Here is a 56,802-nt window from a genome sequence, read left to right as displayed (position 1 = left end):
CGCCCCTCTCGATCGGGAACCTGCCGAGCGGGGGGCACCAGGTGGGGGTCCGGCTCGAGGGGTACCGGGAGCAGACCCGGCAGGTGATGGTGATCCCGTATGCGACCGAAAGCGTGCACTGGGAACTGGAGCCCGTGGTTCCCCGGCTCAGCAACGAACAGCTGGCGGAAATCGAAGCGCTCGGCCGGAAGCTGGACGGCGCCCTGAAGGACAACATCCTGCTCCCCCCGCCCGAGGACTACAACGTTCTCTATTTCGTCGACCGGATCCTCGAGATCGACCCCGCCAACAAGGACGCGGCCGACACCCGCGCCCGGCTGGCCGACACCTTCCGCCGGCGCGCCGAACTGGCCTACGCGCGGGAGGACTGGCTGGAATCGGAAAAGCAGTACAAGAACCTCCTCCTCCTTTTCCCGGAGGACGGCGCCATCGGGGAGCGCCTCGAGGAGATCGCGGCCAGGCTCGACGCGAGAGTGCAGGACCGCGAGGAGCAGATCGCCCGGTGGCGCGCCCGGGCCGAGGCGGCCATGAAGGTCGGCAGCCTCCTCCCCCCCGACCGGGACAACGCGCTCGACGCCATCCGGAGCATCCAGCGTCTCGACCCGAACAACGGCTACATCCGGGAGGCGATCGCGCACCTCAAGGAGCTGATGCAGAACCGCGGGGACGCCAAGATCGCCGCTTCCGACTGGGCCGGGGCGCGCGCCGATTTCCGGGCGATGCTCCAGTATTTCCCCGAGGACACCTACAGCCGCGCCCGCCTGGAGACGGTCGAGTCCCGGCTCGCGGAGGCGGCGCAGACCGAGCGGCAGAAGAGCGAGGAAAAGGAATCGCGCGCCAGGGTCACCGCGCTGCGCCAGTCGGCGCTCCAGTCCTTTCGCGCGGGCGCCTACGAAAAATCGATCGCGGAGTGGGGCGAATATCTCAAGTCGGAGCCGGCGAGCGACGAGGCCTACTTCTACATCGGCGCCAGCCACCAGAACCGGAAGCAGCTCGATACCGCCATCCTGAATTTCGAGAAGAGCCTCCAACTGAACCCGCGCAACGTCCTGGCGCACCTGAACCTGGGCCTGCTCTACGACTACCACCGCAACGACCTCGGGCGGGCCGAGGCGCACCTGGTCCGGGCCCGTGAACTCGGGGGGGCGGATTCGTACACCCCCGAGCGCCTCCTGTCCATGATCCAGGACCTGAGGGACCGGGACCGCGCCGCCGCCGTCATGAAGCATTCCTACCCGGTGGAGCACCGCCACGCGTTTTCGAGCTGCCGGGGGAACCTCCATTTCTCGGAGCAGGGGATGGAATACCGGACGTCGGAGACCGACCACAGCTTCTACGAGTCCTACCGCGAAATGCGCCACTTCGCGATCGAGGGGGACCAGATGTCGGTCCGGACCCGCGACAACCGGAAATACAACTTCCGTTTCCTCAACGCCGGCGATTCCGAGCGCATCCGCGCCTGGATCTCCTCCACCCGCCAGATCATCGTCGGCGGCAAGGTGGAGTGAGTCACAGCCCTTTCGTGTGGGCGGGGTCCGGCCCGGGTTCCGCGCGCGTGCCGGAACGCGGGGCGGGCGGGCGGGGACGGCCCGGGCGCCGGAACACGCCGACGATGCCGAAGAGGAGAAACCCCAGGACCGCGCCGACGGCCAGGGGGACCGGGCGCAGGGCATCGCGCACGCGGCGCAGCGCGTCCGAGGCTTCGAGCACCGGCTCGCGGTCGAAGAGCTCGATCTCCCCGCCGCCACGGTGGACCAGGCGGACCGAAAAGCGGAGCCGGGCGTCGCGGGTTCCCTGGTTGTGCAGCGTCCATGTCCAGAGGGAGCGCTCCCGCTCCCGGACCTCCCGGACCGCTTCCCCCGGCCCCGCCTCCGCCCGGAGGGCCGCGGCCCCCGGGTCGAGGCCGATGCGGACCCGGAGCGGGTCGACCAGGGAGCGGAGCACGCGCTTTTCCTCCGGCGTGGCGCGCACGTAATCGATCGACTCGGCCGTGAACGCGGCTTCCGCCTCCGCCCCCCGGCCGCGCGCGACCGCGGCGGGGATCCTCCATTCGAGGGAGCCGATGACCAGGTCGTTGACGAGCACCTCCGCCTTGCCGGTGCGGAAGCCGTCCGAGTCCTTCTCCTCCACGAGCCGCGTCCGCAGCGCCCGGACGCCCGCGGCGAAGTCGTCCAGCTTTTCCTTCTCGTTCTTGAGCTCCAGGTACCGCCGGGCGAGCGAATCCTCCTTCGAGGTCAGCGTCCGGATGGTCTTCTCCAGGTCGGCGTTACCCCGCCGGAGCTCGGTGATTTCGTCCCCGAGGCGCGCGGCGGCCGCCGCGCGGGACGCGAGCTCCTTCTCGAGCGAGGCGACCTTCCCCGTGAGCGTCTCCTTTTCCCCCTGCAGGGTGCGCAGCGCCCGGCCCAGTTCGGCGATCTGCCTGGAGAGGTCCTTGCCCGCCTCCGCCTTCAGGTTCAGCGAGCGCTGGATTTCCGCCAACTCCTTCTGGTACCCCTGGGCCGTCCCCTGGGCCGCCCGCAGTTCCTCCCCCAGGCGCGAAATCTGGGAGGAGGAGGCGCGCATCCGTTGCTCCAGCTCCGAGCTCGAGCGCTTCAGGCGGGAGGATTCCGCCTCGAGGTTCCCGACCTGCGCCTGGAGCTCGCGGTTCTCGCCCCGGGCGGCTTCCAGCTGGGCCGATATCTTCCGGAGCCGTTCCTCCAGCGAGGCGGTTTCCCGCTTCGCCTGCTGGTAGGCGGGGAGGAGCGGGGCGATCTGCTCGAGCGCCGCGTCACGGCTGATGGAGGCGGCCTCCGCCAGTTCCCGCACCGACCGTTCGAAATGGCCGGTCACGAATCGGCGCCGGGCGTCGTCGATCTCGGTGTACCGGAGCCCCTCCGTGAGGACGGCCCCGAGCGCCTGGTCGAACACCTTCCGGTTGGGGAAATCGTCCTCGAGGCCGGCGTCGAACTGGAAGGAGAGCTCGACCGTCTCGGAAGTGGTGACGGGGCTCAGGCGGAAACGGACCTGGTCCCCCGAGAAGGAGACTTCCATGACCCGCAGCTGGTCCCCCACCTTGAAGCGCGGGGTCCCGGACCCCGGCTCGACGCGATAGCCCGGGCCCGTGATGCGCACCGTCTGCCGGTCGCCGTACAGGGGGACCTTCAGCACCATCGCCTTGTTCTCGTAGCGTTCCCGGTATTCCTGCTGGACGGCGCGGGAAACCCCGGCCGCGGCGGGGAGGGCGACGCCCCCGAGCAGCAGGAGAAGGGAAAGAAACCGGAATATGTTTTTATGGCTTGGGATCATATGGGCCTCGTGCCTGTGGTTTGCGATATCATAGCACACGGCTCAAGCCGGCCGGGTGTCCGCGGCCGGTGAACGGGTGCGATTTCGCCCCATGGTTTTGGTGTCGTTCGGGCCGAAAGCGGGGTATGATGAACAGCGTCCTGGACCGGCCGCCGCGCGGGCGGCGGACCGGCCCCATCACGGACGCCGGGGTATGCCGAGTGCACATCGAATTCGGGGTGCTGAGCGATCAGGGGAGGGTGCGCGCCTCCAACGAGGACGCGTTCGTCGTCGACGGCCCGAACCGCCTTTTCCTGGTGGCCGACGGGATGGGGGGGCACGCCGCCGGCGAGGTCGCCAGCCGGATCGCGGCCTCGGTCGTGCACGACGCCATCGATGCCGCCGGCGCCGCCGGGGATGCGGGAAAGACTCTCGGCTCGGCCGTGCGGCAGGCCAACGCGCGCGTGTACGAGACGCAGCGGGCGCGCGCCGAGTACCGCGGGATGGGCACCACCCTGACGGCGCTCCTTTTCGACGGGCCCCGCTACCACGTGGCCCAGGTGGGGGACTCGCGCGCCTACCTCCTGCGGGAGGGGGTTCTCGAGCAGCTGACGCGCGACCACTCCCTGGTCTGGCCGCTGTACGAAAACGGGATCCTCTCCAAGGACGAGATCGTCCGCCACCCCCACAAGCACCTCGTCACCCGCTCGATCGGCACCCACCCCGACGTCGAGGTGGACCTCCGCTCCGCCGATTGCCGGGAAGGGGACCTCTACCTCCTCTGCTCCGACGGGCTGACCGACGTGCTCGGGGACGGGGAGATCGGGCGGATCCTCGCCGGGCCGGACGCCTCCCCGGAGGACTCCTGCCGGCGCCTGGTCCGGTCGGCCAACGAGGCGGGGGGGCCGGACAACATCACCGCCGTCGTCGTCCGCATCCTGACCGGAACGTAACCCTCCCGGGCCCCCAGCCGATAGGACGAGGACGGGCGGAATTTTCCACAGGCCGCCCCCCACCCGGTGCGTAATTCTCAAACCCTTTCGATGCAACGTTAACGGAAAGACGTCCTCAGCCCTTTCCACATCATTTCCACAGTTTTTGCACAGCGGGCGGGACCTGGCGGGGTTCGAGGCGGGCCAGGACCTGCGCGGGCGACAGGCCGCGGACCCGGACCGTCTTGTCCCTCGATTTCGTTCCCGCCGCGATGGCGATGGAGGACCGGGCGACCCCCAGGACGGAGGCCAGGAACCGGATGACGGCGTGGTTGGCGGCGTCGTCGACCGGCGGGGCGGCCACCTTCAGCTTCAGGGCGCGGTTGTGGGTCCCGGCGATTTCCGTCCGCTTCGCCCGCGGCTGGACGTGGAGGCGCACCTCCACCCCCTCCGCGGTTTCCCGGATGTCGAGCTCCCCCGTCATGCGCGCGACCCGAAGATGGCGGTGCCGACGCGGACGATGGTGGCCCCCTCCCGGATCGCCTCCGCGAAATCGTGGCTCATCCCCATCGAAAGATGCCGCCGCCCCAGGCACCCGGGCCGCTCCGATTCGAGCTCCTCCAGCAACCGGCGCAGCCGCTCGAAATAGGGGCGCGAGCGGGCGGGGTCGTCGAAGAAGGGGGGGATCGTCATCAGCCCGTCGACGCGGAGGTTGGGCCAGCCGGCGGCCGCTTCCAGGAGCGCGCGGATCTCCTCGGGGGTCGCGCCGAATTTGGTCTCCTCCCCGGCGAGGTCCGCCTGCAGCAGGACCGAAAGGGTCCGGCCGGCCTCCCCCGCGGCCTGGTCGAGGCGCGCGGCCAGCTTCAGGCCGTCCACCGAGTGGATGACGTCGAACAGCTCCGCCGCCCGGCGCGCCTTGTTCGACTGCAGGTGGCCGATCAGGTGCCATTCGAGCTTCGGATCGGGGCCGAACAGGGGGATCTTCCCCTCGGCCTCCTGGACGCGGTTTTCCCCGAATCGCGTCTGCCCCGCCCGGACCGCTTCCGCGATCGTTTCCGGGGGGAAGGTCTTGCTCACCGCCAGGAGGAGGACGTCCCCGGGCGCGCGCCCGCACTCCCGGGCCGCCCTGCCGATCTCCTCCCGGATCGATTGAAGGTTCCGCGCAATCGGGTTCATGGGCCTCCGCGCCTCGGCTGAGAATTCGGTTTGAGTTGAGGACCGGGCTTTGTTACCCTGATGCATTCTAGAAGGCTTCGGCCCCCCTGGCAAGGATTCCGATGTTCATCACCTTTGAAGGGATAGAAGGTTCCGGCAAGAGCCTGCAGATCGGGCGGGCGCACGGGCACCTCGTCCGCCGCGGCGTCCCCTGCCTGCTGACGCGGGAGCCCGGGGGGACCGAGTTCGGGCGCGCGCTGCGCCGGGTTTTGCTCAGTCCCGATGGCGGCCGGCGGGAGCCGTGGTCGGAACTCCTCCTCTACCTCGCCGACCGGCACCAGCATCTGCGCGAAGAGATCGAGCCCGCCCTCGGGCGCGGCCAGGTGGTGCTGTGCGACCGGTACCAGGACGCCACGCGCGTCTACCAGGGGGCCGCGCGCGGGATTCCCATGGACGACATCGAGCGGGTGGCCCGGCTCCTGGGCATCATCGAGCCGGACCGGACCGTCCTCTTCGACCTCGACGTGGAAACGGGGCTCGGCCGGGCGCGGGCGCGCAACGGCTCCGACCCGGCCGCGGCGGCCGAGGGGCGGTTCGAGGAGGAGGATCTTTCCTTCCACCGGAAGATCCGCCAGGGCTACCTCGAGCTGGCCCGGCGCTTTCCCGGCCGGATCGAGGTCGTGGACGCCGGCGGGAGTCCGGACGAGGTCTTCGCCCGGGTCCGGGAGCTTCTCGACCGGTGGCTGCCGTGAGCGCGCGCACCCTTCCCCCGAAGACGGCCCCCGGCTTCGACTCCTTCATCGGCAACGCGCGGGCGGTCGAAATCCTGCGGCGCGCGATCGGCCGCGACCGGTTGCCGCACGCCATGATCTTCGCCGGCCCGCCCGGGGTCGGCAAATGCACCCTGGCCCTCATGGCCGCCCGCCGCCTCAACTGCCTCTCCCCGGAAGGGGACGACGCCTGCGGCCGCTGCTCCCCCTGCGTGAGGATCGGCGCCGCCCTCCTGGCGCGGCGGCTGGAATGCGAAAAAAGGGGGGACCGTCCCTGCGGCAGCTGCCCGAGCTGCAGGATCAGGGAGATGCGCCATCCCGATCTGCACCTGGTCGGGCCGGACGAGGGGAAGACGGCGATCGGCATCAAGCGGGTCCGGGGCCTCATCGGGGAAATCGCCTTTCAGCCGATCGAGGCGCGCTACCGCGCCGTGATCCTCGACCCGGCCGACCAGATGACGGTCGAGGCCCAGAACTGCCTGCTCAAGACCCTGGAGGAGCCCCCGAGCCGCACGGTGATCCTTCTCGTGACCTCCAACCCCTACGCGCTGCTCGACACCATCCGCTCGCGCTGCCGCCTGCTCCATTTCGGGGAGATCCCTCCGGAGAGGATCGAACGGCACCTGGTCGAGGCGGAGGGCCGTCCGGCGGCCCAGGCGCGCCTGGCGGCCCTCCTCGGCGGGGGGAGCCTCGGGGCCGCCCTCGAGGTCGACACCGCCGCCTACGGCGGGATCCGGGAGCAGGCGTTCGCCTTCGTATCCCTCCTGCTGCGGAAGGGGTCCTTCCGCGAAGCCAGCGCCGCGGCGGCCCAGGCGGCCCGGGACAAGCAGTCCTTCCCGGTCTACATCGATTCGGTTTCGGCCCTGCTCGAGGATGTCTACTACGCGGGGATCGACCCGGGGCGGGTGGGGCAGCGGGACCTGCTCGACCGGATCGGCCCGCTCGCCCGGTCGGCGCGGCACCAGACCGTGGTGCGCGCCATCGAGGGGGTGCGGAGGCTCAAGCTGAACCTCAGGAGCAACGTGAACCGCCAGATCGCGCTCGAGGCCCTCTTCATCGAAATCACCCGGCGCTGATTCCGGCCGGGGTCTACGGCTTTTCCAGCCGCTCCAGCTTCCGGCGGTATTCCGGGACCCCGGGGGAGTCGGGGTTCTTTTCGATCAGCGACTTCAGGGCGTCGATCGCCCTGGAGCGCTGCCCGCTTTTCTCGTAGGCCTTCGACAGGGCTTCCCAGGCCGGGATGAAGTCGGGCTGGTACCGGAGCGCCTCGAGGTATCGCTCGATGGCGGCCGGATAGTTCTTCCGCTTGAAATAGTAGTCGCCGATATCGACGCTTTCCTCCGCCCGGGCGGGGTCGGGCTCCGGCAGCGGCTCCTCCGCGGCCCTCTCCTCCTCCCCTTCGGCCACGGCGGTGTCCCGGATCAGTCGGGGCCGGCCGGAGTCCTGCGCCCCGGCCGCGTCCGGCCGCGGGAGGGCGGGCGCCAGCAGCAGCGACAGGACCAGCAGGGGTTTCATCATGCGGCACCCCGGGGAATAAGGCATTTCTAAACTCACTGGACATTAAATTTAGCGGATTAATTTTCTCTTGTCAAAGGGACAGTGAGAGATTACAATGCCGCTTAATCCGACTGATCGACCGCACGGACAGGCAGCTTACGGCGGCTCGCGGAATATCGCCAATCGCTCTCTAGCAACCTCCACCGGAGGATCCTATGGTAAACAGGAAGCTCATTCGTCCCAGTTTGTCCGAGATCAAGGACCAGATGCCGCGTTACGGTTCCGTGCCTCGCAAGCGCGTCCCGCCGGAGGTGACCAACGCCGAGAACTATTACTACATCAAGCAGATGGCGGCAAAGACACCGATGGTCGTCGCCCTCATCGACGGCGAGGAGATCCGGGGCGTCATCGAGTGGTACGACAAGAGCTGCATCAAGGTGCACCGCGGCGACGGGCCGAACCTCCTCATCATGAAGCACGTGATCAAGTACATCCACAAGCAGAACGAAGACCAGGAGCCCGACGAGGTCGATCTGGACCACCGCGAAGAGGAGTAACCGGGTCCCCTTGCCAGAACAGGCCGCTTTTACTCCCCGCATCGGCATCACCACCGGCGATCCCGCCGGGGTCGGGCCGGAGGTTTCGCTCCGGGCGGCCGCGGAGGAGGAGTTCGGACGATGCCGCCTGGTGCTCTTCGGCGGCCGCGACCTGCTCGCGGAGCGCGCGCGGGAGCTCGGGCTCCCCTTCCCCTACGAGACCGTGGCCCCCGAAGCCCTGCACGGCGGCCGCCCCCTGCCGGAGCGGGCGGTCGTGGACATCCCGGTCTCGGGCGTCGTCCCCGGGAAGGGATCGAGGGCGAGCGGGGCCGCCGCGGCGCGCAACGTCTGTGAATGCGCCGCCGCCTGCCTCCGGGGGAACCTCGACGCCATGGTCACCGCCCCCCTGAACAAGTGGTTCTTCCAGGAGGCGGGCTACGACTTTCCGGGGCACACCGAGTTTCTGGCCCATCTCTCGGGGGCCCGCGAGATCGCGATGGCCTTTTTGACCGAGCGGCTCCGGGTGGTCCTGGCCACCATCCACTCCCCGCTGCGCACGGTCGTCGACACCCTCTCACCCGACATCGTGTACGGGAAGCTGCGCGTCCTCCTGACCGAGTTCCCGCGCCTGGGGCTCCCCTGCCGGCGGGTGGCGGTCGCGGGGCTCAACCCGCACGCCGGGGAGGGGGGGATCATGGGGTCGGAGGAAGAGAGGGTGCTGCTGCCCGCGATCGGGCGGGCGCGCGCCGAGTTTCCCGCCGCCGTCATCGAGGGCCCGCTCCCGGCCGACACCCTCTTCTGGCGCGCCTACAGCGGCGAGTTCGACGTGGTGCTGGCCATGTACCACGACCAGGGGCTCGGCCCCGTCAAGCTCATCGGCTTCGGGGAGACGGTCAACGTGACGCTCGGGCTCCCCTTCGTGCGCACCTCGGTCGACCACGGCACGGCCTACGAGATCGCGGGGAAGGGGACGGCGCGCCACGACAGCATGAACTCGGCCGTCCGCTGGGCCCTGCGCCTCGCGGCCGCCCGCACCCGGTGCCGGTGACGGCCTATTCCAGCCAGCTGACGAGCGTCCTCACCCCGAACCCCGTGGCCCCCTTGCAGGCGAAGGGGCGCCCGTCGGTCTCCAGGTCCATCCCCGCGATGTCGAGGTGAACCCAGGGGGTGTCCTCGGTGAACTCCTCGAGGAACTTGGCCGCCGTGATGGCCCCCCCCCAGCGGTCGCCGATGTTCTTCACGTCGGCGATCTCGCTCCGGATCGCCTTCCGGTAGGCGTCGTCCATCGGGAGCTGCCAGAGCCCCTCCCCGGTGACGCGGCGGTTCCGGAGCAGCAGGTCCATCGTCTTCTGGTCCGTCCCCATCATCCCGGCGTTGACGCGCCCGAGGGCGACCATGCAGGCCCCGGTCAGGGTGGCGACATCGAGGAGACGGGCGGCGCCCAGGGTCCGGGCGTAGGCCAGCGCGTCGGCCAGGATGAGGCGCCCCTCGGCGTCGGTGTTGATGATCTCCACCGTCTTGCCCAGGTACGATCGGACCACGTCCCCCGGCCGGGTGGCCCGGCCGCCGGGAAGGTTTTCGACCGCCGGGACCAGCCCGATGACGGGGACCCGGGGCTTGAGCCTGGCCAGGGCGGCCATGGCCCCGAGGACCGCGGCGCCCCCGGCCATGTCCCCCTTCATCTCCTCCATCTTGTCCGCGGGCTTGAGCGAGATCCCCCCGCTGTCGAAGGTGACGCCCTTGCCCACCAGGGCGTGCAGCGGACCACGGCCCGGCCGCTTCCCCTTCTCCCCGGGGATTTCCAGGACGATGAGGCCCGGGGGCTCGGCGCTGCCGCGGCTGACGGCCAGGAGCGCGTGCATCCCCATCTTTTCCATCTCTTCGCGGTCCAGGGTCCGCACGGCGAGGCCGGGGATCTCCCGGGCGCGCTCGGCCAGGCGCGCGGGGGTCAGGATATTGGCCGGTTCGTTGGCCAGGGTGCGGGCGAAATTGGTGGCTTCCCCCGTGATGACGCCGCGCCGGATCCCTTCGGCCGCCTCGCCCGCGGCGCGCGCGGGGGCGCCGGGCAGGAGGACGTAGAACCGCTCGAGCTCCCGCCGCTCGCGGTCGCGCGTCTTGTAGATATCGGCCTCGTAGCCGGCGTAGAGCGCCCCCTCGGCCGCCACCCGGGCCGCGAGCCCCGGCGGGTGGTCCCCCCGGCCGAGGAGGGCCATCGTCCGGCAGGCGGCCGCCCGGGCCGCCCGCACCGCGGTGCCGGCGACGTCGCGCAGCGCGGCGGGGTCGAAGCGCCCTTTCTTTCCCGCCCCCACCAGCAGCAGGCGGCGCGCCCGCAGCCCACCGGCGGGGAAGAGGGTGCAGGTCCGGCAGGGTTCCGGTTTGAACTCGCCCGATTCCAGCGCCCTCCGGACCGCGCCGCGGACCCTTGTGTCCAGCGGCTCGAGCGGGGCGAAGTCCCCGGCCTCCTCTTCAAAAACGGGATACGCCAGCAGGTCGCAGGCGGTGTCGGAAAAAGCGCCCGGCCGATACTCTATATCCATATGCAGCCTCCTGTGGTCAGCGACGGTTCTTCATGGCGGCGGCCGCTTCCCGGTCCGCTTCCTTCCGCCGCTCCGATTCTCTCTTGTCCACCAGCTTCTTCCCCCGCGCGACGCCGAGCTCGACCTTGATCTTCCCCCGCTTGAAATAGACGCGCAGGGGGGTCAGGGTCAGCCCCTTCTCCTGCGTCTTCCCGATCAGCTTGCGGATCTCCTGCCGGTGCAGCAGGAGCTTGCGGGGGCGCGTCGGCTCGTGGTTTTCGCGGTTGCCGTGGGAATAGGGGCTGATGTGGCAGTTGAAGAGGAGGGCCTCGCCGTTCCTGATCAGGGCGTAGCTGTCCTTGAGGTTCAGCCGCCCTTCGCGGATGGCCTTGACCTCGGTCCCCAGGAGGCTGATGCCGGCCTCCAGCCTGTCCAGGATGAAATACTCGTGAAACGCCTTCTTGTTGGTCGCGACGACCTTTTCCCCCGCCTGCTTCTCCGCCATGGCCCCGCCGAATCGAAAACCCTATGTATTGGAAATCTGTCTCCCCGAGGGGAAAGTATACTATAAGAGGGGGTAGGTTCTATTTTTTCAGGTGATTTTCGACATATTCGCGCGCCGCTTCCTGCCAGGGGCGCAGCGGCGGGAAGCCCTCGCGCAGCAGGCGGGCGTTGGCCAGGGTGGAGCGGGCGGGGCGCGGCGCGAGGCTGGGGAATTCCGAGGCGGGGACCGGGGTGAGGCTCACCCCGGTCAGCCCGGCCCACTCGACCGAGCGGCGGGCCAGCTCGTACCAGCTGCAGGAGCCGCGGTTGGTGAGGTGGTACACCCCCCGGCAGCCGGCCTCGGCCATCTCGACCGTCCGCGCCGCCGCGTCCCGCGCGCAGGTGGGGCTTCCCGTCTGGTCGTCCACCACCCGCAGCGGCTTCCCCCTCCGGGCGGCGTCGAGGATGGTGCGGATGAAGTTTTTCCCGTGGGGGCCGAAGAGCCAGGAGATGCGCAGGAGGAGGTGCTCCGGGCAGCGCTCGCGGACCAGCGTCTCCCCCAGCAGCTTGGAACGGCCGTAGACGCTCCGGGGGTTCGGGACGTCCTCCTCGACATAGGGATCCGCCTTCTCCCCGTCGAAGACGTAGTCGGTGCTGAAGTGGACCAGCGCGGCGCCCGCCTCCGCGGCCGCCCGGGCGAGGTGGCCCGCCCCCTCTCCGTTGACGCGGAATGCGGCCCCGGGATGCGTTTCGCATTCGTCGACGCGGGTATAGGCGGCGGCGTTGACGACGAGGTCCGGGGCGGCCGCCCGCACGAGCTCCAGGGACGAGGCCTCGTCGGTGATGTCGATGTCGGGCAGGTCGAGCCCCGCGGTGTCATGGCGCGGGGCGAACGCTTCGAGGAGCTCGCCGCCCAGCATCCCGCGCGCACCGACGATGAGGACCCTCATGCCTTCCCCTTTCCGGCGACGGCCCGGGTCAGTCCGGGTTGGCGGCCTGGACCGGGGGCGCCGGGGGGTTCTTGACCTTGAAGTCCGTCCTGGTCGTCAGCGAATTCCCCGAGATCTTGTCCACCACCTGGATTTCCAGGGTGTATTTCCCCGGGGAGACCCCCTTCAGGGGGATCCTGCCGACCAGCACCACCCGCTGGCCGTAGTAGAACTGTTCGGAATTGACGGCGGTGTCCTCGGTCTCCTCCACCACCTTCCCGTCCTTCTTGACGACGAACTTGATGTCGAGCGAAGGCTTCTCGCTGGTCTGGTCGATCTCCATGTTGTAGATCTGCATGTAGGGGACCAGGTTCTGCCCCGGGACGTATTCGGCGGTGACGTTGGGGACCACCCGCATGTCCCCGATGACGTACTGGTCCAGCTGCGTGGCGTTCATCGGCGCGGCCGTGATCGTGTTGGCCAGGATGATGGTGCTCGACTGCAGCCCGGGGGAGTCGAACTTGGGCACGACCAGGCCCACGCTCATGGCCCCCACCTTCTTGCTGTTGACGTCCTTGAGCACCAGGTCGAGCTTGTAGCGCTGTCCGGGCGGCAGGGCGATGATGCGCTGGTAGGCCGACCGCTTCTCCTTCCCGGCGTCGAAGTAGAGGTCGATGAAGTCGCGCGCGATCTCGTCCTCCCATTCCGCGTGGATGCGGTTGGTGAGCCCGGTCACGATGCCGTAGACGTTGATGTGCGCGCGGTTGAAGTCCTTGTCCTTCTTGAATTCCAGGTCCCGGTTGTCGAGTTCCAGGGTGATCGGGACCATGACCTTGTCCTCGGAGAGCTTGATGTAATCGGTCTTCAGGTCGTAGGCCAGGCTGCTGAAGGTGACGTTGGTGGTGACCACGCTCTTGAGGTCCTCGAACTTGATCTTGGGCGGGCGCTGCACGGTGAAGAACTGCTCCATCCGGTCGAACGGTCCGTCCTTGGTGCGGCGCCCCGCGGCCTGGGGGTTGTTGGGGTCGTACCAGCCGCTCGGGTTGAAGAAGGCGCGGTCCCGCTTGTCGGCCAGCCCCATTTCCTCCGCCAGGGTCAGGCCGGCGCCGGGGACGTTGATCAGGGCGTCCTTTTCGTCCGGGCTCATCGCCAGGCGGTACTCCCCGCTGTTGGAGCTGTCGACGAACTCCAGCTCGATGTCGTCGCCGACGCCGTCGATGTGGCGGTACCACCACTTTTCAAAGGGGAAGACGGAAGTGGACCCCCCTCCTTCCAGGCGGCTCCGGTAGTAGATGCCGCCGGTCGGGCGCGATTCGGTCTGGTCGGGGGGGCCCCAGAGGATGTAGACGCGCCCGCGGTCGGTGCGCCAGCCCGGGATGCCGGAGGTGTAGTGCTGGTTGGCGTAGGCGATGCGCCGGTAATGCTCTTCCTTGAAGGAGTTGTAAGGGGAGCGCGGGTCGGGGTTGCGCCGCTGCCAGAACTGCTCGATGAAGCTCTCCCGTTCCTCGTCGTTCTTCAGGTCCTTGAAGAACTGTTTCTCCTCCTCGGAGATGATGTAGACCACGTCCTTGTCGAGCCACTCCTTGTAGCGCTCGGTCTGGCTCCGCTCCCTTTTCCTGGAACTGTCCTGGGCCGCGCCGGAAAGGCAGAGGCCCGATCCCAGGCTGAGGATGGCCAGAACGGCCCAAATTCTTGAAAAACGCATCATCTACCCTCCGGATACTTCATTCCCTCGGAAAAGTATAGGCATTATGCACCAGCGAGTCAACGAAGGGCGATACGCCCCGCACCCCCGCGGGGTTCCACAATCTCCGCCCCGCCGGCAAACTCTTCGTTGAAAAAGGGGGCGGGCAATGACACTATCTTCGATTGCGCACCAACTCAAAGGGGAACGACAAGGAACACCATGACCGACGCGACCAGGAAGCTGACCATTGTCTCGGGCATCCAGCCCTCGGGAAACCTCCATCTCGGCAATTATTTCGGGGCGGTGCAGCAGTTCGTCCAGTTCATCCGGGAAGGGCACGAGTGCTACTACTTCCTGGCGAACTACCACGCGCTGACCTCGGTGCGCGAGCCGGGGCGGCTGCTTGGGCTGACCCGCAGCACCGCGGCCGACTACATCGCCCTGGGGCTCGACCCGGAGCTGGCGGCCATCTACGTGCAGAGCGACCTGCCCGAGGTGTGCGAACTGCAGTGGCTGCTGACCACGGTGACCCCGATGGGGCTGCTCGAGCGCTGCCACGCCTACAAGGACAAGATCGCGCAGGGGCTCTCCTCCGACCACGGCCTGTTCGCCTACCCGGTCCTGCAGGCGGCCGACATCCTCATCGTGCGCGCCAACCGCGTCCCCGTCGGCCAGGACCAGAAGCAGCACATCGAGGTGACGCGCGACATCGCCGGGAGTTTCAACCACCTCTACGGGGAGCTGCTCACCGTCCCCGAGGCCTACATCCCGGAGAGCGTGGCGGTGGTCCCGGGGCGGGACGGCCGGAAGATGTCGAAGTCGTACAACAACACCATCGAACTGTTCGCCCCCGAGGAGGAGGTGCGCCAGCAGATCTTCTCCATCGTCACCGATTCCGCCTCCCTCAAGGAGCCGAAGGACCCGGACAGGAGCATGCTCTACGCGGTCCTGAAACTCTTCTGCACGGAGGAGGAGCGGGAGTACTGGCGCGACCGCTTCACGAGCGGGGGTCTCGGCTACCGCGAGGTGAAGGAGGCGATCTTCGACCTCTACATGCGCCGGTTCGAGCCGGTGCGCGCGCGCCGGCGCGAACTGGAGAGCCAGCCGGAGTATATCGCCGAGGTCCTGCGCCGCGGCGCGGAGCGCGCGCGCCGGGTCGCCGCGCCCCTCCTTCGCGAGGTGCGCGCGGCGATGGGGATCCCCAACCGCTGAACGGGACGGCATCAGCCCGGGAGAGTCATCAATTTTCCGACGCCGACAGCGGAAACCAGCCGATCAGGATCTGCCTGAGCTTCAGGAAGGCGTCGTCGGTGCATCCCGAAAGCGAAACCGTCTCGGCAAGCTGCTGGAACAGCGAGGATGAATGCGGTTTTTTCCCCATCCTCAGGGCTCGATCCATGGCCGGTTTGGGGGGCGCGGGCTTCGCCTCCGCGGCTGATTTCAGAAAGCCTTCATCCAGGAGCCATTGGCGGAGGTCGGGGGACCGTCCTGTCCAGCCCAGCGCCCGATCCACGAGAGGCGAGCTGCTCCACACCCAGTTTTCCAGCTCCGGGTCGATGATCACCACCGCCGCCCGTTCGTCCCATCCCGATCGCGCCAGCTGCTGCTCGAGCTCGCTTTCGAGTTCGAGGCGCGATTGGGCTTCCCGGCCACAGCCTTCCCGGTCAAACATCACCAGGGCCCGGCGATAGGTCCGCTGCCAGGGCCGAAGGAATTCGGTGGATTTTGCCAGGCAGCCCGGATCCCTGTGCGGGTGTACGAATATGTCGTAGTCCCTTTTTTCTCTTAGTGGACGGATTCCCAGAGATTCGTGACGATTCAGCAGGCCCCGCAGGGCGTGTTCCATATTCTTGTCGGCGACCAGGGCGATGAGGTCCTTGCCGGGCGCCTCGGCCTTCATCCCAGAACTCCGGCGGCGAAGATGACGCCCAGGTTGGTCTCCCCCCGCCATTCCGCGAGGGCCGGATGCTCGCTGCCGCGCACGATATCGGTGGCCCCCTCTTCTGTTTTGGCGAAGCAGAGCACATCCTCCGGCCGGACGATGCTCAAAATCACGGGGGAGTGGGTGGCCACCAGAATCTGGGCGTCGTAGACGGAGGAGAGCGACTGGAACAGGGTCTCCACGGCGCGCGGATGGATGCCGTTTTCCGGCTCCTCGATCAGGTAGGCGCCCCTGAATTCCGGAAGATACGCGGGCAGTGTCAATGCCAGCAGCCGGAGCGTCCCGTCGGACGCCATCCATGAAGGGACTTCCAGCCCGTCCCGGTACCTCAACATCATGTAACGGTGCCGGTCATCCGCCCTCTCGACGGTACGGATGCCCTCGAGATCGGGCAGGGCCGTCCGCAGGTGGGCGATCCATTCCCCCAGGACAGGGGAACCCTTTTTTTCGAGCTCGGAAATCACCCAGGGGAGGTTGGAGCCATCCGGCCGGAATCCCCGGATTTGTCCGGGCGGGCTGGCCCGCCGGATGAGCAGGCTGTTGAGGATGATCTGTTGCAGACCGTTGATCAGGAACCCCTTGAGCCAGCTTGAAACCGGGAATCTGGATTCGTCTTCCGGGAGGTTGCCCAGGGCGCTCTTCATCGGGCCAAGTTTGAAGGAATGATCCCAGCCTTTCCCCGTTTCGTCGTAAAAGTTGTCGTTGCCTTTAGCTACCTTCCGGATAACGGTTTTTGAGCCCCGGGAGGATTTCGGCGACAGGATCGTATTGGGGGGCGTCCGCAGGAAAGGAAAAAAGTCTCTCTGGGGAGGTTCGGCGACCGGGGCATTCCTGAGCAGAACGCTTTCCGCCAGTATCGACAACTCCTCCGTTTGCGGATGGGCCCCGACGGCGACTTCGTAGCGAATGGTATCGAAATCCCCGTTGCCCCCCGTCTTCCGGAGTTTTGCCGGTATCGCCGCCTCGATGGCGAGTTCGAATCTCTGCCCCTCACGGCGCCATACAAGATCCTGGAAATTCGCCGTGCGCTCGCCGACGGCCGATTCCAGGCCGTCGGATACGAGCCGGCCGAGGAAGGCGGGAACATCCAGGAAAGTGGTCTTTCCGCTGGCATTGGGTCCGATCAGGACGTGAAATCCGCCAAGGCTCTGGCGCACGTACCTGAGGGAACGGAAATTCAGGGCCTCAATAAGCGTAATCACTTTCCCCTCTATGGTTATTCTTGAAAATCCGCTGTTTCGGATCATGCCTTCAGGAATCGATCGGCCGATTATACCACTTATCGGTCTTCGGGGCGTCGTAGCAACCGAAATGCTCGAGCAGGGCTTCGGAGTCCTCCGAGGCGAAAAGCATCCGGCGGTGCGCCGCCTTGATGAAGCCCTCCCGCACGGCGTGATCCAGAAAGGCCAGCAGCGGGTCGTAGAAGCCCGAAACATTGAGAAGGCCGCACGGTTTCCGGTGAAAGTCGAGCTGCCCCCACGTCAGGAGTTCCGTCAGCTCCTCCAGGGTCCCGAACCCGCCGGGGAGGGCGATGAAGGCGTCGGAGAGGTCGAACATCCTCTGCTTGCGTTCGTGCATGCCGCCGACGATCTCGAGCCCGGTGAGGCCCCCGTGCGCCACCCGCGCGGCGAAGGCTTCCGGGATGACGCCGGTGACCCTTCCTCCCGAAGCGAGCACGGCGTCGGCCAGCTCCCCCATCAGTCCCACCCGCGCCCCCCCGTAGACCAGCTCGAGGCCTTGCCGGACCAGCGTGCGGCCCAGGGTGCGCGCGGCTTCCCGGTATTTTGCGCCGGTGCCGGCGCTCGAGCCGCAGTAGACGCACACCGCCTTCATCGGGCGCACGCCTCCTCCACCTCCTCGACCGTCTTCGGGACCGGGGGGCCCAGGACGCGGGCCCCTTCGGGGGTGACCAGGACGTCGTCTTCGGTGCGGATCCCCCCGAAGCCGGCCAGGGGGGCGATCCGGTCGTAGTCGAGAAATTCCCGGTGGAGCCCTTCGGCGCGCCAGCGCTCGATGAGGGCGGGGATGAAGTAGACCCCCGGCTCCACCGTCAGCACGAACCCCGCCTCGAGCGGGCGGCTGAGCCTCAGGTAGTTGAGCCCGAACTGACCCGGGCGCTTCTCCTTTCCGTGCCCGACCACGTCCCCGAGGTCCTCCATGTCGTGCACGTCGAGCCCGAGCATGTGGCCGATCCCGTGCGGCAAAAAGAGCGCGTGGGCCCCCGCCTCGACCGCGGCCGCGGGGTCCCCCTTCATCAGCCCCAGGCCGCGGAGCGCTTCGGCCAGGCGGCGGCAGGCGCCGAGGTGGACTTCGCGGTAGGAGACGCCGGGGCGGATCATGGCGATGGCCTCCCGCTGCGTCCCGAGCACGGCGCGGTAGAGGTCGGCCTGGAGCGGCGAGAAGCGCCCGGAGACGGGGAAGGTGCGGGTGATGTCCGAAGCGTAGCCCATCGGGGACTCCGCCCCGGAGTCGTTGAGCACCAGCCCCCCCGCGGCGAGGACATTGTCGTAGGAGTGGTTGTGCAGCACCTCCCCGTGCACCGTCACGATCGGGTCGTAGGCCTGGGCGCGGTCTTCGGCGAGGGCAATCGCCTGGATCAGGCCCGCCAGCTCGCTTTCCTTCATCCCGGGGCGCGCCGCCGCCATCGCCGCGCGGTGCATCCGGCCGGTGATCCCGAGCGCCTCCTCGATCTCGGCCACCTCCTCGGGGCCCTTGACGCTCCGCTCGATCGCCACCTGCTCCATCAGGAGGGAGGAGGCGCGCCCCCCCACTTCCTCCATCGGGATGTCGAGCAGGCGCGAGAGGGCGTAGACCGAGGAGTGCCGGTAGGGGGGGAGGTAGTGGACGGGCTGCCCCTGCCGCCGCGCCTCGTCGAGGACTCCCCGGAGGCTCTCCGCCGGGCGGACGTCGTCGATGCCGGCCGCGGCCGCCAGCTCCTCGAGCGAGGGGCGCGGGCCGGTCCAGACGATGTCGTCGAGGCTCGCCCCGTCGCCGAAGAGGATGTCGCGCCCCGCTTCCGGCAGCGAGAGGAGGGCGAGGTCCGGTTCGGCCAGCCCGGTGCAGTAGAGGAAATGGGAATTCTGCCGGAAGGGGTAGGTGTTGGCGGCGTAGTTGCGCGGCTGGGGCGCGTGCCCCAGCCAGAGGATCGGGCCGCCTCCGGTCCGGGCCCGGATCCGGTCGCGTCGCCCGCGGAAGATCGCGGCCCAGTCGGCGTTCGGGGAAGCTGTTTTCACGTCAGGCTCCTTTGTGGCTGGGTCCCATTATAGCAGGGGGGGAGGGATTTCTTGACAGGGTGAACCCCGCCCCCTTATCTTTGATACCTTTGCTTCGGCGGTTTTGCGGTCCGGGAAGGGAATATGCACTACAGCAGAGGGACGATCGAGCGCGGCTACACCAACAGGGTCCTCCGCGTGGACCTCGCCGCGCGCTCGGCCGCGGTCCGGACGCTCGACCCGAAGGTCCGGGACTATTTCCTGGGGGGGCGCGCCCTGGGCCTCTACCTGCTGCACCAGGCGGTCTCGGCCGCCACCCGGCCCGAGGACCCCGAAAACCCCCTGATCGTGGCCAACGGCCCGCTCGGGGGGATCCCCCAGTTCCCGGGGGCGGCCAAGGCGATGGCGGTCTCCCTCTCCCCCCTGACCCGCATCCCCGGGGTGTCCAACTTCGGCGGGTATTTCGGGGCCTACCTGAAGTACGCGGGGTTCGACGCCCTCGAGGTGGTCGGGAAATCGGCCGGGCGGGCGATGGTGGTCGTCGACGGCCTGCGGGGGGAGGTGCGGATCGAGGAGGCGCCCCCGGGGGAGGAGGCGTTCGAGCTGGAGGGGGAGATCGCCCGGCGTTTCGAGGCGGCCGGGGTCGACCGGCGCCGCATCGCCTTCCTCTCCACCGGCGTCGGCGCCGCCCACACGGCCTACGGCTGCATCAACAGCCACTACTGGGACGTCACCAAGCCGCGCGAGGGGGGGCGCGGGATCTTCCGGGTCAAGCAGGCGGGAAGGACGGGCCTCGGCACCGTTATGCGGGACAAGAACCTCGGCGCGATCGTGGTCGTGGCCGAGAGCCCGCGCGGCGAAAACCCCTACGGCGCCGCCGACTGGGAGCGCGCCCGCCGGGCGGGGGGGCGGCTGCAGAAGGTGGTGCGCGAGGTCGACCCCGGGTCGCTCCAGATGGCGCGCAAGGGGAGCGCGGGGCTCATCACCTTCATGAACAGGGAGGAGTACCAGTCGCTCCCGGTCCGCAACTTCCAGCTCGGCTCCGACCCCAGGGCGGGACAGATCTGCGGGAGGCACTACGCCGAGCACCTCTTCGACCACCGGGGGATGGACGGCTGCTTCCCCGGCTGCAACCTGCAGTGCACCAAGGGGGGGTGCGTGACGCTCCGGAGCGGCCCGCACGCCGGGCGCCGGGTGTGGGTGGACGGGCCCGAATACGAGACCGCCGCCGGCTTCGGGTCGAACCTCGGCATCTGGAACCCCGAGTTCATCATGGAAGCCAACTGGCACTGCGACAACTACGGCATCGACACCATCACCACCTCCTGCATCATGGCGTTCCTGATGGAGGCGCTGCAGCGCGGCTACCTCGAGCCGGGGGACGGCGGGGGCCCGGCGCTCTCGTGGGGGGACGAACCGGCCGCCCTGGAATTCATCCACCGCCTGGCGCACGGGTCGGGCGAAATGGCGCGCGCCGCCGGGAGGGGGATCGGGGAACTGGTCGCCTGGGTCGCCGCGCGCCATCGCGCCCGGACGGGGGAGGACGCGCTCCCGGAACTGGAGACGTTCGCGATGCAGACCAAGGGGCTTCCCTTCTCCTTCTACCGGACCCACCGCTCCCTCTCGATGCAGGCGTCCTACGCCGCGGCGAGCGACATCGGCGCCCACCACGCCGCCGCCTGGCTGATCAAGGCCGACCTCCTGGGCGCCTTCCCCACCTTCGAGGACAAGGCCCGGGCGCTGGTCAGCTACCCGCGCGTGCGCCTGGGGAACGACAACATGGGGGTGTGCAAGCTCCCCTGGGTCGATGTCTTCAACCCGGAATCGAACGCGCGCGGGGAGGGGGACGTCAACATCAACCCGGCGACGCAGGAGATCTACGCCGAGTACTACAACGGCGTGCTGGGGACCGAGCTGGGGTGGGAGGAGATCTTCGCCCGCACCGACCGCGACATCAACCTGCAGCGGGTCCTGAACGTGCTCCGCTACGGGGAGGAGACCTCGCGCCACGACTGGATCCCCGACCGCGCCCTCGGGCCGACCGACGACCTCCTCTACGAGGCGGAGGCCGCCTACAACGACGGGGAGCTCGCCGCCTGCTGCGGCCTCGCGCCCGAGCGGCTCGCGGAGCTGCCGACGGCGGAAAAGCGGGAGCGGCTCATGGCCTGCCGCAAGGAGCGGCTGCGGGGGCTGATCGCGGCCTACTACCGCGAGCGGGGGTGGAGCCCGGAGGGGGTCCCGCTCCCCGAAACGCTCTCGCGGCTCGGGCTCTGGGAATTCCTCGGCGAAGAAGCGCGCGCCCTCCTCCTCCGGCTGGCCCCGCAGCCCGTCGCCGCCGACTAGGTCCTGTCGATCAGCCGGCGCAGGCGGGCGATTTCCTCCCCCAGTTTCCGCTCGCGCGCGTGCAGCCGGAGCAGGAAGAGGGCGAGCACGATCCAGATGACGGCGTTGGCCGCGAAGAGATAGTTCATGGTGTTCATGGGGCAGACTCCCTGAAAATCATTCCGCCAGGCGCCCGAGCCGTTCCAGCTCCTCCTCGAGCGATTCCAGCGCGTAGCGCCGCCGCAGCAGGTAGACCAGCAGCAGCTCGAAGGCCGCCAGGCAGGCCCAGAACGCGGGGCGCATGGCCGGGTCGATCCCCCCGCTCTCGAGCATCGGCGAGGGGTGGATGTCGCGCCACCAGCGGATGGAGAACCAGACCAGCGGGGCGTCGACGAAGGCCACGATGCCGAACACGGCGGCGATCATCGCCCGCCGGTCGGGGTCCTCGAGGTAGCGCCGCACGAGCAGGTAGGCGACGTAGAGGAGACAGAGGACGAGGGACGAGGTCAGCCGCGGCGACCAGGTCCACCAGACCATCCAGACCGGCTTGGCCCAGATCGGGCCGGTGAGGAGGACGATGGCGAAAAAGGCGACCCCGGTCTCGGCCGCGCAGAGCGCCAGGCGGTCCCACCGCCGCTCCCGGCGGGCCACGTAAGCGATCGAGGAGGCGAAATTGACGCCGAAGGCCGTCAGCCCCGCGACGGCGGCGGCCACGTGAAAGTAGAAGATGCGCTGCAGGTCCCCCATGGTCCGCTCCCTGGGGGCGTCGACGAGGGCCAGGTAGAGCGCGGCCAGCATCGCGATCCCCAGGATGCCCCACAGGACCGGGTCCAGGCGGGCGGAGGTCCGTTCGTTCATCCTAGTCCTCCAGAACGTGCTCGAAGAGCAGATAGGCGATCGTGCCGAACACGACCGTGAAAACCGACAGGACGGCGAGCGGGAGCCGGAGCTCCCCCCGGTCCGCCCCGCCCAGGACGAGGGCCGTCGCCTCCACCGCGTGGATCAGCACCGGCAGGACCACGGGGAAGAGGATCACGGGGAGGAGCACCTCCCGCATCCGGGTGTTCACGGCGACGGCCGCCAGGAGCGTCCCGACGGCGGTGAACCCCAGCGTCCCGACGAAAAACACCAGCGCGAGCCAGGGGAGTTCGCCCCAGACTTCGAGGTTGAAGAAGACGAGGCTCGCGACGAAGATGACGGCTTCGGCCGCGAGCATGAAGACGGTCCCGGCCAGCATCTTCCCGAGGTAGAGGACCCCCCGGTCCGCCGGCATCATCATCAGCCCCTCCAGGCAGCCGTTTTCCTTCTCCGCCGCGAACATCCGGTTGAGCCCCAGCGTCCCGGCGAAGGCGAAGGCGACCCAGAGGACCCCGGGCGCGGCCGCCCGCGCCTCGACCTCGCCCGAACGGAGGGCGAAGTGGAAGACGACCAGGACCACGATCCCGAAGAACAGCATCGTGTTGAGCGAGTCCTTGGTTCTCAGCTCGATCGCGAGGTCCTTGCGGAACACGGCCCAGAGCCTTCTCATGACGCCCCCCCGCCGGCGGGGGGGCGCGGGCCGAGGATGGCCGCGTACCGCTCGCGGAAGGCGTCGAGCGGGAGGGAGTCCCGCTCGACGTCGAGCGCGGCCGTCCCCCGGTCGATCACCACCAGCCGGCTCGCCAGCTGGTGGCCGAGCCCGGCGTCGTGGAGCGCCATGACGCACGTCTTTCCCGCGCGGCGCGCCCCGGCGAGGTAGCCCTTCAGAAAATCGGCGCCGGCCTGGTCGAGGCCCGTGAAGGGCTCGTCGAGCAGGAGAATGTCGGGGTCGTGCAGCAGCGCCCGGGCGATGCCCAGGCGCTGCTGCATCCCCCGGGAGTAGGTGCGCACCGGTTCGCGCTCCCGCCCGGCGAGCCCCACCGCGCCGATTTTCCCGGCGAGCGAGGGGTCGTCGGCCGGCACCCCCGCCAGATGGGCGAAGAAGCGCAGGTTTTCCAGGGCGGTCAGGTCGGGGTAGAGGGAGGTGTGGTGGGAGAGGTATCCGATCCGGCCGCGGGTCCGGGCGGGGGTCTCCCCGCCGGCGCCTCCGGCCGCCGGCGCGATCCGGCAGGTGCCGGCGGAGGGGCGCGCGAGCCCCGCCAGGATCCTCAGGAAGGTGGTCTTCCCGGCGCCGTTTCTGCCGAAGAGGGCGATGAAGTCCCCCCGCGCGATCCGCAGGTCGAGGCCGCGCAGCGCGCTCTGCCTGCCGTAGTATTTGGCCAGTCCCCGGACTTCGATCATGGCTTTACTTTTTCGCTGTACGCCTTCGCCGTACGCCCCCGGCCGGGGGGCCGGTTGCAGGCGTACCAGAGCGGGAGGATGAAGGCGAGGAGCAACAGGGGGCCGATGACGAGGGCGTTTCGCCCCACCGCCGAAGGGCGGGCCACCACGCGGTCCCCCTCTTCCGCCTCCTCCGCCCCGGGCGCGGACGCCCCGGGCGCGGACGCCGCGGGCACCGGGGTCCCGCCCGAGAAGGTCCAGGCCGCCTCCGTCCCCGCGCCCGCCGCGGGGCTCGAGTAGACGGCCATGCCGCCGGGCGACTCGACCCGCTCGATCCCCGCCCCCTCGAGGAGCATGTCGGCGGGGAGGACGCCGATATGGAACGCTTCCACGTCGCGGTGGAACTTCTTGACGAACGTGTAGGCGCGGTCGGCGTAGGGGAGCGCCTGCTCCGCCTCGATGAGGGTCAGGCCGGGGCGCAAGGGGTAGAGGGTGTAGTAGCTCTCCCCGTCGGCGCTTTCGAGCGCCGGCTGCACCAGCGGCATGGTGGAGTCGGGGGCCGTCACCCGCATCCGCGGCGGCTGGAGGATCCCCGGCGCCTTGGAGATCCGGAAGGTGCCCGCCGGGTCGGCGTAGATCCTGGGGGGACGGGAGCGGTTATGGAGGGTCCAGGTTTCGAGCGCCTGGATCCGGTCCCCGGAGAACTGGAACGCCATCTGGACCTTTTCCACCCGGATGTCGGCGTCGGAAGAGGTGGTCTCGTAGACTTCGAGCTCCACCCGGGCCACCCCCGCGGCGTCGAAGGCGAGCGGGGCGTGGTAGGGGACCCCCCGCCAGGAGGCGCGCAGCATCAGCCGCTCCGACCGGGGGAGCCCCTCGATGCGCACTCCCCCCGCGGCATCGGTGACGGCGCTCCGGATGGTCCGCATCCCCCCCTCCAGCTCGAGGATCTCGAGCGGGGCGCCGGAGGGGAGGATCGAGGGGTCGGTCCGGTTGACCAGCCGCCCTTCGACGACGCCGCGCTCCTGGGCCCGTGCCCCGGCCGCGGAGAGGATCAGGATCAGAATCAGGCGCACCGTTTTCATGGTTTTAAAGCCGCTTTCCGCAGTCCGCACAGAATTTCTTGCCGGGGGAGACGGCGGCGCCGCAGGCGGGGCAGCGGGCGCTGTCACGCTCTTTCTTCCCCCCCGGCCCGAGCCCGGCCGCCCGCCGGCCGCCGGGAGCCCCGAGCCGCTCCAGCTCCTCCAGGATGCGGGCCGCCTCGGCCCGGTGTTCCGCCCGGAGCATTTCGTAATCGGCCTCGAGGAGGCGCCCCATCCCGAACTGGAACTCCAGCTCCTTGAGGTTGCGGTAGCACGCCGTCTTGCGCTCGAGCAGGCGGTCGCGCTCCGTTTCCCCCCCGGCGTCCGCCCCCGGGGGCGCGCTCCTGAAGAGGGGGGCGAGGACGAACCCTCCCGCGACCACGACGGCCACCGCGCACACGATCCAGAGCATCGCCACTCCCTGTCAGCCGGCCCCCGGGCCGGCGCCCGTCAGCGAACGGCCTCCCCGGGGCGGCCGCCGCGCTTTGAGTTCAAAAGGGTCAGGAGGGTCCCCAGGACCAGGATCCCGGACCCGAGCCAGAGCCAGAACACCAGGGGGTTCACGTGCGCCTTGATCTCGAAGGCGTCCCCCGTGATGCCGGTGAAGACCACGTACAGGTCCTCCTTCGGGGTGCTGCGAAGGCCCACGGTCGTGGTGGTCTGCCCCCCGGAATCGAAGATGCGCTTTTCCGCGGTCAGGGTGCCGGCCGGCCGGCCGTCGCGGGTGACCTCGATCACCGCCCGCCCGTACTCGTACAGGGCCTCCCGCCCCTGGTGGAAATCGGCCAGGGTGAGGGCGTAATCGCCCACCCTCCCCGTCTCCCCCGTCTGGAGGTGGAGCGTGGCCTCCCGGTTGAAGGCGTTCCCGGCGAACCCCACGAACATGAGCACCACGCCGAGGTGGACGACGTACCCCCCGTAGCGGCGGGTGTTGCGGAGGACGAGGCGGCCGAGGGCTTCGGGGAAACGTTCCCCGTGCTGCCGCATCCGTACCCGGGCGCCTTCGGCGAACTCCTGGACGATGGTCGCCAGGACGAAGGCGCAGAGGGTGAGGCAGACGGTCACGTAAAAATTCCGGAGCCCCCCGGCGAGGAGCCCGGCCAGGGCCAGGGCGGCGGCGACGCCGGGCCACAAAAACGCCCGGCCGAGGGCGGCGGGCGAGGCCCGGCGCCAGGCCAGCAGCGGCCCGATCCCGGTCAGCAGGAGCAGGAGCAGACCGATCGGGACGTTGATCCTGTCGAAGAAGAGGGGGCCGACCGAGATCTTGGTCCCCCGGATCCATTCCGACAGGGCGGGGAACATCGTGCCCCAGAACACGGCGAAACAGGCGGCCACCAGCACGAGGTTGTTGAACAGGAAGGCGCTTTCGCGCGAGATCATCGAGTCGAGCCGCCGCTCGCTCCGCAGGTACGGCTGCCGGTCGGCCAGGAGCAGGAGGGTGCCGGCGAGCACGAAGGCCATGTAGTAGACGAAGAACCTTCCCAGGTTCGAGTCGGCGAAGGCGTGCACCGAATTGACGATCCCGCTGCGGGTGAGAAAGGTCCCGAAGATCCCGAGGAGGTAGGTGAGGAGGACCAGGATGACGTTCCAGACCTTCAGCATCCCGCGCCGCTCCTGCACGACGATGGAATGGAGGAAAGCGGTGCTCACCAGCCACGGCATCAGGGAGGCGTTCTCCACCGGGTCCCACCCCCAGTACCCCCCCCACCCGAGCACGACGTAGGCCCACTTGCCGCCGAGGATGATGCCGATCCCCAGCAACAGCCAGACCACCAGCGTCCAGCGCCGGACGATCCGGACCCAGGCGTTGCCCTGCTGCCGGGTGACGAGGGCGGCGACGGCGAAGGCGAAGGGGACCACGAAGCCGATGAAGCCCACGTAGAGGATCGGGGGGTGGATGACCATGGCCCAGTACTGGAGCAGCGGGTTGAGCCCCCTCCCGTCGGCGGGGACGAAGGGGGCCGTCGCGCCGTCGGGCGAGATCCGGACCAGCTGGTCGAAGGGGTTGGACAAAAAGAGGTTGAGCGCGAGGAAGAAGGCGAGGTTGACCATCAGCACGGCGACCACCCAGGGCATCATGTCCCGGTGGCGGCGGCGGTTCTGCACGATGACGAGGCCCGAGAGGAGGGCGGTGAAGAACACCCACAGGAGCATCGAGCCGTCGTGCCCCCCCCAGATGGCCGAGATCTTGTACAGGATGGGGAGCGAGCGGCTGCTGTTGTTGGCCACGTGGGAGGTGGCGAAATCGTCCGCCAGCATGAGGTAGAGGAGGGCGCCGAAGGCGAGGAGGGCGGCCGCCGAGGCGGCGAGCGCCGCGCGCTCCCCGCTCCAGACGACGCGGCGCCGGGCGAGGGAGGCGCCGGTCAGCGAGGCGATGAGGGCGTAGAGCGAAAGGCACAGGGCCAGGAGAAGGCAGAAATTTCCGAAATCGGCCATGAAGTCCCTGAAGTCAGGAGGTTCTCTCGTCGTACTCCGCTTCGTATTTCGAAGCGCACTTCGCCTCTATCCGCCGGGCTTCGAAGACGCCGTCGGGGGCGACGGTCCCTTCCACCAGGGCCTTCGACCCGTCCTTGAAGGTGTCGGGGATGATGTCCGCGCCGGTGTAGCGGACGCGGATGCTCGACCGGGGGCTCGAGATGACGAACTCCATCTGCGGCCGGCTCCGGTCGATCGATCCCTCGACGACGTCCCCGGCGAGCTTGAAGCGCTTCCCCTCGTATTCCCCCCGCAGCGAGCTGAACTCGTCCACCGTGATGTAGTAGGCCTTGCTCTCCTGGAAGCCCACGAACCCGAGCCACGCCAGGGCCGCGACGATGATGAGGCCTCCCACCCAGAATTTCTTTCCTGCGCCCATAACGCTTCTTTCCGGAACGGTTCCCAATCCCATCGAGTATACCACAGGCCCGGGCCGACCCGCGAGTTACAGGGCCCGCATGAATTCGGGGCGCAGCAGCTCCGGGTCCTTTCTTTCCAGCACTTCCCGGATGAGGCCGAGGGCGCGCCCCTTTTCCTCCGGCATCCGGATCCTGAGCGGCAGGTAATTGGAGGCGTGGTTGGAGGCGAAGAAGCAGCGGGTGACGTCGGTGTGGGCGATCATGATCCCCAGCTCCTGGATGAGGCCGAAGGGGGAGGGGAGGACCAGGCGGCCGCTCCGGAGGTCCTCTTCGATCGGGGTGCCGGGGACGACGATGAGGGAGAGGGCGCCGACGAAATCGGGGTCCATCTCCGACAGGACCCTGCCGGTGTCCCGCGCGTGCTCCTGGCTCAGCTCGACCCCGCCGATCCCCAGCAGCACCGTGATCGAGAGGAGGATGCCCGAGCTCTTCACCCGCTTTCCCGCCCGGACCATCTGCTCCGCGGTGGCGTTTTTGCGGATCCGCCGGAGCACCTCCGGGTTCCCCGATTCCAGCCCCAGGTAGAGGATGCCGAGCCCCAGGGAGCGGAGCTCTTCGAGCTCCTCCGGCTCCTTTTTCAGGATGTCGACGGCGTTGGCGTAGATCCCCACCCGCTCCAGCCCGCGGATCTTCTCCCGGAGGTAGCCGAGCACCCGCACCAGCTCCGGCTGGGTCATCACCAGCGCGTCCCCGTCGGCCAGGAAAACGCGCCGGATCGGGCCGCAGGCGGAGGCCTCGTCGATGTCCTCCCGGATCTCCTCGAACGACTTGACGCGGAAGGTCTTCCCCCGGAAGGAGTGGCAGAAGGTGCAGCGGTTGTAGGAGCACCCCACCGCCACCTGCAGGATCAGGCTGTCGGCCTCGCTGGGAGGCCGGTAAATCATCCCTTCGTACTTCATGGTATTAAATATATACGGGCGGGGGGCGGATGACAAACGGGAGCCCCGCCGGAGGCGATTTGTCTAAAGGTTCCGCCTCCCCCCAACGATAACCTGAGTGCGGTGCGGGGGGGCATAAGCCTTTCATATAAATGCATTTGAGCTCCCCGGCACCCGGCCCCGGAGCGGGGCGTGAGATCCCATGGAACCGAAAGACACGCCCAAGAGCGATCTTGCAGAGGAACTGGAGTCGCTGCGCGAGGAGATCGCGCACCTGCACAGCCTCATCCTGCGCCCGTCCCCCAGCGGCGCCGCGAGCGCCCCCCCCGCCCCGGCCGGCGCCCCGGAGCGCCCCCCCGTCCCCGCCAGGGTCCGCGCGCTCGAGAGCGAGAAACAGCTCCTCGGGTGGCTCGTCGACAGCAGCGTCGACGGCATCATCGCCTTCGACCGGGACGGGTTCTTCACGGTCTGGAACCCCGCGATGGAGAGGATGTTCGGCCTCGCCGCGGGGGAGGTCCTCGGCCGCCCCGCCTTCCTGGCCTGCCCCTTCCTGGAGGAGCTGGGGGAGGACGCGAACATCGGTGCGGCGCTCGAGGGGCGGAAGAGCGTTTCGAAGGGGAAGTGCTACACGGCCCCGGGGGGCGCGAGCGTCTGGTTCGAGGGGTACTACGGTCCCATCCACGGCCCGGGGGAGGGGGAGGTGATCGGGGGCCTGGCGATCGTGCGCGACGTGACCGAGCGGGCGCTGGCCGAGGAGGCGCGGCGCGCGAGCGAGGAGCGCTACCGGGAACTGTTCGAAAACGCCTACGACATGGTCTACACCCACGACCTCTCCGGCAGAATCACCTCCATGAACAAGGCGGCGGAGCGGATGCTGGGATACTCCCTGGAGGAGGCCCTCCGGATGCGGTTCAGCCAGCTGGTGGCCCCCGAATCGAGGGCGGCCGCCCGCAGGATGATCGACCGGCAGATCGCCGACGCGGTGCCGATGACGGCCGAACTGGACGTCATCGCCAAGGACGGCGCCCGCTTCACCTTCGAGGTGAGCCACCGTCTCATCTTCCGCGAAGGCCGCCCCCACGGGATCCAGGGGATCGCCCGGGACGTCAGCGAGCGGAAGAGGGCCGAGGGGGAGCTCGCCGCGGCCAACCGCAGGCTCGAGGCCTGGGTGCGGGACCTGGAGCAGCGCACCCGCGAGATGACGCTGCTCGGCGAGATGGGCGACATCCTGCGCGCCTGCCTCACGGCCGAGGAGGTCTACGAGGTGATCGTGCGGATCGCCCGGGAGATCTTTCCGGAGGAGGCGGGGGCGCTCTACGTGATGGGCCCGCTCCGCAACATCGTGGAATCGGTCGCCGGGTGGGGGGACGCGGAGCGGATGGCGACCACCTTCACCCCCGACGAATGCTGGGCCCTGCGCCGGGGGAGGGTGCACTGGGTGGAGGACACCGGCGTCGGCCTCCTGTGCAAGCACCTGGAGACCCCCCCTCCGCGCGGCTACCTCTGCGTCCCGATGATGGCCCAGAGCGAGGCGGTGGGGGTGCTCCACCTGGCCCACGCCGACGGGACGCCGCTCGGCGAAGCGAAGCAGCGGCTCGCGACCGCCATGGGGGAGCGGGTCGCCATGGCGCTGTCGAACCTGCGCCTGCACGAGACGCTGCGCAACCAGTCGATCCGCGACCCGCTGACCGGGCTCTTCAACCGCAGCTTCATGGAGGAGGCGCTCGAGCTGGAGCTGCGGCGCGCGGCGCGCACCCAGGGGACGCTGGTGGTGATCATGGCCGCGCTCGACCGGTTCCAGAAAATGACCGAAGACTGGGGGCTCGACGCCGGGGACTCCCTCCTCTGCCGGACCGCCGCGCGGCTGCAGTCCAGGATCCGCAAGGGAGACGTCGCCTGCCGCTTCAGCGGGCACGCTTTCGTGCTGCTCCTTCCCCACAGCGGCCGCGACGTCGGCCGGAGGCGGGCCGAGACGCTGAGGGACCTGGTGCGGGGGATGGACGTGCAGTATCCCGGGGCGCGGGAGGGGGACCGGGTCTCCGCGTCGGTCGGGATGGCCCTCTTCCCCGATCACGGGCAGACCGTGGAGGCCCTCCTGCGCTCGGCGGAGGCGGCCGTCGGCCGGGCGCGCTCGGGGGGCGGGGACTCGGTGGTGGTCGCCAGCTGACGCCGGCTCCCCCCCAACGCATTTTTTTCTTGGCCTTTCCGGGGAGTTGGGTCAGAATTGCCCTTCAGGCAAACAGCGCTCCCCCCGCCCCTGATGAAGCAAACCGAAGATGCGTCGTCGCTGGTGCGTCACGGGCAGGCTCTACTCACTCGGGTTCATCGCGCAATGGAACGGGAAGGCAGCACGGACGGCGAACTGGAAGCCCTCTGGGGGAAGCTCGAGGAGCTGAAGCGCCTGGAACCGGAACTCGCCCCGGAGGCCGCGCCCGCGCCCCCGGCCGCCGGCGGGGACGCTTCCCGCATCCGCGCCGCGATCGAGGAGCGGATCGGTTTCCTACCCCCCTGCTTCATTCCCGCCCTCGAGTTTCCCGACATCCTCGAAGACCTCTGGCGCCGGTACCGTGCGGGCTTCTGCGACAACCCGCTCCCGGAGCTTTTCAGGGAGAAGCTCCGGCTGCGCCTCTCCCGTTCGACGACCTCCCCCTATTTCGCCGTGGTGCACGCGTGCACCCTGCGCGAGCTGGGGGTCGGCGCGCGCGAGGTGAGGGAACTGCTGGAACTCCCGGAGCCCGACGCCGGGGAGATCGAAAACGCGCTCTCGGCCCTGGCCGGCACGACACGCTCCTCCGGATCCTGGCCCGCCGGCGTCCCCGGGTTCGAGGAGGGGGTGTCCACCCTCGCCCTGGCCCTCTTTTTGGGGGTCCCCGGGGCGGAGCGCGCGACGGCGGGGCTGAAGGACCTGCTGGGGGACGCCTGGTACCTTTCGCTGACGCTCCTGCTCGCCGCGGCCCGGGGGGAGCACATGTGGATGGAGGCGCACCCGGAGATCGGGAGCGAACTCCACCCGGCGGTGCGGGCCCATTTTCTCCCCCTGGTGCACCAGGAGCCGCGCCTGGTCGAGATCTTCCGCAACCCCGGGGAGTATTTCCGCCGCAGCGGCACCGGGGAACGGAAGGAGCGCGAAGGGATCTACCGGGAGATGTTCGAAAACGCCAGCGACATCATCTACACCCACGACTTCGAGGGGAGGATCCTGTCGATCAACCGGGCGATCGAGCGGATCGCGCTCTACACCCGCTCCGAGGCGCTCGAGATGAAGTTCACCGACCTCCTGACGCCCGAGTGCGCCCACCTGGGGGAAGTGCTGACCGACCCGCAGGTGGCGGGCGAAATCCCCCTGAATTACGAACTGGAGATCGTGGCCAAGGACGGCGGCCGCGTCGCCCTGGAGGTCAGCACCCGCCCCCTCTTCCGCGAGGGGAGGGCCGTGTCGGTGCAGGGGATCGCGCGCGACATCACCGCGCGCAAGAAGACCGAGGCGCAGCTGAAGGAGGCGAAGGAGAAGCTCGAGGCCTGGGTGGGGGAGCTGGAGCAGCGGACGCGCGAGATGGTCCTCCTCAACGAGATGGGCGACATCCTGCGCGCCTGCCTCACGACCGAGGAGGCCTACGGCGCCATCGTCCGGGTGGCGCAGCAGATCTTCCCGGCGAAGGTGGGGGCGCTCTACGTCATCTCCTCCTCCCGCGACTCGGTGGAGGCCGCGGCGGTCTGGGGGGACCCGGAGCTGGCGGAGGAGTCCTTCGCCCCGGCCGAATGCTGGGCGCTGCGGCGGGGGCGGATCCACTGGGTCGAGCACGCGGGCTCCGGCCTGGTCTGCCGCCACGTGCACCACCCCGCCCCGGCCGGCTACATGTGCATCCCGATGATGGCGCAGAGCGAGGCGCTCGGGATGCTGCACCTCATGCAGCCGGACGACGTCCAGATGACCGAGAGCAAGCAGCGGCTGGCCGTCACCATGTCGGAGCACATCGCCATGGCGCTGTCGAACCTGCGCCTGCACGAGACGCTGCGCAGCCAGTCGATCCGCGACCCGCTGACGGGGCTCTTCAACCGGAGGTTCATGGAGGAGTCGCTCGAGCTGGAACTGCGCCGGGCGGCCCGGAACCAGCGCCCGCTGGGGATGATCATGATCGACCTCGACCACTTCAAGTACTTCAACGACAACTTCGGGCACGAGGCGGGGGACCTGCTGCTGAAGGAGCTGGGGCTGCTGCTGCGGGGCAACATCCGCGGCGAGGACATCGCCTGCCGTTACGGGGGGGAGGAGTTCACCCTGATCCTGCCCGAGGGGAGCCGCGACGTCACCCGGCAGCGGGCCGAGTTCTTCAAGGAGGCGATCCAGCGCCTGGATGTCCACTACCGCGGCATCCCCCTGGGGCGCATCACGGCGTCGATGGGGGTGGCCGTCTTCCCCGACCACGGCCGCAGCGCCCAGGCGCTCGTCGAGGCGGCCGACAAGGCCCTTTACCGCAGCAAGAACGCCGGGCGCGACCGCGTGACCATGGCGGAATAGGCTCCATCCCCCGATTTCGTCCAACGATTTGACAGAATAGGCCCCATTCTGTCAAATGATTTGACGGAATGGGGGTATGGGGCGGCGGGAACCGGAAGGGGGCCCCGAGGCCCCCTTCCCTGCATTCGGGTCAGGCCTTGTCCTCGAAAATCCCGCGGTAGGTGAGGCCCGCCAGGAGCGCGCCCAGGATGGGGGCGAGCCAGAAGAGCCAGAGCTGCGCGAGCGCCCACCCCTGGACGAAGAGCGCCTGGCTGGTGCTGCGCGCGGGGTTGACCGAGGTGTTCGTGACCGGGATGCTGATCAGGTGGATCAGCGTCAGCGCCAGCCCGATGGCGATGGGGGCGAACCCCTGCGGCGCCCGCTTGTCGGTCGCGCCCATGATGACGATGAGGAAGATGAACGTCATCACCAGCTCGCACAGGAAAGCGGCCCCGAGCGCGTACCCGCCGGGGGAATGCTCCCCGTACCCGTTGGCGGCGAACCCGCCGCTCAGGCTGAAGCCCGAGCTCCCGCTGGCGATGAGGTAGAGGACCAGGGCCGCGAGCGCGCCGCCCAGCACCTGGGCCACGATGTACCCGAACAGGTCCCTGCCGGGAAAGCGGCGGCCCGCCCAGAGCCCGAAGGACACGGCGGGGTTGAGGTGGCAGCCGGAGATGTGGCCAATGGCGAAGGCCATGGTCAGGACGGTCAGCCCGAAGGCCAGGGCCACGCCGGCGAAGCCGATCCCCAGGTCGGGGAAGGCGGCCGCCAGGACCGCGCTGCCGCAGCCGCCGAGCACGAGCCAGAACGTGCCGATGAATTCGGCGCCCAGTTTCTTACCCATAGCGGAGTCTCCTTGTCGGAATACAGCCATTTTAGAAAATGGAAGCTGCATCGACTATAGGATAGGATTTCGGGATAATAAACAAAAATGATGGGTCAGGGGAGGTCGAGGAAGCGGACGGCGCTCCCCGGGTCGAGCTCCACCCGGCCGGAGCGGGGGTCGTAGGCGTAGGGGGTCCCCATCGGGTCCCGGGGGGTCCGGAGGCTCGGGGGGAAGGAGCCGGTCGCGGCGCGGTGGCGCTCGATGCGGTCCCTGAGCTCGGCGAGGTCCCGCTTGACCTGGAGCGAGTGGAGGTGGTTGCGGGCGTTGTCGCGCACCGCGTCGCTCGTCGCCTCCTCGTACTGGCGCCGCCAGAGGGCGACGGCGACCTCCTCGGCCCCCCCCTTCGACAGCGCCATGGCCGCCAGGCCCGCGAGCCACTCGGGCGCCCCGGGGACCCGGCCCGCCTCGAGCCAGGTGTCCCCCGCGGCGGCGTAGTCCTTCAGGTAGAGGTAGTGGACGAACCCCCGCTCGTAGACCAGGCGCCACTCGCGGGGATGCGCCCGCGCCCCCTTCTTGAGGAGCTCGAGGGCCAGGTCGGGCCGGCCCGCCCCGACCGGCGGGGGCTCGGAGAGGAAGCAGCTCCCGGCGCGGTAGGCGTCCTGGAGTCCCGGGTCGAGGGTGGTGGTGATGTCGAGGAGGGTGTAGAGGTTTCCGAAGCTCTCCCGCCGCCGCCCCTCGTCGTCGCGCCGCCCGTAGTACTGGATGGTGCGCATCCAGTAGAGGTCGGCCAGCAGGGGCTCGAAGCCGAGGGCCATCTTCTGGACCAGGCCGGGGGAGTTGAAGAAGAGGAGGTCGGGCTCCTCCCCGGCCGGGGAGCGCGCGTCGATGAAGTCCTGCACCGGGCCGACCAGCAGCGCCGCGGCCAGGGCGGCGCCGACGCAGCCGAGCACCACCTTCGATGTTTCCCCCCCCCCGCCTTTCATTTGAAGTCCCGCCGGGCGAAGATGAGGATCGAGAGGGCCAGCAGGAGGGCGATGTAGACGACGGCGTAGGCGCCGGCTCCCCCCACGGCCCACCACTCGACGGGGCGCGCGTAGCCCGCCGTCTGCAGGACGGCACGGCCGTCGATCAGGTTGAAGTTCCCGAAATTGGGGATGACGTAGTAGAGCGCGCGGCCGAGAGCCTCGACGGCGGGCGATCCCGAGAGTTCGCCGAAGCGGCGGAGGTCGGCGTTGAAATGCCCGATGACCCAGAGGAAGAAGGTGAAGAGGGCGGCCAGGGCCGGCGTCGAAAAGGTCGAAAAGAGGAGCGCGAGCGCGGTGGCCAGGGCGAGCGAGAGGAAGATGAGGCCCACGGCCGGCAGGAGGCGCCCGTAGGCCCCCGCCGGCGCCCGCCCCGTGTAAGCGAGCGCCAGGGCGAGCCCCGCCGTCATCACGGCCAGGTTGACCCCGAGCGTCGAGAGGAGGCCGAGGTACTTGCCCAGGATCAGTTCGTGGCGCCGCACCGGCTTGGCCAGGAGGGCGTAGACGGTCCGTTTTTCCAGCTCCTTGTAGACCAGGCCGATCCCGATGAAGATGGCGATCAGGAGCCCGAAGACGGAGATGGCGCCCAGGCCCAGGTCGAGGATCACCTTGTCCTCGTTGCCGAGGGTGAGCTGCCCCAGGGCGAGCGAACTGCCGATCATGACGAGGGCGAAGAGGATCAGGTTGTAGAGGATCTTGTCGCGGACCGTTTCGCGGAAGGTGTTCTCGGCGATGGCCAGGATGCGGTTCATGACGCTGCCTCTACTTTCCGGTCACCAGGGTCTGGAAATATTCCTCGAGCGAGGGGCGGATCGGGTTGACCGAGACGAGGTCCAGCCCGTGGGCGAAGACGAAGCCGAGCACCGCCTCGAGGTTTTCGCGGTCGTCCGCACGCAGGTGCAGCCGCTCCCCCATGGCCCGCACCTCGGAGCACCAGGGGCGGAGGAGGTCCGGGGTGGCCTCGGTCCAGCCGGAGAGGATGATCTCGTGCCCCGCGATCCGCGCCCTGAGGATGTCCTCGAGCGTCCCCGCCTCCTGGAGCCTCCCCCGGTCGAGGATCGCCACCCGGTCGCACATCGCCTCGACGTCGGGGAGGATGTGGGAGCTCAGGAAGACGGTCACCCCCCGCTCCCTCAGCCCGGTCACGATGCGGCGCACCTCCATGCGCCCGAGCGGGTCGAGCCCCGACATCGGTTCGTCGAGGAAGACCACCTCGGGTTCGTTGACGAGGGCCTGGGCGATCCCCAGGCGCTGGACCATCCCCTTGGAGAATTTGCGCAGCTGCACGTCGGCCGACGCCGCGAGTCCCACCTCGCCGACGAGCTCCCGGACCCTGCGGGCGAGGGGGGGCCCCGCCAGGCCGAAAAGCCGGCCCATGAATGTGAGGAGCTCCCGGGGGGTCAGGTAGTCGTAGAAGTAGGGGTTTTCGGGCAGGTACCCGATCCGCTCGTGCATCGCGGTGTCCCCCGCCGGGCGCCCCAGGATGCGGGCCGAGCCCGATGTCGGGTGCAGCAGGTGCATCAGGAGCTTCAGGGTGGTGCTCTTGCCCGCCCCGTTCGGCCCGAGGAAGCCGAAGATCTCCCCCGCGCGCACCTCGAGGGAGAGGGCGTCGAGCGCGCGCACCGGCCGCTTGCGCCAGAAGCCGACGGCGAAGTCCTTGGTCAGGTTTTCTATCTCTATGACGGCCATAGGGGCGACCCCGAAAGTCCAATGAGTCCGGGCACTCCTGCTTTTCGGCAGCGGGGGCCGTTCACTTCAGTTTTTGGGCGCGCTGGCGCTGCACTTCGTACAGGGTGATCCCGGCGGCGACGCTCACGTTGTAGGAGCCCACCCGCCCGGCGATCGGGAGCGAGGCCACGAGGTCGCACTTCTCCCGCACCAGCCGGTGCAGCCCCGTCCCCTCGTTGCCCAGCACCAGGGCGACCGGGACGGTCAGATCGATCTTCCAGAGCGGCTCGGGCGCCGCCGCGTCGAGCCCCACGCTCCAGTACCCCGCGCCCTTCAGGCTCTCGATGAGGCGGGAGACGTTGGGCGCCCGCGCGAGGCGGACGTGGGCGGCGGCCCCGGCGCTCGCCTTGACCGCCGCGGCGCCGAGCGCGGCGGAGCGGTGGCGCGGCACGAAGACGCCGTCGGCGCCGGCGGCCTCGGCCGAGCGCAGGACGGCGCCCAGGTTGTGGGGGTCTTCGATCCCGTCGAGCACCACCAGGAGGCCGGGGGTCCGGGCCGCGGCGAGGACCTCCTCGACTTCGAGGGTGTCGATTTCGGCGGTGACGGCGAGCACCCCCTGGTGCCGCTCCCCGCCGCACCGGCGGTCCATCCACTCCCGCGGCTCGAAGGAGAGGCGCACGCGGCGCTCCCCGGCTTCCCGGACGATCTCCTGGACGCGGGGGTTGCGCCCGCCGCGCTCGACGGTGATCCGCTCGATCTTTTCGGGGTGCGCCCGGAGCGCTTCCGCCACCGCGTGGATGCCGTAGATCAGGGACATGGCGCCTCAGACCGCCTCGAGGATGCGGCGCGCGCGCGCGGCCGGGGAGAGCACCGGGCGCGGCAGCGGCAGGCGCGCCCCCTCGTCGCAGAGCGGCGCCAGGGTTTCGAGGTCGGGGCCGGAGCCCTGCCCGGTCAGGACCGCCCGGATCGGGTGGTAGAGGTGCCGTCCCTTGCGCCCGGTGGCCGACTTGACCTCCCCCACGATCCGCCGGTAGCCCTCGGGCGTGAGCGCTCCCCCGGCCTCCACCCGCCGCACGAAGTCGAGGGCGACCTCCCGCCCTTCCGGGGCCGCGAGCGCGGCGCGGGCGTCCGCATCGAGCGCGGGCGGGTCGGCGCCGTAGACGACCTCCGCGGCCTCCGGGAGCTGGTCGAGGTGGTCCACCCGCGTCTTGACCAGGTCGATCACCCTGCCGGCCCAGGCGTCCAGGGCGGGGGAAGATTCGGCGGGGAGGAGGCCCGCCGCCGTGAAATGGGGGCGCGCGGCGCCGAGCAGCTCCGTCCCGGGGATCCGGTGGATCCAGGTGCGGTTCATCCAGTCGAGCTTGGCCGTGTCGAAGATGGCGGGGCTCTTCTGCACCCGCCCGAGGTCGAACTGCTCCCTGATCTCGTCGAGCGCGAGGACCTCCCGGCCGTCCTCGGGGGGGGACCACCCGAGCAGCGCCAGGTAGTTGACCAGGGCCTCGGGGAGGTAGCCGCGCCGCCGGAAATCCTCGATGGAAGTCGCGCCGTGGCGCTTGCTCAGCTTCTGCCCGTCGGGGCCCAGGATGGTCGACAGGTGGGCGAAGCGCGGCGGCTCCGCCGAGAGCGCCTCGTAGATCAGGACCTGGCGGTGGGTGTTCGACAGGTGGCCGTCGCCGCGCACGACGTGCGATATCCGCATCAGCAGGTCGTCGACGACGCAGCAGAAGTTGTAGGTCGGGCTCCCGTCGCTGCGCACGAGCACCGGGTCGCTCACCTGGGAGGTCTCGATCTCGATCCGGCCGAAGACGAGGTCGTCGAAGCCGACGCACCCGGGGCGTACCCGGAGGCGCAGGGTGAAGGGGTCTCCCCTCCCCACCCGCTCCCGGATCTCGTCCGGGGGGAGGCGCCGGCAGGTGCCCGCGTAGCGGGGGGTCTCCCGCCGCTCGAGCTGCAGCCGGCGCGTCTCCTCGAGCTCCGCGGCGGAGCAGAAGCAGCGGTAGGCACGGTCCTCGTCGAGGAGGCGCGCGGCGTAGCGGCGGTAGAGGTCGTAGCGGTCGGTCTGCCGGTAGGGGCCGTACTCCCCCCCCCGGTCGATCCCCTCGCTCCAGTCGAGCCCCAGCCAGGAGAGGTCCTCCACGAGCTGCCGCTCGAAGCGCGTCTCGCTCCGCGCGGCGTCGGTGTCCTCGATGCGCAGGACGAAGGTCCCCCCGTGCCGGCCGGCCAGGAGCCAGTTGAACAGGGCCGTGCGCACGTTCCCCACGTGCAGGAAGCCGGTGGGGCTGGGCGCGAAGCGCACCCGGATCGGATTTTCGGAATTCATGGTCTCATCCCGTGACAGGTGCCGGGGCGCGGGCGAGGAGGGCGACCGCCTGCGCCGACACCCCCTCGCCGCGCCCCTCGGCGTTCATCCCCTCGCTCGTCGTCGCCTTGACGCTGACGGCCCCCTCGCCGAGTCCCAGGGCCGCGGCGATGCGGCGCCGCATCGCGGCCGCGTGCGGCGCGATCTTCGGCCTCTCGAGCACGAGCGTGGCGTCGACGTTCACCGCGCGCCACCCTGCGGCGGCGACGCGGCGGCCCACCTCCTCCAGGAAGAAGAGGCTCGCGCGCCCGCGCCAGGCGGGGTCGGTGTCGGGGAAGAGGCGCCCGATGTCGCCCATCCCGGCCGCGCCCAGGAGCGCGTCGCAGACGGCGTGCAGGAGCACGTCGGCGTCCGAATGCCCCTCGAGCCCCTTTTCAAAAGGGATCTCCACCCCCCCCAGGACCAGCCGGCGCCCGGTGGCCAGGCGGTGGTAGTCGATCCCCTGCCCGACGCGCATTTCCGGTCCGTTCACGGCCCCCTCCTTCCCGAGCAGCCGCCCGGCGATCTCCAGGTCGAGCGGGCGGGTGATCTTCAGGTTGTCGGGGGAGCCGGGGACCACCCAGACCGCGTGCCCCGCCCGGCGCACCACCGAGGACTCGTCGGTCCCCTGGAACCCCTCCGCCTCGGCGCGCTCGAGCGCCTCCCTGAGGAGCGCGGCGTGGAACCCCTGCGGCGTCTGGATCGCGTAGAGCTCCGCGCGCGGCGGCGTCCGGAGCACCCGCCCGCGCCTGGAGACGCGCCCGATGGTGTCGGTCGCGGGGAGGGCGGGGACCGCGGCCCCTTTGGCCCACGCGGTTTCGAGCACCCGCAGCATCACCTCCTCCGGGCAGAGGGGGCGCACCGCGTCGTGCACCAGGATGACGTCGATGTCCGCGGGGAGCGCCCGGACGGCACCGAGGACCGAGTCCTGGCGCGTCTCCCCCCCCGCAACGCAGCGCGCGCGGCCGCCGAGGAGCGCCTCCGCCCGCGGGATGTGCGCGGCCGGCAGCGCCACGACGATCGCCCGCACCTGGGGGAGGAGGGCCATCCGCTCCACGGTGCGGCAGAGGATCGGCCGGCCGGCGATCTCCAGGAACTGCTTGGGGACCCCGGCGTTCATGCGCGTGCCGGTACCGCCGGCGGCGATCACCGCCGCGGCCCGGAGCCGGCTGAGGGTGCGTGTGTCGGGCATACGGGCGGCTACCGTTCCTTCAGGCGTTCTTTCTCGTCTTCGCCGTTGCTGAAGCGCGCGACCGTCCCGCCGCGGTCATAGGAACGGCGCTCCTGCCGGGAGCCCGGTTCCGCCTCCTCGGGGAAGCGCCCGAAGATCATCTTCCCCGCCGTCGTCTGCAGCACCGAGGTGACCTGGGTGGCGATGGTCTTGCCGATCATGCGGCGGGCGTTGTCGACCACCACCATCGTCCCGTCGTCGAGGTAGGCCACCCCCTGGTTGTACTCCTTCCCCTCCTTCAGGATGAACACCTTCATCGTCTCGCCGGGGAGGACGACGGGCTTGAGCGCGTTGGCCAGCTCGTTGATGTTCAGGACGTCGACCCCCCTCAGCTGCGACACCTTGTTGAGGTTGAAGTCGTTGGTGACGATCTTGGCTCCCATGTCCTTGGCCAGTTCGATCAGCTTGAGGTCCACTTCCTTGACCTCGGGGAAGTCCTTTTCGACGATCTGCACCGACACCCCGGGGGCGGACTTGATCTTCTCGAGCACGTCCAGCCCGCGCCGGCCGCGGTTGCGCTTGGCGCTGTCGGCGCTGTCGGCGATCTGCTGCAGCTCGCGCAGCACGAAATGGGGGGCGACCAGCGTCCCCTCCAGAAAACCGGTCTTGCAGATGTCGGCGATGCGGCCGTCGATGATGACGCTGGTGTCGAGGATCTTGCACGACTTGCGCAGGGCGCTGTCGGTGAAGATCCCCCCGAGCGAGGTGAGGTCGAGGAATTCCCCCTTGCCGGCCCCCGAGAGCATCCCGATGTAGGTCATCAGGATGAGGATGAGGATCTGCACGAAGGTTTCGGTCTGGGGGTGGACGAAGTTCATCCGCCCGACGACGAGGCTGACGAGGCTCGCGCCGATGATGCCCAGAAGCGAACCGACCGCCCCCCCCAGCAGGGTTTTCAGGGAGAGCGCGCGGATGCGGTACTCAACAAAGAGAATGACGAGCCCGAAAACAATGCCGAAGACGAAGGTCAGGTAAAGATTGGGCCCGAAGGGGCGCACGTAGAAACCGCTTATCAGGATGGCGGCGAAGAGAAAAACCCGGATGATCCAGAGATCCATCGAGGGACTCCTTTGGTATAAACCGAACGCTATCAATGGAAAAAAGAAAGTAAAGCCAGAAATGGATTACGGCTGACATGCATACAATCTAGCAGGAATCGGCGGCGCAGTCACCTTATATTCCTGGACCGGCGTCAGGGGAAGATCAGCTCGGCGAGCTCCGCCACCGTCCCGATCGGCACGAGCCCGATGCCGCCGACGGGGTCGACGAGGGGGAGGTTCCCCGCGGGGAGGAGGACGCGGGAGAAACCCATGGCCGCCGCCTCGCGCACCCTCAGGGGGGCCTGGGGGACGGGGCGCACGTCGCCCGACAGGCTCAGTTCCCCCACGAGCACGGTCCCGGGGGTCAGCGGGCGGTTGCGCAGGCTGCCGAGGATGGCGGCGAAGAGGCCGAGGTCGGCCGCGGGCTCGTCCACCTCGAGCCCCCCGGCGGTGTTGACGTAGATGTCGCTCCCCGTCATCTGCACTCCCAGCCGCTTTTCGAGCATCGCCACCAGGACCGAGATCCGGTTGTAGTTGACGCCGTCGGCGACGCGGCGCGCCGTGCTGTACTGGGTGGCGACCACCAGCGCCTGGATTTCGACCAGGAGCGGCCGCGTCCCCTCCATCGCGCAGATGACCGAGCTGCCGGCCGAAAGCTCCCGGTCGGGGAGAAAGAGGCCGGAGGGGTTGGCGGCCGGGACCAGGCCGCGGGAGGTCATCTCGAAGATGCCGACCTCGTTGGCCGCCCCGAAGCGGTTCTTCACCGCCCGGACGATGCGGTGGTTGCGCCGTCCCTCCCCCTCGAAATAGAGGACGACGTCGACGATGTGCTCGAGCGCCTTCGGTCCCGCGATGGCGCCGTCCTTGGTGACGTGGCCGATGAGGAAGACGGGGATGCCGGTCCGCTTGGCGAGGTTGAGCAGCGTCATGGCGACGTGGCGCACCTGCCCCACGCTCCCGGGCGCCGATTCGAGCGACCCGGAGCACGCCGTCTGCACCGAGTCGACGACCAGGGCTCCCGGCCGGACCTCCTCCACGGCCGCGAGGATCCCCTCGAGGCTCGAGTCCGCCAGGAGGTAGATCTCCCCGGCGCCGGCCGCGGGCGCGCCTTCCGCCCGCTCCCCGAGCCGGTCGGCCCGGAGCCGGATCTGCTGCATCGACTCCTCCCCCGAGGCGTAGAGCACGCGCACCCCTTCCCCCTCGAGATTGCGGGCGATCTCGAGCAGGAGGGTCGATTTGCCGACCCCCGGCTCCCCGCCGAGGAGGATGAGGGACCCGGGGACGATCCCCCCCCCGAGGGTGCGGTTGAACTCCGGGTTGCGGGTGTCGATGCGGGGGACCGCTTCGGTGGAGATGTCGCCCAGGCGCGCGGGCCTCGCCGCGGGCCCCCCGCCCGCCGGCGCCTGCCCGCGCGGGCGGCGCTCCTCCACCAGGGAGTTCCAGCCGCCGCAGTCGGGGCAGCGCCCCAGCCACTTGGGGGAGGTGTAGCCGCAGTTCTGACACTCGAAAACGGAGCTCTTCTTTTCCATCGTCCTTCCGATCGGTCCCGGATCCCCTGTTTCGGCCCGGTCCCGGTTATTTCACCTTTTCGCGCCGCTCGAGGACGGGGTCCGGCCGCAGCATCGAACAGAGGAGGGCGCAGTCCACCCCCGGGAGGCGCACGAGGCGCCCGAGGATCTCCCGGCCGCGCGCGGCGGCCCCTTCGTCGTCCGCCCGGTTGACCAGCGGCGCCAGGAGGGCGCCGGCCGGCCTCCCCTTTCCCCCCCCGAGCGGGTGGGCCAGCACCCGGGCCACGATCTCTTCCGTGACGGGGACCCCCTCGGGCACCCCCGCCAGGGCGGCCGCGTGGCGCGCCCGGTGCACGTGCTCCTCGTCGAGCGGCGCGCCCAGGATGTCGAGGCCCGCGACCGGGACCAGGTGCGTCGTCAGGGGGTGCACGACCGGCTCGTGTTCCGCCGGCGCCTTGAAGGGGAGGGAGCGGCTCCCGTCCGCCTCGATGACGAGGACGTCGACGTCGGCGCGGGCGGCCAGCAGCGCGATCTCCTCCGGCGGCGACCCGAACACCCGGTCGCGGTCGTCGGGGGCCCCGGCCACCAGGCACTGCCCGTGCCGGTCCAGCAGCGGCCCCAGCGCGGACAGGGCGCCGGTGGCAACGACGGCGGGGGAGAGCGCCACCTGCTCCCGGCTGATGTGGGTGCTGGTCGTGGTCACCACCCGGAGCCCCCGCGCGGCCAGTTCCCGGGCCAGGCGGAACATGGCCGTGGTCTTCCCCCCGCCCCCCACCAGCGAGACCACCGCGCCCGGTCCCACGCCGAGGGCGTCGGCCAGCGACATCCCTGCAGTTGTGCTCATCCCGCGATTATATAGCGGGCGCCGGTCACTCGGGAAGGCCGATCCTCCCCGGCTTGCGCCCGAGGTCGATCGCCTTCAGCCGCTCCAGCTCCTCCTCGAGCCGGCGGATCCGCTCCTCCCGCTCCCCCGCCTCCGCCTTCAGCCGGTCGATCCGGGCGTGGAGCCGGAGCACGTACTCCGCCTGCCGGCGGTAGGCGCTCTGCGGGAACTCGGCGATGAGGCGCCGCAGCGCCGCCTCGGCCTGCACGAGGTCGCGCCCGGAGTCCTGCGCCACGGCGCGGGAGAGGCCGAGGAGGTAGAGGGCGTGCTCCCGGCCGGGCGATTTCGGGTGCTCGAGCAGGAAGGCTTCCAGCGATTGCGAGGCCAGGGCGTAGTCCCCCGCCTGGAACTGCGCCGCCCCCACCTCGAGGAGCGTGGGCTCGGACGCCTCCCCGGGTCCGGGTTCGGGCGCTTCCTCCGGGGCGGGTTCGGGCGGCTCGGGGATGATGGCCTCGGGCGCCGCGGCCGGCGCCGAAGCCGGCGCAGCCGGCGCAGGCGTCGGCGCAGGCGCCTTTTTGTGGCAGGCGGGGAGCGGCAGCAGGAGCCCGAGGAGCAGGAGGAGGCACGGGCTTCGAAGGGCGGACGGGTGCATAGGGTACCTGTGGCGCATCACGCCGGGCGGCCCGCCAGCGCCGGGAGGAGGACGCGGAAGAGGGCTCCCCCCCCCGGATTGTCCTCCACCCAGACGGCGCCGCGATGGGCCTCGACCAGGGTCCGGCTGATCGCCAGCCCCAATCCTACCCCTTCGCCGGCGGTTTTCCCCCCTTTTTTTGCCTGGTGGAACTTTTCGAACACCTTCTCCCGGTCCGCCGCGGGGATGCCGGGGCCGGAGTCGGCGACCGAAACCAGGGCGTAGCGCTCCCCCCGCAGCTCGCGCCGGAGCGCGTCCGGGACGCCCGGGGGGGGCTCGTCGACGGCCTCGAGCTCCACGCGGACGGTGGAGGCTTCGGGGGCGAAGCGGATGGCGTTGGCGAGGAGGTTGACGACCACCTGGATCAGGCGGTCGCCGTCGCACTCCGCCTCGAGCCCCTCCGGGGGCCGGGAGAGCACGATGTCGATCCGGCGCTCCCGGGCCTGCACCTCGATCTCGGCCGCCGCCCGCTCGAGGAGGGGGGCGAGCTCCCGCGGCTCGAGCCGGTACTCGATCACCCCCGCCTCGATCCGCGACAGGTCCAGCAGGTCGCCGATCATGGCCATCAGCCGCACCCCGCTCTGCCGGCAGAGCTCGAGCAGCCGCCGCTGCCTTTCGTTCACCGGCCCGGGGATTTCCTCGACGAGGACCTGGACGGTCTCGAGGATGGAGGCCAGGGGGGACTTCAGTTCGTGCGACACGTGCGACACGAACTCCTTCTTGAGCCGGTCGAGCTCGTCCAGCCGGCGCGTCATGGTGTTGAAGTCGCGCGCCAGCTGCGAAAACTCGTCGTCGCGCGAGGTGTCGAGCCGGTAGAAGAACTTCCCCTCCGCGATGGCCCGCGTCCCCTCCGTCAGGTGGGCGAGCGGCCGGGAGATGGAGCGGTAGATCAGAAAGGAGACCAGGGCGCCGATGACGAGGACGGCCAGGGTGGAGACCCAGAGCACGAGCGCCGCCGTCTCCCCCATGGCGCGCGACTGCTCGACCTGGTCGCGCATGGCGCCGAGGCTGGCCTGGTAGACCGAGCGGGCCTCCGCCTTCAGCAGTTCCATATCCGCCTGCAGCGAGTCGGGGAAGGGGGCGCCCGGGGCCGGCCGGGCGAGGCGGGCGTCGAGCTGGCGGGTGAACGCGTTCCACCCGGCGGCCAGGCGCACGATCTCGCCCCGCTCCCCCGCCGACCCCGCCTGCCCCCGGAGTTCCGCCAGGTCGCGCTCGAAATCGTCCCGGTACTCCCCGAGCGGCCCGAGGTAGTCGGGGTCGGCCAGGGCCAGCGACTTGCGCGCGTACTCCTCCACCAGGTCGAGGTCGCGCAGCGCCTGCAGCGACACCAGCGCGTTCTGCGAGCCGACGCCCGAAAGGGCGCGGTTGATCGCCTGCATCCGGCCGATGGTGACCACCTGGTACGCCACCAGCACGGCGAGGAGGAGGAAGAGCAGGAGGTATCCCAGGCTGATGCGTGTCGTGATCTTCATAGGTCGGTCGCCGGTCCGGTCAGTTCATGCCGTAGCTCTTGAGCTTGTTGCGGATCGTCTTGACGTCGAGCCCCAGGCGGCGGGCGGCCTCGGCCTTGTTGTTTCCCGTCTGCCGCAGGGTGCCGAGGATCAGCTCCTTCTCCGCCTCGGCGGCGGTGGCCCCGGGGCGCAGGACGAGGCCCGGTTTCCCCCCGGCCGGCCCCAGCATGTAGGGGGGGAGGTGCGAGGGTTCGATCCAGGGCCCCCGGGCCAGGATGACGGCGCGCTCCATCACGTTCTTGAGCTCGCGCACGTTGCCGGGCCAGGCGTAGGCGGCGAGCAGCTCCATCGTCTCCCCCTTGCACGACTCGACCCGGGCGTTGTGCTTTTCGTTGAACCGGGCGATGAAGGCCTGGGCCAAAAGCGGGATGTCCTCCCTGCGCTCGCGCAGGGGGGGGAGAGTGATCGTGAAGACGTTCAGGCGGTAGAAGAGGTCCTCCCGCAGCTTCCCGCTCTCCACCGCCTCGCGCGGCTCCCGGTTGGTGGCGGCCAGCACGCGCACGTCGACGGCGAACTCCCGGCCGCCCCCGACCCGCCGCACCTTCTGGTCCTCGAGCACCCGCAACAGCTTCGGCTGCAGGGCGAGGGGCATCTCGGCGATCTCGTCGAGCAGGAGGGTGCCGCGGTGGGCGCGTTCGAAGCAGCCGGCGTGGACCCCGGTGGCCCCGGTGAAGGCCCCCCGCTCGTGGCCGAACATCTCGCTCTCCATCAGGTTTTCCGGGATGGCGCTCGAGTTGACGGCGACGAAGGGGCCCTCGGCTCGCGCGCTCAGCCGGTGGATGGTCCGGGCCGCCAGCTCCTTGCCGGTCCCGCTCTCCCCGGTGAGGATCACCCCGGCGTCGCTCGAGGCCACCGTCCCGATCAGGGCGTACACCTCCCGCATCCCCCGCCCGGCGCCGACGAACTCGCCGAAGCCCGCCCCCCGCTCGAGCTCGGCCGCCAGGCGGCGCGATTCCCGCCGCTCCGCGATCTCCTCCTGCACCTTCTCCAGGATCGTCCGGAGCTTGGGGTAATCGATCGGCTTGGTGATGAAATCGCGCGCCCCCCGCTTCATCGCCTCCACCGCCAGGTCGACCGTCGCCTGCGCCGTGACCAGGAGGACGGGGCGGTCGGGGTCCCCGGCCCGGAGGCTCTCGAGCAGCTCCATCCCCGTCATCCGGGGCATGACGACGTCGGAGATGACGAGGTCGGGCTGGAACGATTCGGCCAGCTCCTTCCCCTCGGCCCCGTCGGAGGCGGTGCGCACCTCGAACCCCCACCCGGCCAGGCGCAGCTCGAGCACCTCCCGCATGGCGGGCTCGTCGTCGACGACCAGGACCCTGGTTCCGGGATTCTTCTTCGCACCCATCCGCGCTGTCTTTCCGCCCGGGGACCCGGGCATCGGCACCCTCCTGCAAAGTATAGCGGATAGCCCCCCGAGGTGCCATAATGGCACGCATGAACGACCCGAGCGAGAGCGCCATCAGCCTGATCCGCGCCGCGCGCCGCATCGTCGCCTTTTCCGGGGCGGGGATCAGCACCGAGGCGGGGATCCCCGATTTCCGGAGCCCCCGGGGGGTCTACTCCAACTCCGACGCCCTGGAGTGGCTCTCGGCCTCCGGTTTCCGCCGCGACCCGGCCGCCTTCTACCGCGCCAGCATGGGCCTCTTCTCCACCATCGCGCGCGCCGCGCCGACCGACGCCCACCGCCTGCTGGTGCGCCTGGAGGAGCTGGGGAAGGTCGAGGCCGTCGTCACCCAGAACATCGACGGGCTGCACGCGGCCGCCGGCTCCTCGAACGTGTTCGAGCTGCACGGCACCTGGCGCACCGGGCGCTGCAGCGAATGCGGCGCCTTTCACAGCATGGCGCCCCTGTACGAGAAGATCCTCCGGGGGGAGACCGACGCCCCGGGGTGCAGTCTCTGCTCCGCCCCGGTCCGGCCCGACATCGTCCTGTTCGAGGAGCTCCTCCCGGTCGAGGCCTGGCAGGGGGCGGTCGCGGCGGTCGGCCGCTGCGACCTGATGCTGGTGCTCGGCTCCTCGCTCGTGGTCTACCCGGCGGCCGAACTGCCGATGATGGCGGTCTCGGCGGGGGCGAAGCTCGCCATCGTCAACCTGGAGGAGACCTCCTGCGATCGCGCCGCCGCCGCCGTGGTGCGCGGCCGGCTGGGGGAGTTCGCCCGCGCGGCCCTGGCCGCGTTCAGCCCTGCTCCGCCGGCGCCGCCCTCTTCATGAACCAGGCGTAGAGGAGGATGGTCGCCACCCCCAGCGCCAGCATCGTCACCATCGTGAGGGCGAGCGACAGGGTCGTGCCCCAGACCAGCGCCACGAAGGCGGAGACGGCCGAGTTCCCCCCGAGCGCCAGAAACCCCTGGCAGGAGGCGGCCAGGCCCCGCTGGCTGGGGAAGAGGTCGAGGGTGAGGAGCGTCAGGCTCGGCATCGCGATCGACATCCCCGTCACGTAGACGAACAGGGGCAGGAGGGTCCAGGGGAGCATGGGGGGGAGGAGGAGGTTGAGCGCGAGGTTCGCGAGCGCCGCCACGCTCATCACGACGTAGCCGACCAGGATCGTCTTCCCCCCCGAGAGGCGCCCGGCGCAGCGCCCGGAGATCCAGGCGCCGATCACCATCCCGACCGCCATCGGGAAGAAGAGATAGAGAAACTGCGTCTCCCGGAGCCCCAGGTGCTCCATCAGGAAGACCGGGGCGCCCACGATGTAGATGAAAAAGCCGGCGCCGATCAGGGAGAGCGAGGCGCTCGCCATCAGGAAGGCCGGCTGGGTCATCACCTTCCAGTAGGAGCGGGCCAGGTAGCCCGCGTTCAGTTTCTGCCGCTTTTCGGCCGGGAGGGTCTCGGGGAGGAACTTCCAGGAGCTCAAGAAGAGAAAGGCCGCCATCGCGGCCATGAAGACGAAGATCGAGCGCCAGCCGAACCAGACCTGGAACCACCCCCCCAGCACCGGGCCCATGACCGGGGCGATGGTGAAGATCGTCGCGACGTGCGACATCAGCCGCTGGGCCGCCGCCCCGTCGAAGAGGTCGCGCACCACCGCGCGCCCGATGATCATCCCCGCCCCCGCCGTGGCCCCCTGCAGCGCGCGGAAGACCATGAGCGCCTGGACGCTGGTGGAGAGGGCGCAGCCGACCGAGGCGGCGAAAAAGAGCGCGAGCGAGAGGAGGGTCAGGCGCTTGCGGCCGTAGGCGTCGCTGATGGCGCCGTGCCAGAGCGACATGAGGGCGAAAACGAAGAGAAAGGCCGTCATCGTCTGCTGCACGGCCGCCGTCGGGGCGCCGAGGCTCTCGCCGATCGCGGGGATCGACGGCAGGTAGGTGTCGATCGAAAAGGGCCCCAGCCAGGACAGGGCGGCCAGGACGAAGGTCAGCCCCGCCATCGAAGACCCGGGGGGAAGCTTCCGTTCATTCTGCGGATACGCGGTCGTCGACATGAATGCTCTACAATCCTCTCCTGGTTTCCTTCACTCTCATAAAAGGTGGCTTGCGGGGGCGGGAGGCTCGGGAAGGCTGCCGCCGCCCAAGCCCGCTCTACACCATCAACTGCGGCTGACAACCCGTCATTCGCTCAAAACAATCGGAAATAGTACCACAGTTGTTCTCAAGGTCGAATACCTTGTGCTAGAATCGGTCCAACCGGAGGACCGACAGCATGTTGCGAAAATCCCGACGCACCTTTCTCAAGAACGCTTCCCTGGCCGGCGCCGCCCTGGCCGCCGGGCGCCTCCCCGCGGGCCGCGCCGCCGCGGCCGCTCCGCCTTCGGGCGCCGGAGCCCGGATCTACGTCGACCCGGCGCAGAAGATCGCGCCGCTCGACCGCCGGGTGTTCGGCTCCTTCATCGAGCACCTCGGCCGGGCGGTCTACGGCGGCGTCTACGAGCCGGGCTCCCCCCTTTCGGACGCCCGCGGCTACCGCCGCGACGTCCTCGAAGAGATCAAAAAAATGCGGGTGCCGGCCATCCGCTACCCGGGGGGGAACTTCGTCTCCGGCTACAACTGGCTCGACGGGGTCGGGCCGCGCGAGAAGCGGCCGGTGGTCCTCGACCGCGCCTGGAACACGATCGAGCCCAACCAGTTCGGGACCGACGAGTTCATGGAGTGGTGCCGGCTGGTCGGGACCGAGCCGGTCATGGGGCTGAACCTGGGGACCGGCAGCGCCGAGATGGCCGCCGCCCTGGTCGAGTACTGCAACCAGGAAAAGGGGACCAAATGGAGCGAGCTGCGGCGGGCGCACGGGATCGAGAAGCCGCACAACGTCCGCTACTGGTGTATCGGCAACGAGATGGACGGCCCCTGGCAGATCGGCCACATGCCCGCCCGGGAGTATGGCCTGAAGGCGCGCGACGCCGCGCAGCAGATGCGCATGGTCGATCCGTCGCTCCGGCTGATCGCCTGCGGCTCGAGCAGCCCCGGGATGGGCACCTACCTCGAGTGGGACCGGGAGATCCTGGAAGAATGCTACGACATGGTCGACGGGCTCTCCCTTCACTGCTACTACCGGAACGACGCCGAGGAGACGGGGGCGGCCGGGGACACGGCCAGATTTCTCTCCTTCAACCTCGAAATGGAAGAGCAGATCCGGGAAGTGGCCGGGGTGTGCGACTACGTGCGCGCGCGCAAGCGCTCGCGTAAACGGCTCTGGCTCTCCTTCGACGAGTGGAACGTCTGGTACCGCGAGCGCGGCGGGGACGGGAAGCGGCAAAGAGCGCCGCGCCTCCTCGAAGAGGTCTATAACCTCGAAGACGCGCTCCTGGTCGGGGGCTTCCTCAACTCCCTCATGCGCTCGGCCGACCGGGTCCACATCGCCTGCCTGGCGCAGCTGGTCAACGTCATCGCCCCCCTGGTCACCAGCCCCAAGGGCCTGTTGCGCCAGAGCACCTACTACCCCTACCTCTGGGCGCTCGAGCAGGCGCGGGGGGAGGTGCTCGACCTGGCCGTGGAGTCCCCGGCCTACCAGGTGGCGGGGAAGGGGGCGGTCCCCTATCTCGACGCCTCCTGCACCCTCGACAGCCAAGGCAATACCAGCTCCCTCTTCCTATTAAACCGCGACCTCGAGAAGGCGCGCGAAGTGGAAATCGTCTGGCGCGACGCCGCCCCGCGCGCGGTCAAAAGCGCCCGGGTCCTGACCGGCGACGACCTCAAGGCGGTCAACACCTTCGAGGCCCCGACCCGGGTGGCGCCGCGGGAGCTGGCGCCGCCGCGGCCGGGATCCAAAATGACGCTCGAACTCCCCCCGCGCTCCTACGCGGCGCTGGAGTTCAAACTCTAGGAAACGTCAGTATTTGCCGTACGTTTTGGTGCAGTCGATCCACACCCGCATGTTTTCGGGGTTGACCTCATCGAGCGACGAAGCGGGGGACATCATGAAGCCCCCGCCCGGCGCGGCCGCGTCGAGGATCCGCCTGCACTCCCGCTCCACGTCCGCCTTCGTCCCCATCTGGAGCGTGGATACGGGCATGTTCCCGGCGATGCAGATGGTTTTGCCCACGATCTCCTTGGCCTTTGCCATGTCGACCTGGTCGAAGCGGGCGATCGCCTTCCCCCTGGGGAGCTCGGCGATATACTCGAGGCGCGAGTTGTAGTCCCCCTCGAAGAAAAGATCGGGGGTGTACCCCTTTTCGATCAGGGCCAGGCAGACGGCCTTGAGATAGGGCCAGTAGTACCTTTCGAACTGCTGAAGCGACATGAAGCCGTGCGCCCCGCGGTGCAGGGGCATGAAGACGGGCTGGAAGCCGTCGGCTGCCGGGGTGGCGGTGATCCGCTCGAGCATGAGGCGGCACATCTTCTGGCACGCGCGCTCGAGCTTTTCGGGGCGGCGGAACATGTCGAGCATCGCCCCCCGCATCCCGCGCAGGAAATCGGAGATCATGTCAAACGGCGAGGCCACCCCCATGAGCGGCATGGCGCAGAAAAAGCCCGCTTCCTCCACCTCGCGGCCGAGTTCGGCCCAGTTCTGTTGCCAGCGCACCGTCTCGCGCGCCGCTTCCGTCAGCGTCTCCAGCATCTTCACGAAGTCATCTGAGGCCAGGGTGCTATAGGGGAGCATGTTGTAGAGCGAAGTGAGGGGGGGGAGCTGCCCCAGCGGCCCCATGATCCCATAGGCCCGGGGGAGATAGACGCGGACGAGGAAGTCGCTCATGTCGTCGAGGAAGTGGTCGTACTCGTCCTCCTTCATGTACTCCCCCTCGACGAACTGGTGGGTGTGGTGGCGCGCCACGCCGTGCCCCGGCCACTTCGTCTGCCGGCTCTCGACCCCCTCGAGCGTCTTGCCGCACGCGCTCGCGACCAGCAGCAGCCGGTCCGGCTCGTACTCCCGCGCCGCCGCCAGGTACGCCGCCCGCCACTTCGGAAAATCGTAGAACGCGTCCCACGCCTCCGCCCCCGCGAACTTCGCCGGGAAGTAGCTCAGCCCCAGCGACACCGGCACCCGGTCCGGCTCCCTCAGCTCCACCGCATCCACCAGCCTCTTCACCCGTTCGTCGTAAGCCCTTTGCCCTTCTGTCTTTTCCGCCTTCTCCATCTCCCCTCCTCCGCTCGTCTTCAGCCCCGACCTCCGCCCCGTCCGGAGCCCCGATCTCCCCAACCCGCGAAACGGCCCCGATTATACAGCACCCCCCCTTTTCCCTGTCTCCCTTTCCTCTCAGCCCTGCTCCTCATCCTCTTTCCCGCCGCCCCGATAACGCAAAAGGGCCCCACCTCCCTTCCTGCCGACCCCCCGATAACGCAAAAGGGACCCACCTCCCCAAAGCTTCCGTAATGACAATCCCCCCGCGACAAGCTAAACTGCACTCATCCCAATGTGCCGGGGTGGCGGAACTGGCAGACGCACAGGACTTAAAATCCTGGGTCCCGCAAGGGACGTGTGGGTTCGATTCCCACCCTCGGTACTCATAAAAGACTTATGCGAATTTGCATTTTAGGGTATTTTGCAACAACCACTTACTCTTTAACGTCTGCAGCGTAAATATTAGAAACATTTGGATAGCACCCTGGTACGAATCAGAAGCTATCGACCCACGGCCGTTTTGGTGCGGCCACCATGCTGCGTGATGCGAGGACGGCACTTGATCTTCACCGCGCCCCGGGTGAAGGAGTCGTCCGAGGCCTTACTCGACCACACATAGGCTTCGCCGGTACCGAGATGGCTCATTTTGTCGGAGGTCAGCTCGCTGAGGGCGGTATTCGCCTTCTGGATGTGTTTCAGCCAGGCGGGCGAGTTGAATTTGTGCATGATGATCTGTGAAGACAGCTCGATCAGCGAGACCGGGACCGATGGCGGGTCCTGAGAGGCGACCATGATGCTGGTTCCCTTGTGTCGCATCTCACGGACAACCTCTACCAGGCCGGAAACCAGGTCATCGTTCTCGATGTACTTGTGGGCTTCATCGAAAACCACCAGCTTATTGAAGGCGCTTCCCTGATGGGTTGCTTCCGAGAAAATCTGCAGCATTACCACGAACAGACCGAGGGCCTCGTCCTTTTCGATGTATTCATCTCGCAGATCCACGATGATCAAGCGGCCCGGGCGAATCAGATCCTGGAGACGCTGGTTATCATCGATATATTCGCTGGCGAACAGTAGACGCGTTTGGGCCAGCTCTTTCAGGTGATCGGACAGACCAGAGTTATCGATGCCTGCTCGCAGGGCATCCAAAGTCAGGTTATCCCGCAGCCCCCTCATAATGAGATTGATTTGCCGCATATACATGCTCTGGCTGCCAATCGCTCCCATCAGGAATTTCCAGTGCGCCGCCTTGAGTTCGGAGGCAGAAAATGCAATCGGCTTAACCTCGATATCCGGGTACTCGGCCCGGCGATCATCCGCCTTGTTTGCCGGGGTAAGAATCAGCACATCCTTCATGGCCTCCGGGTTGGCCTTGTAACGCTCTCGAAGGATGCGGATCTCTTCATCCACCGAGTTGGCATTGATCATCGAAGTAAACTCCGGCGCATATTCCTGCGTCGGGCTGTAATGAAAAATGACCGTGGCGAGCGGGCTTGGCAGTACATTGATGTGCTGAAGCGGCATAGAGGCCATTTCAATGACGGTTCCAAGGGTGTAGCTCTTGCCACCTCCCTGCACTCCAAATAGGCTGATGGTATGAGTGTGGTTAAGATCCAGTGCAACCTTTCTTCCAGAGATGTCTCCGAGTAAACCGTATTGGATGGAATAACCGTTTACACCCAGAATGATGTCATAGCTGACTTGAGGCGACGGCTCAAATGCGGATTGCTCGGATAGTTCAGACCCGGAAACGATAACAGATCCTTCAGCTTCGTTTGCCAGTTCAGGGGCGATGGTCGGTTGAGAACTAACGCTTAAAGAATGCTCCTGTTCCTGCGCAACTTTTGGAATAGATGCATATTCCTCTTCGTCAATTTGGTAAGGTGGTGGTGTGATTGGTTCAGCGGAGTCAGCGCTCCATATGTTGTCTACGATCCAGGATATCGAGCGTTCTCTTTTGGGTGCGACAAAAACCGCAGTCTCAAGTTTCGGCACGTTTAGTATAAACTGCTCGCTCAGAAGGTGTGCGGTCGGTTCTTCCTCAATCTCGACGGACACAGGCTTGCGGCAGCTCTCCAGCAAGGCGTGAATGAGATCCTTGCCGATGCGGTGGAATTCGATGCCCACCTCGTTGTCCGGGGCTTCGGTTCCGGCCTTTTCAAAATCGAAGATCAGGGCGCAGCGTCTGAATTGAAGCGAGTAGCCCTGTTCGATGGATTCAAGTAGGCCTCGCGCTTCCTGCCCCGCAGTCACATCAAAGATTCCGTAACGCAGTGAGCGTTCCAGGTAGAACCGAAGGATCTGAGCCAACTCCCGGCTCTTTAGCAACCTATCCGGCCGGTCCGGCTTTTTCAGGGCCGGATCAAAGTGGCGCTGGAGGATGCGCTCGCTCTGATTGATCTGGGCGGAGATCCGCTCCTTCAGTTGGTTGAAGGCCGCGAAGTCGCCGACCTGCGAATAACATTTCACCTCGACCAGATTGCAAGTGATCGTCCTAGTGTTTAAATCCAGGTCGAACAAACCTAAGTCGGTGCGTTGCAGGCTGATGGCATCGTTGATGTCGTCTGAGTCACCGCTTGAGCGGTAGAGGTCCGTGTGTGTGTCCAGCGGCACAATGACCTGATTGCTCAACGCGCCCTGATACTCGAGATAGAGCCGTGCCAGGGCCAAGCCAAGAGCCTCTGCTTGTTGCGGGCGTGCGGAAATCAATTTCAGGGCAAGCTGACCTGAAAGCGACCGCAGGTTTGCCAGGATCTGAACCGACTGCTCGCCGTCGGCGGACAACCCATGCTCAAGCAGCACCGGCTTCAGCATGGCCTCCAGCTCATCGTTCGAGCGCGAGGAGATGATCAGGTTATGTGTCGCCTGGGAGCTGGCTCCTGGCACATAGTCAATCAAATAGTCTGGTCTGTTCTTCCGGCCGCCATGGTCGAAAAACTCAATCCCCATATTTCGGTCGATGGTGAACACCCAATCACTGATCTGGTGAACCTCGTAGATCAGCTCTCGTTGGGCCACCTCGAGGCCAAGGGTCACGACGGGTACGGCCTTGAAACTGGCGCCAGAAGCAGCAACCGCTGAGGTGGCAAAACAGAGGTGACGGCTCAGCGACGACAGCAAATCGAAACAAGCAGCGTGGTTGTCCGCGCCGAGGGAGCGCCCGACAATCGGCCGCTTATTCCAGAATGTGCCCGAATCGTCATCGACGAATTCAGTGTCGAAGTCCTGTATCAACCCGTGCAATGGCGTCACTCCCATCGGTTTTTCGGCGATGGAAAGCTCCTCGGCGGGAAACACATCCAGAAGAACGCTGATGTGTGCAGGAAACTCCTTGGAGTTTGCATGGAACTCATTCAGCGCGTGCTTGGCCAAGTTGAGCTTCGAGAACAGATGGCTGCCAGTTGAAGTCGCAAACGCGTCGGCGGCTTCATTTACCGTGGCTCCAGGACGGACCATGGATTCAAGTGCCTCACCCAAAACCGGCGAGTCAGGATCCGAGGTAAAGAGCCGGATGTCATAGCGCAAATCGGCGTGCTCACGCTTTTGCTGGAGCGATATCAGGGCCTCCGCTACCACCGAACCGGCCCCGGGGTTGAAGATATTCAGGGATAGCTCTCGCACATACGGATGCTGGGAGAGATAGCGCTCGATCTTGTCCGCAATGACCTTTCCGGAAATATCGGTTCCCGCCGCAGAGGGCTCGGCCAGTCCGAGGGCAGAACAGATCTCCGCCATCAGGCCACGGGAATTCTCCTCGGCGGTCGGTGCGTAGAGCGCCCAAAACGCATTCAGGTTGTCCACCGGAGTGAAGATGCGGCCATCCTCTACGGGAATACCGACCGGATAGGCAGAGGGCACAAGGCCATCCAACAGCGCGGAACGGACATGAGGAATGTGATCTTTCCCTCCAGACTTGATCTTCTCGATCCAATCCTTGCCCAGGGTGACCCAACTGCTCAGCCATAAGGCGCGGAGCGGATGGGTTGGTGAGACCAACACAGCCTCGCGATGCCTTCCACGGAAGTCGGTCAAGATGACATGAATGGAATCTACGGCCAGCACGTTTCTGAGCGCTTGCAGGTGCTGCTGACGCTCGGCACCGGAAGTCGTCTCGGCCTGACGGATGAGGTTCCTGACCAGGTCAAGGTAGCTTTCAGCATATGCGAGGCATTCCTTTTCCGAGTCCCGGAACGACAGCCCCTGCATGATCAGCTCGGCAGTGTCTTTGCGCACCGCTGCAAAAAACTCTTCGCGAGCAGCCAGGAAGGAAGCCATCGCGGCGGAAGATGGCAGCGTGAGTCCGACCTCGGAGGGCGGCTCGGCGGTATCCAGGTTGATCTGCATTCGCCAGCCCGACGGGTGCTTGGGCTCCGCCAAGATGCGCTGCTCGATGGTTTTGAGCATACGCGACAGCGGGATCTGAACAGCTCCCTCACGACCGAATTTTGCGTGCAGGGTTTCCTGGCGGGAGGTCTTCTTGGAGCGACCGCCCTCGGCCCAGGCGACACCACTGATAGCGATATCATCGGGATCACGTTCATCGCCCAGGGCAGTCAGTTGCAGCCGGAAACGTGCATGCTCCAAGCTCTGCTCAATGGGGATGGCGCGTTGCGGCGGTTCTTCCTCAATGTTGCCACCGGGCAGGACGTAGAAAGGTTCGCTCTCATAAGAGCGTTTAGCTCCCTCGGAGGCGGAATCCGCTTCGAGCGGAATCGGATCGCCATCGGCCGTCCAAGGCATTACACGGATGAAATGCCATCCTTCCTCGAATTCGATTTTATTGAGTTTGGCCAGGTTGGTTGTGCATTGCAGGC

General features: G+C 68.4%; 49 protein-coding genes and 1 tRNA gene (1 of these 50 only partly in view). 13 read left to right on the top strand and 37 right to left on the bottom strand.

Annotation, left to right across the window (positions count from 1 at the left end; genetic code table 11):
* Positions 1 to 1,508, top strand: the 3' portion of a protein-coding gene (locus GXY47_05855) for a PEGA domain-containing protein (GenBank protein NLV30664.1). 154 nt of this gene lie to the left of the window's left edge; the window shows 1,508 of its 1,662 coding nt (coding positions 155–1,662); its start codon lies beyond the left edge, outside the window; its stop codon occupies positions 1,506 to 1,508.
* Position 1,509: 1 nt separating this feature from the next.
* On the opposite strand, the gene GXY47_05850 is transcribed toward GXY47_05855, so the two are convergent.
* Positions 1,510 to 3,285 (bottom strand): hypothetical protein, encoded by a 1,776-nt coding sequence (locus tag GXY47_05850; protein ID NLV30663.1) that lies wholly within the window; start codon positions 3,283 to 3,285, stop codon positions 1,510 to 1,512.
* 125 nt (positions 3,286 to 3,410) lie between these two features.
* Between GXY47_05850 and GXY47_05845 the strand changes: the two genes are divergently transcribed.
* Positions 3,411 to 4,217 (top strand): Stp1/IreP family PP2C-type Ser/Thr phosphatase, encoded by an 807-nt coding sequence (locus GXY47_05845; GenBank protein ID NLV30662.1) that lies wholly within the window; start codon positions 3,411 to 3,413, stop codon positions 4,215 to 4,217.
* A gap of 130 nt (positions 4,218 to 4,347) precedes the next feature.
* Here GXY47_05845 and GXY47_05840 read toward each other — a convergent pair whose 3' ends face one another.
* Positions 4,348 to 4,680 (bottom strand): YggU family protein, encoded by a 333-nt coding sequence (locus GXY47_05840; GenBank protein ID NLV30661.1) that lies wholly within the window; start codon positions 4,678 to 4,680, stop codon positions 4,348 to 4,350.
* A complete protein-coding gene (locus GXY47_05835) occupies positions 4,677 to 5,372 on the bottom strand; it encodes a YggS family pyridoxal phosphate-dependent enzyme (protein ID NLV30660.1) in 696 nt (231 codons plus the stop codon). The genes GXY47_05840 and GXY47_05835 overlap by 4 nt, the downstream gene beginning before the upstream one ends.
* A gap of 101 nt (positions 5,373 to 5,473) precedes the next feature.
* On the opposite strand from GXY47_05835, the gene tmk reads away from it, so the two are divergent.
* Both tmk and GXY47_05825 read left to right on the top strand, forming a co-directional pair.
* Positions 5,474 to 6,103 (top strand): dTMP kinase, encoded by a 630-nt coding sequence (tmk, locus tag GXY47_05830; GenBank protein ID NLV30659.1) that lies wholly within the window; start codon positions 5,474 to 5,476, stop codon positions 6,101 to 6,103.
* Entirely contained in the window at positions 6,091 to 7,197 is a 1,107-nt protein-coding gene (locus tag GXY47_05825; GenBank protein NLV30658.1) for a DNA polymerase III subunit, read from the top strand. The genes tmk and GXY47_05825 overlap by 13 nt, the downstream gene beginning before the upstream one ends.
* A gap of 13 nt (positions 7,198 to 7,210) precedes the next feature.
* Here the strand turns inward: GXY47_05825 and GXY47_05820 are convergent, their stop codons facing one another.
* Positions 7,211 to 7,639, bottom strand: a complete 429-nt coding sequence (locus tag GXY47_05820) for a tetratricopeptide repeat protein (GenBank protein ID NLV30657.1) — start codon at positions 7,637 to 7,639, stop codon at positions 7,211 to 7,213.
* Positions 7,640 to 7,833: 194 nt separating this feature from the next.
* Between GXY47_05820 and GXY47_05815 the strand changes: the two genes are divergently transcribed.
* Together GXY47_05815 and pdxA are read left to right on the top strand one after the other, a co-directional pair.
* Positions 7,834 to 8,175 (top strand): hypothetical protein, encoded by a 342-nt coding sequence (locus tag GXY47_05815; GenBank protein NLV30656.1) that lies wholly within the window; start codon positions 7,834 to 7,836, stop codon positions 8,173 to 8,175.
* 10 nt (positions 8,176 to 8,185) lie between these two features.
* Positions 8,186 to 9,202 carry a 4-hydroxythreonine-4-phosphate dehydrogenase PdxA gene (gene pdxA / locus GXY47_05810; protein ID NLV30655.1) on the top strand — a complete coding sequence of 339 codons (1,017 nt, stop codon included), beginning with the start codon at positions 8,186 to 8,188 and terminating at the stop codon, positions 9,200 to 9,202.
* 4 nt (positions 9,203 to 9,206) lie between these two features.
* Here the strand turns inward: pdxA and GXY47_05805 are convergent, their stop codons facing one another.
* The 4 genes from GXY47_05805 to GXY47_05790 all read right to left on the bottom strand — a co-directional run bounded on the left by GXY47_05805 (position 9,207) and on the right by GXY47_05790 (position 13,790).
* Entirely contained in the window at positions 9,207 to 10,691 is a 1,485-nt protein-coding gene (locus GXY47_05805) for a leucyl aminopeptidase (GenBank protein ID NLV30654.1), read from the bottom strand.
* 16 nt (positions 10,692 to 10,707) lie between these two features.
* Entirely contained in the window at positions 10,708 to 11,175 is a 468-nt protein-coding gene (smpB, locus tag GXY47_05800; GenBank protein ID NLV30653.1) for an SsrA-binding protein SmpB, read from the bottom strand.
* A gap of 79 nt (positions 11,176 to 11,254) precedes the next feature.
* Positions 11,255 to 12,103 carry a dTDP-4-dehydrorhamnose reductase gene (rfbD, locus tag GXY47_05795; protein ID NLV30652.1) on the bottom strand — a complete coding sequence of 283 codons (849 nt, stop codon included), beginning with the start codon at positions 12,101 to 12,103 and terminating at the stop codon, positions 11,255 to 11,257.
* A 28-nt stretch (positions 12,104 to 12,131) separates the two neighbouring features.
* Complete coding sequence (locus GXY47_05790) at positions 12,132 to 13,790, bottom strand: GWxTD domain-containing protein (protein ID NLV30651.1); 1,659 nt, start codon at positions 13,788 to 13,790, stop codon at positions 12,132 to 12,134.
* A 219-nt stretch (positions 13,791 to 14,009) separates the two neighbouring features.
* Between GXY47_05790 and trpS the strand changes: the two genes are divergently transcribed.
* Positions 14,010 to 14,981, top strand: coding sequence for a tryptophan--tRNA ligase (gene trpS / locus GXY47_05785; GenBank protein ID NLV30650.1), 972 nt, complete (start codon positions 14,010 to 14,012; stop codon positions 14,979 to 14,981).
* Positions 14,982 to 15,009: 28 nt separating this feature from the next.
* Here trpS and GXY47_05780 read toward each other — a convergent pair whose 3' ends face one another.
* From GXY47_05780 to GXY47_05765, 4 genes are read right to left on the bottom strand one after another with little or no spacing between them, the layout of a single operon-like run.
* Complete coding sequence (locus tag GXY47_05780) at positions 15,010 to 15,669, bottom strand: hypothetical protein (GenBank protein NLV30649.1); 660 nt, start codon at positions 15,667 to 15,669, stop codon at positions 15,010 to 15,012.
* Positions 15,666 to 16,913: an ATP-binding protein gene (locus GXY47_05775; protein NLV30648.1), complete on the bottom strand. Its 1,248-nt coding sequence runs from the start codon at positions 16,911 to 16,913 to the stop codon at positions 15,666 to 15,668. Before GXY47_05775 ends, GXY47_05780 begins: the two co-directional genes overlap by 4 nt.
* A 49-nt stretch (positions 16,914 to 16,962) precedes the next feature.
* Complete coding sequence (locus tag GXY47_05770; GenBank protein ID NLV30647.1) at positions 16,963 to 17,544, bottom strand: TIGR00730 family Rossman fold protein; 582 nt, start codon at positions 17,542 to 17,544, stop codon at positions 16,963 to 16,965.
* The gene (locus GXY47_05765) at positions 17,541 to 18,944 is read right to left on the bottom strand and encodes a M24 family metallopeptidase (protein ID NLV30646.1); all 1,404 of its coding nucleotides are present in this window, start codon (positions 18,942 to 18,944) and stop codon (positions 17,541 to 17,543) included. The genes GXY47_05770 and GXY47_05765 overlap by 4 nt, the downstream gene beginning before the upstream one ends.
* Before the next feature lie 123 nt (positions 18,945 to 19,067).
* On the opposite strand from GXY47_05765, the gene GXY47_05760 reads away from it, so the two are divergent.
* Positions 19,068 to 21,266, top strand: coding sequence for a hypothetical protein (locus tag GXY47_05760; protein NLV30645.1), 2,199 nt, complete (start codon positions 19,068 to 19,070; stop codon positions 21,264 to 21,266).
* Here the strand turns inward: GXY47_05760 and GXY47_05755 are convergent.
* From GXY47_05755 to GXY47_05715, 9 genes are all read right to left on the bottom strand, one after another.
* Positions 21,263 to 21,403 (bottom strand): CcmD family protein, encoded by a 141-nt coding sequence (locus GXY47_05755; GenBank protein ID NLV30644.1) that lies wholly within the window; start codon positions 21,401 to 21,403, stop codon positions 21,263 to 21,265. The genes GXY47_05760 and GXY47_05755 overlap by 4 nt on opposite strands.
* A 19-nt stretch (positions 21,404 to 21,422) precedes the next feature.
* On the bottom strand, positions 21,423 to 22,103 hold the full coding sequence (gene ccsA, locus GXY47_05750; protein ID NLV30643.1) for a cytochrome c biogenesis protein CcsA: 681 nt from the start codon (positions 22,101 to 22,103) through the stop codon (positions 21,423 to 21,425).
* Between the two features lies 1 nt (position 22,104).
* Positions 22,105 to 22,773, bottom strand: coding sequence for an ABC transporter permease (locus tag GXY47_05745; protein NLV30642.1), 669 nt, complete (start codon positions 22,771 to 22,773; stop codon positions 22,105 to 22,107).
* Positions 22,770 to 23,504: a heme ABC exporter ATP-binding protein CcmA gene (gene ccmA, locus GXY47_05740; GenBank protein NLV30641.1), complete on the bottom strand. Its 735-nt coding sequence runs from the start codon at positions 23,502 to 23,504 to the stop codon at positions 22,770 to 22,772. The genes GXY47_05745 and ccmA overlap by 4 nt, the downstream gene beginning before the upstream one ends.
* Positions 23,501 to 24,568, bottom strand: coding sequence for a hypothetical protein (locus GXY47_05735; protein ID NLV30640.1), 1,068 nt, complete (start codon positions 24,566 to 24,568; stop codon positions 23,501 to 23,503). The genes ccmA and GXY47_05735 overlap by 4 nt, the downstream gene beginning before the upstream one ends.
* Positions 24,569 to 24,572: 4 nt before the next feature.
* The gene (locus GXY47_05730) at positions 24,573 to 24,977 is read right to left on the bottom strand and encodes a zinc ribbon domain-containing protein (GenBank protein ID NLV30639.1); all 405 of its coding nucleotides are present in this window, start codon (positions 24,975 to 24,977) and stop codon (positions 24,573 to 24,575) included.
* Between the two features lie 38 nt (positions 24,978 to 25,015).
* Positions 25,016 to 27,001, bottom strand: coding sequence for a heme lyase CcmF/NrfE family subunit (locus GXY47_05725; protein NLV30638.1), 1,986 nt, complete (start codon positions 26,999 to 27,001; stop codon positions 25,016 to 25,018).
* 13 nt (positions 27,002 to 27,014) lie between these two features.
* Positions 27,015 to 27,419 carry a cytochrome c maturation protein CcmE gene (locus GXY47_05720; protein NLV30637.1) on the bottom strand — a complete coding sequence of 135 codons (405 nt, stop codon included), beginning with the start codon at positions 27,417 to 27,419 and terminating at the stop codon, positions 27,015 to 27,017.
* 66 nt (positions 27,420 to 27,485) lie between these two features.
* Positions 27,486 to 28,358, bottom strand: a complete 873-nt coding sequence (locus GXY47_05715) for a radical SAM protein (GenBank protein NLV30636.1) — start codon at positions 28,356 to 28,358, stop codon at positions 27,486 to 27,488.
* Positions 28,359 to 28,539: 181 nt separating this feature from the next.
* On the opposite strand from GXY47_05715, the gene GXY47_05710 reads away from it, so the two are divergent.
* Positions 28,540 to 30,504, top strand: coding sequence for a PAS domain S-box protein (locus tag GXY47_05710; protein NLV30635.1), 1,965 nt, complete (start codon positions 28,540 to 28,542; stop codon positions 30,502 to 30,504).
* A gap of 165 nt (positions 30,505 to 30,669) precedes the next feature.
* On the top strand, positions 30,670 to 32,856 hold the full coding sequence (locus tag GXY47_05705) for a diguanylate cyclase (GenBank protein NLV30634.1): 2,187 nt from the start codon (positions 30,670 to 30,672) through the stop codon (positions 32,854 to 32,856).
* A gap of 130 nt (positions 32,857 to 32,986) precedes the next feature.
* Here the strand turns inward: GXY47_05705 and aqpZ are convergent, their stop codons facing one another.
* The 13 genes from aqpZ to GXY47_05640 all read right to left on the bottom strand — a co-directional run bounded on the left by aqpZ (position 32,987) and on the right by GXY47_05640 (position 46,841).
* Entirely contained in the window at positions 32,987 to 33,679 is a 693-nt protein-coding gene (gene aqpZ / locus GXY47_05700) for an aquaporin Z (protein NLV30633.1), read from the bottom strand.
* Between the two features lie 95 nt (positions 33,680 to 33,774).
* Complete coding sequence (locus GXY47_05695; GenBank protein ID NLV30632.1) at positions 33,775 to 34,644, bottom strand: hypothetical protein; 870 nt, start codon at positions 34,642 to 34,644, stop codon at positions 33,775 to 33,777.
* Entirely contained in the window at positions 34,641 to 35,435 is a 795-nt protein-coding gene (locus tag GXY47_05690; protein ID NLV30631.1) for an ABC transporter permease, read from the bottom strand. The genes GXY47_05695 and GXY47_05690 overlap by 4 nt, the downstream gene beginning before the upstream one ends.
* 10 nt (positions 35,436 to 35,445) lie before the next feature.
* A complete protein-coding gene (locus GXY47_05685; protein ID NLV30630.1) occupies positions 35,446 to 36,372 on the bottom strand; it encodes an ABC transporter ATP-binding protein in 927 nt (308 codons plus the stop codon).
* 61 nt (positions 36,373 to 36,433) lie between these two features.
* A complete protein-coding gene (gene rlmB, locus GXY47_05680) occupies positions 36,434 to 37,162 on the bottom strand; it encodes a 23S rRNA (guanosine(2251)-2'-O)-methyltransferase RlmB (protein NLV30629.1) in 729 nt (242 codons plus the stop codon).
* Between the two features lie 12 nt (positions 37,163 to 37,174).
* On the bottom strand, positions 37,175 to 38,671 hold the full coding sequence (locus GXY47_05675; protein ID NLV30628.1) for a glutamate--tRNA ligase: 1,497 nt from the start codon (positions 38,669 to 38,671) through the stop codon (positions 37,175 to 37,177).
* 4 nt (positions 38,672 to 38,675) lie between these two features.
* Positions 38,676 to 39,881 carry a 2-C-methyl-D-erythritol 4-phosphate cytidylyltransferase gene (gene ispD / locus GXY47_05670; protein ID NLV30627.1) on the bottom strand — a complete coding sequence of 402 codons (1,206 nt, stop codon included), beginning with the start codon at positions 39,879 to 39,881 and terminating at the stop codon, positions 38,676 to 38,678.
* An 8-nt stretch (positions 39,882 to 39,889) separates the two neighbouring features.
* Positions 39,890 to 40,978: a TRAM domain-containing protein gene (locus GXY47_05665; GenBank protein ID NLV30626.1), complete on the bottom strand. Its 1,089-nt coding sequence runs from the start codon at positions 40,976 to 40,978 to the stop codon at positions 39,890 to 39,892.
* 134 nt (positions 40,979 to 41,112) lie between these two features.
* Entirely contained in the window at positions 41,113 to 42,489 is a 1,377-nt protein-coding gene (radA, locus tag GXY47_05660; GenBank protein NLV30625.1) for a DNA repair protein RadA, read from the bottom strand.
* Positions 42,490 to 42,535: 46 nt separating this feature from the next.
* Positions 42,536 to 43,312 (bottom strand): putative selenium-dependent hydroxylase accessory protein YqeC, encoded by a 777-nt coding sequence (yqeC, locus tag GXY47_05655; protein NLV30624.1) that lies wholly within the window; start codon positions 43,310 to 43,312, stop codon positions 42,536 to 42,538.
* Positions 43,313 to 43,337: 25 nt separating this feature from the next.
* Complete coding sequence (gene bamD, locus GXY47_05650; GenBank protein NLV30623.1) at positions 43,338 to 43,943, bottom strand: outer membrane protein assembly factor BamD; 606 nt, start codon at positions 43,941 to 43,943, stop codon at positions 43,338 to 43,340.
* Between the two features lie 17 nt (positions 43,944 to 43,960).
* Positions 43,961 to 45,454, bottom strand: a complete 1,494-nt coding sequence (locus GXY47_05645; protein ID NLV30622.1) for a HAMP domain-containing histidine kinase — start codon at positions 45,452 to 45,454, stop codon at positions 43,961 to 43,963.
* A 19-nt stretch (positions 45,455 to 45,473) separates the two neighbouring features.
* The gene (locus tag GXY47_05640) at positions 45,474 to 46,841 is read right to left on the bottom strand and encodes a sigma-54-dependent Fis family transcriptional regulator (GenBank protein NLV30621.1); all 1,368 of its coding nucleotides are present in this window, start codon (positions 46,839 to 46,841) and stop codon (positions 45,474 to 45,476) included.
* A gap of 80 nt (positions 46,842 to 46,921) precedes the next feature.
* On the opposite strand from GXY47_05640, the gene GXY47_05635 reads away from it, so the two are divergent.
* On the top strand, positions 46,922 to 47,707 hold the full coding sequence (locus GXY47_05635) for an NAD-dependent deacylase (protein ID NLV30620.1): 786 nt from the start codon (positions 46,922 to 46,924) through the stop codon (positions 47,705 to 47,707).
* Here the strand turns inward: GXY47_05635 and GXY47_05630 are convergent.
* Positions 47,673 to 48,863 carry a multidrug effflux MFS transporter gene (locus tag GXY47_05630; GenBank protein NLV30619.1) on the bottom strand — a complete coding sequence of 397 codons (1,191 nt, stop codon included), beginning with the start codon at positions 48,861 to 48,863 and terminating at the stop codon, positions 47,673 to 47,675. The two genes, GXY47_05635 and GXY47_05630, sit on opposite strands and share 35 nt — an antisense overlap.
* Before the next feature lie 272 nt (positions 48,864 to 49,135).
* On the opposite strand from GXY47_05630, the gene GXY47_05625 reads away from it, so the two are divergent.
* Complete coding sequence (locus GXY47_05625) at positions 49,136 to 50,752, top strand: alpha-N-arabinofuranosidase (GenBank protein NLV30618.1); 1,617 nt, start codon at positions 49,136 to 49,138, stop codon at positions 50,750 to 50,752.
* A 6-nt stretch (positions 50,753 to 50,758) separates the two neighbouring features.
* Here GXY47_05625 and GXY47_05620 read toward each other — a convergent pair whose 3' ends face one another.
* Positions 50,759 to 52,003 carry a hypothetical protein gene (locus tag GXY47_05620; protein ID NLV30617.1) on the bottom strand — a complete coding sequence of 415 codons (1,245 nt, stop codon included), beginning with the start codon at positions 52,001 to 52,003 and terminating at the stop codon, positions 50,759 to 50,761.
* Positions 52,004 to 52,284: 281 nt separating this feature from the next.
* On the opposite strand from GXY47_05620, the gene GXY47_05615 reads away from it, so the two are divergent.
* Positions 52,285 to 52,370: transfer RNA gene (locus GXY47_05615), tRNA-Leu, on the top strand.
* 119 nt (positions 52,371 to 52,489) lie between these two features.
* Here the strand turns inward: GXY47_05615 and GXY47_05610 are convergent.
* Positions 52,490 to 56,802 (bottom strand): ATP-binding protein (locus GXY47_05610; protein NLV30616.1); only part of this gene is annotated, 4,313 nt, incomplete at its 5' end.

The organism is Acidobacteriota bacterium (assembly GCA_012729555.1).
GTDB lineage: Bacteria > Acidobacteriota > UBA6911 > UBA6911 > UBA6911 > UBA6911.
The sequence above is the reverse complement of the archived record's forward strand: the minus strand, read 5'-3'. Positions and strand labels throughout refer to the sequence as shown.

Bases quoted from the DNA above. Each gene is read 5' to 3' on its own strand.
- GXY47_05675 (NLV30628.1), bottom strand. From the start codon at position 38,671: ATGAATTCCGAAAATCCGATCCGGGTGCGCTTCGCGCCCAGCCCCACC.
- GXY47_05630 (NLV30619.1), bottom strand. From the start codon at position 48,863: ATGGCGGGGCTGACCTTCGTCCTGGCCGCCCTGTCCTGGCTGGGGCCC.
- aqpZ (NLV30633.1), bottom strand. From the start codon at position 33,679: ATGGGTAAGAAACTGGGCGCCGAATTCATCGGCACGTTCTGGCTCGTG.
- GXY47_05745 (NLV30642.1), bottom strand. From the start codon at position 22,773: ATGAGAAGGCTCTGGGCCGTGTTCCGCAAGGACCTCGCGATCGAGCTG.
- GXY47_05730 (NLV30639.1), bottom strand. From the start codon at position 24,977: ATGCTCTGGATCGTGTGCGCGGTGGCCGTCGTGGTCGCGGGAGGGTTC.
- GXY47_05690 (NLV30631.1), bottom strand. From the start codon at position 35,435: ATGAACCGCATCCTGGCCATCGCCGAGAACACCTTCCGCGAAACGGTC.
- GXY47_05685 (NLV30630.1), bottom strand. From the start codon at position 36,372: ATGGCCGTCATAGAGATAGAAAACCTGACCAAGGACTTCGCCGTCGGC.
- GXY47_05735 (NLV30640.1), bottom strand. From the start codon at position 24,568: ATGAAAACGGTGCGCCTGATTCTGATCCTGATCCTCTCCGCGGCCGGG.
- GXY47_05705 (NLV30634.1), top strand. From the start codon at position 30,670: ATGGAACGGGAAGGCAGCACGGACGGCGAACTGGAAGCCCTCTGGGGG.
- GXY47_05845 (NLV30662.1), top strand. From the start codon at position 3,411: ATGATGAACAGCGTCCTGGACCGGCCGCCGCGCGGGCGGCGGACCGGC.
- yqeC (NLV30624.1), bottom strand. From the start codon at position 43,312: ATGAGCACAACTGCAGGGATGTCGCTGGCCGACGCCCTCGGCGTGGGA.
- GXY47_05840 (NLV30661.1), bottom strand. From the start codon at position 4,680: ATGACGGGGGAGCTCGACATCCGGGAAACCGCGGAGGGGGTGGAGGTG.
- GXY47_05620 (NLV30617.1), bottom strand. From the start codon at position 52,003: ATGGAGAAGGCGGAAAAGACAGAAGGGCAAAGGGCTTACGACGAACGG.
- GXY47_05780 (NLV30649.1), bottom strand. From the start codon at position 15,669: ATGAAGGCCGAGGCGCCCGGCAAGGACCTCATCGCCCTGGTCGCCGAC.
- GXY47_05725 (NLV30638.1), bottom strand. From the start codon at position 27,001: ATGGCCGATTTCGGAAATTTCTGCCTTCTCCTGGCCCTGTGCCTTTCG.
- GXY47_05715 (NLV30636.1), bottom strand. From the start codon at position 28,358: ATGAAGTACGAAGGGATGATTTACCGGCCTCCCAGCGAGGCCGACAGC.
- GXY47_05835 (NLV30660.1), bottom strand. From the start codon at position 5,372: ATGAACCCGATTGCGCGGAACCTTCAATCGATCCGGGAGGAGATCGGC.
- smpB (NLV30653.1), bottom strand. From the start codon at position 11,175: ATGGCGGAGAAGCAGGCGGGGGAAAAGGTCGTCGCGACCAACAAGAAG.
- GXY47_05625 (NLV30618.1), top strand. From the start codon at position 49,136: ATGTTGCGAAAATCCCGACGCACCTTTCTCAAGAACGCTTCCCTGGCC.
- rfbD (NLV30652.1), bottom strand. From the start codon at position 12,103: ATGAGGGTCCTCATCGTCGGTGCGCGCGGGATGCTGGGCGGCGAGCTC.
- GXY47_05635 (NLV30620.1), top strand. From the start codon at position 46,922: ATGGCACGCATGAACGACCCGAGCGAGAGCGCCATCAGCCTGATCCGC.
- GXY47_05820 (NLV30657.1), bottom strand. From the start codon at position 7,639: ATGATGAAACCCCTGCTGGTCCTGTCGCTGCTGCTGGCGCCCGCCCTC.
- GXY47_05805 (NLV30654.1), bottom strand. From the start codon at position 10,691: ATGGATATAGAGTATCGGCCGGGCGCTTTTTCCGACACCGCCTGCGAC.
- GXY47_05760 (NLV30645.1), top strand. From the start codon at position 19,068: ATGCACTACAGCAGAGGGACGATCGAGCGCGGCTACACCAACAGGGTC.
- GXY47_05695 (NLV30632.1), bottom strand. From the start codon at position 34,644: ATGAAAGGCGGGGGGGGGGAAACATCGAAGGTGGTGCTCGGCTGCGTC.
- ispD (NLV30627.1), bottom strand. From the start codon at position 39,881: ATGCCCGACACACGCACCCTCAGCCGGCTCCGGGCCGCGGCGGTGATC.
- bamD (NLV30623.1), bottom strand. From the start codon at position 43,943: ATGCACCCGTCCGCCCTTCGAAGCCCGTGCCTCCTCCTGCTCCTCGGG.
- GXY47_05720 (NLV30637.1), bottom strand. From the start codon at position 27,419: ATGGGCGCAGGAAAGAAATTCTGGGTGGGAGGCCTCATCATCGTCGCG.
- GXY47_05755 (NLV30644.1), bottom strand. From the start codon at position 21,403: ATGAACACCATGAACTATCTCTTCGCGGCCAACGCCGTCATCTGGATC.
- GXY47_05710 (NLV30635.1), top strand. From the start codon at position 28,540: ATGGAACCGAAAGACACGCCCAAGAGCGATCTTGCAGAGGAACTGGAG.
- ccsA (NLV30643.1), bottom strand. From the start codon at position 22,103: ATGAACGAACGGACCTCCGCCCGCCTGGACCCGGTCCTGTGGGGCATC.
- GXY47_05770 (NLV30647.1), bottom strand. From the start codon at position 17,544: ATGAAGGCGGTGTGCGTCTACTGCGGCTCGAGCGCCGGCACCGGCGCA.
- radA (NLV30625.1), bottom strand. From the start codon at position 42,489: ATGGAAAAGAAGAGCTCCGTTTTCGAGTGTCAGAACTGCGGCTACACC.
- GXY47_05790 (NLV30651.1), bottom strand. From the start codon at position 13,790: ATGATGCGTTTTTCAAGAATTTGGGCCGTTCTGGCCATCCTCAGCCTG.
- GXY47_05640 (NLV30621.1), bottom strand. From the start codon at position 46,841: ATGGGTGCGAAGAAGAATCCCGGAACCAGGGTCCTGGTCGTCGACGAC.
- tmk (NLV30659.1), top strand. From the start codon at position 5,474: ATGTTCATCACCTTTGAAGGGATAGAAGGTTCCGGCAAGAGCCTGCAG.
- GXY47_05850 (NLV30663.1), bottom strand. From the start codon at position 3,285: ATGATCCCAAGCCATAAAAACATATTCCGGTTTCTTTCCCTTCTCCTG.
- GXY47_05815 (NLV30656.1), top strand. From the start codon at position 7,834: ATGGTAAACAGGAAGCTCATTCGTCCCAGTTTGTCCGAGATCAAGGAC.
- GXY47_05645 (NLV30622.1), bottom strand. From the start codon at position 45,454: ATGAAGATCACGACACGCATCAGCCTGGGATACCTCCTGCTCTTCCTC.
- ccmA (NLV30641.1), bottom strand. From the start codon at position 23,504: ATGATCGAAGTCCGGGGACTGGCCAAATACTACGGCAGGCAGAGCGCG.
- GXY47_05665 (NLV30626.1), bottom strand. From the start codon at position 40,978: ATGGATCTCTGGATCATCCGGGTTTTTCTCTTCGCCGCCATCCTGATA.